The sequence below is a fragment of the Janthinobacterium aestuarii genome (assembly GCF_046113285.1).
GTDB lineage: Bacteria > Pseudomonadota > Gammaproteobacteria > Burkholderiales > Burkholderiaceae_D > Janthinobacterium.
Map to the genome: position 1 here is coordinate 1,659,535 of NZ_CP142524.1, position 57,671 is coordinate 1,717,205.

Annotated in this window: 50 protein-coding genes (1 of these 50 running past the window's edge); 35 read left to right on the forward strand and 15 right to left on the reverse strand. The window is 62.6% G+C overall.

The annotated features are described in order from the left end of the window. Positions 1-79: the 5' portion of a universal stress protein gene (locus OX462_RS07420; protein WP_409028106.1), read on the reverse strand. It extends 389 nt beyond the left edge of the window; 79 of the gene's 468 nt are visible here — the first part of the coding sequence; its start codon is at positions 77-79; the stop codon falls past the left edge of the window. A 466-nt stretch (positions 80-545) separates the two neighbouring features. Here OX462_RS07420 and OX462_RS07425 point away from each other — a divergent pair, with 466 nt between their 5' ends. Continuing rightward, positions 546-1,400: a protein phosphatase CheZ gene (locus OX462_RS07425; protein ID WP_083286940.1), complete on the forward strand. Its 855-nt coding sequence runs from the start codon at positions 546-548 to the stop codon at positions 1,398-1,400. After that, a complete protein-coding gene (locus OX462_RS07430; protein WP_070221116.1) occupies positions 1,400-3,295 on the forward strand; it encodes a chemotaxis protein CheA in 1,896 nt (631 codons plus the stop codon). Before OX462_RS07425 ends, OX462_RS07430 begins: the two co-directional genes overlap by 1 nt. 64 nt (positions 3,296-3,359) lie before the next feature. On the opposite strand, the gene OX462_RS07435 is transcribed toward OX462_RS07430, so the two are convergent. Then, entirely contained in the window at positions 3,360-4,496 is a 1,137-nt protein-coding gene (locus tag OX462_RS07435; protein ID WP_409028107.1) for a S41 family peptidase, read from the reverse strand. Positions 4,497-4,808: 312 nt separating this feature from the next. Between OX462_RS07435 and leuC the strand changes: the two genes are divergently transcribed. The 16 genes from leuC to OX462_RS07515 all read left to right on the forward strand — a co-directional run bounded on the left by leuC (position 4,809) and on the right by OX462_RS07515 (position 22,887). After that, positions 4,809-6,212, forward strand: a complete 1,404-nt coding sequence (gene leuC / locus OX462_RS07440) for a 3-isopropylmalate dehydratase large subunit (protein ID WP_070221120.1) — start codon at positions 4,809-4,811, stop codon at positions 6,210-6,212. Positions 6,213-6,306: 94 nt separating this feature from the next. Further along, positions 6,307-6,429 carry an entericidin A/B family lipoprotein gene (locus OX462_RS07445; RefSeq protein ID WP_010400408.1) on the forward strand — a complete coding sequence of 41 codons (123 nt, stop codon included), beginning with the start codon at positions 6,307-6,309 and terminating at the stop codon, positions 6,427-6,429. Positions 6,430-6,480: 51 nt separating this feature from the next. Continuing rightward, entirely contained in the window at positions 6,481-7,128 is a 648-nt protein-coding gene (gene leuD, locus OX462_RS07450; RefSeq protein WP_409028108.1) for a 3-isopropylmalate dehydratase small subunit, read from the forward strand. An 11-nt stretch (positions 7,129-7,139) separates the two neighbouring features. Further along, a complete protein-coding gene (gene leuB / locus OX462_RS07455; RefSeq protein ID WP_409028109.1) occupies positions 7,140-8,210 on the forward strand; it encodes a 3-isopropylmalate dehydrogenase in 1,071 nt (356 codons plus the stop codon). Between the two features lie 45 nt (positions 8,211-8,255). Further along, on the forward strand, positions 8,256-9,383 hold the full coding sequence (gene asd, locus OX462_RS07460; protein ID WP_071650193.1) for an aspartate-semialdehyde dehydrogenase: 1,128 nt from the start codon (positions 8,256-8,258) through the stop codon (positions 9,381-9,383). A gap of 255 nt (positions 9,384-9,638) precedes the next feature. Further along, on the forward strand, positions 9,639-12,116 hold the full coding sequence (locus OX462_RS07465; protein WP_409028110.1) for a motility hub landmark protein FimV: 2,478 nt from the start codon (positions 9,639-9,641) through the stop codon (positions 12,114-12,116). Between the two features lie 277 nt (positions 12,117-12,393). Beyond that, positions 12,394-13,197, forward strand: a complete 804-nt coding sequence (gene truA / locus OX462_RS07470; RefSeq protein ID WP_070311159.1) for a tRNA pseudouridine(38-40) synthase TruA — start codon at positions 12,394-12,396, stop codon at positions 13,195-13,197. 22 nt (positions 13,198-13,219) lie between these two features. After that, entirely contained in the window at positions 13,220-13,903 is a 684-nt protein-coding gene (locus tag OX462_RS07475; RefSeq protein WP_070311157.1) for a phosphoribosylanthranilate isomerase, read from the forward strand. Then, a complete protein-coding gene (gene trpB, locus OX462_RS07480) occupies positions 13,896-15,146 on the forward strand; it encodes a tryptophan synthase subunit beta (RefSeq protein ID WP_409028111.1) in 1,251 nt (416 codons plus the stop codon). Before OX462_RS07475 ends, trpB begins: the two co-directional genes overlap by 8 nt. A gap of 99 nt (positions 15,147-15,245) precedes the next feature. Next, complete coding sequence (trpA, locus tag OX462_RS07485; RefSeq protein WP_070311155.1) at positions 15,246-16,043, forward strand: tryptophan synthase subunit alpha; 798 nt, start codon at positions 15,246-15,248, stop codon at positions 16,041-16,043. Between the two features lie 197 nt (positions 16,044-16,240). Continuing rightward, positions 16,241-17,113, forward strand: a complete 873-nt coding sequence (accD, locus tag OX462_RS07490; RefSeq protein WP_010400390.1) for an acetyl-CoA carboxylase, carboxyltransferase subunit beta — start codon at positions 16,241-16,243, stop codon at positions 17,111-17,113. Positions 17,114-17,221: 108 nt separating this feature from the next. Continuing rightward, a complete protein-coding gene (folC, locus tag OX462_RS07495) occupies positions 17,222-18,520 on the forward strand; it encodes a bifunctional tetrahydrofolate synthase/dihydrofolate synthase (RefSeq protein ID WP_409028112.1) in 1,299 nt (432 codons plus the stop codon). A gap of 24 nt (positions 18,521-18,544) precedes the next feature. Further along, positions 18,545-19,531, forward strand: coding sequence for an SPOR domain-containing protein (locus tag OX462_RS07500; protein ID WP_070221138.1), 987 nt, complete (start codon positions 18,545-18,547; stop codon positions 19,529-19,531). A 20-nt stretch (positions 19,532-19,551) separates the two neighbouring features. Beyond that, a complete protein-coding gene (locus OX462_RS07505; RefSeq protein WP_070221159.1) occupies positions 19,552-20,040 on the forward strand; it encodes a CvpA family protein in 489 nt (162 codons plus the stop codon). A gap of 38 nt (positions 20,041-20,078) precedes the next feature. Next, complete coding sequence (gene purF, locus OX462_RS07510) at positions 20,079-21,602, forward strand: amidophosphoribosyltransferase (RefSeq protein WP_034750508.1); 1,524 nt, start codon at positions 20,079-20,081, stop codon at positions 21,600-21,602. Positions 21,603-21,645: 43 nt separating this feature from the next. Then, a complete protein-coding gene (locus OX462_RS07515) occupies positions 21,646-22,887 on the forward strand; it encodes a cystathionine gamma-synthase family protein (protein ID WP_409028113.1) in 1,242 nt (413 codons plus the stop codon). 236 nt (positions 22,888-23,123) lie between these two features. Here OX462_RS07515 and lexA read toward each other — a convergent pair whose 3' ends face one another. Beyond that, a complete protein-coding gene (gene lexA, locus OX462_RS07520; protein ID WP_034750502.1) occupies positions 23,124-23,759 on the reverse strand; it encodes a transcriptional repressor LexA in 636 nt (211 codons plus the stop codon). 32 nt (positions 23,760-23,791) lie between these two features. On the opposite strand from lexA, the gene OX462_RS07525 reads away from it, so the two are divergent. The 8 genes from OX462_RS07525 (at position 23,792) to OX462_RS07560 (ending at position 28,837) form a co-directional block, all read left to right on the forward strand. Then, entirely contained in the window at positions 23,792-23,992 is a 201-nt protein-coding gene (locus OX462_RS07525; RefSeq protein ID WP_409028114.1) for a hypothetical protein, read from the forward strand. A 42-nt stretch (positions 23,993-24,034) separates the two neighbouring features. Beyond that, positions 24,035-24,424: a 30S ribosomal protein S6 gene (gene rpsF / locus OX462_RS07530; RefSeq protein ID WP_034750499.1), complete on the forward strand. Its 390-nt coding sequence runs from the start codon at positions 24,035-24,037 to the stop codon at positions 24,422-24,424. A 20-nt stretch (positions 24,425-24,444) separates the two neighbouring features. Continuing rightward, positions 24,445-24,744, forward strand: coding sequence for a primosomal replication protein N (gene priB, locus OX462_RS07535; RefSeq protein ID WP_034783455.1), 300 nt, complete (start codon positions 24,445-24,447; stop codon positions 24,742-24,744). Between the two features lie 25 nt (positions 24,745-24,769). Next, positions 24,770-25,060, forward strand: coding sequence for a 30S ribosomal protein S18 (gene rpsR / locus OX462_RS07540; protein ID WP_010400024.1), 291 nt, complete (start codon positions 24,770-24,772; stop codon positions 25,058-25,060). 27 nt (positions 25,061-25,087) lie between these two features. Beyond that, positions 25,088-25,543, forward strand: a complete 456-nt coding sequence (gene rplI / locus OX462_RS07545) for a 50S ribosomal protein L9 (RefSeq protein ID WP_034783456.1) — start codon at positions 25,088-25,090, stop codon at positions 25,541-25,543. A 135-nt stretch (positions 25,544-25,678) separates the two neighbouring features. Then, positions 25,679-27,064 carry a replicative DNA helicase gene (locus OX462_RS07550; protein WP_034750488.1) on the forward strand — a complete coding sequence of 462 codons (1,386 nt, stop codon included), beginning with the start codon at positions 25,679-25,681 and terminating at the stop codon, positions 27,062-27,064. Positions 27,065-27,157: 93 nt separating this feature from the next. Then, a complete protein-coding gene (locus OX462_RS07555) occupies positions 27,158-27,784 on the forward strand; it encodes a DUF47 domain-containing protein (RefSeq protein WP_010400015.1) in 627 nt (208 codons plus the stop codon). A 39-nt stretch (positions 27,785-27,823) separates the two neighbouring features. After that, positions 27,824-28,837: an inorganic phosphate transporter gene (locus OX462_RS07560; RefSeq protein ID WP_070221141.1), complete on the forward strand. Its 1,014-nt coding sequence runs from the start codon at positions 27,824-27,826 to the stop codon at positions 28,835-28,837. A gap of 169 nt (positions 28,838-29,006) precedes the next feature. On the opposite strand, the gene OX462_RS07565 is transcribed toward OX462_RS07560, so the two are convergent. Next, on the reverse strand, positions 29,007-29,903 hold the full coding sequence (locus OX462_RS07565; RefSeq protein WP_070290539.1) for an MBL fold metallo-hydrolase: 897 nt from the start codon (positions 29,901-29,903) through the stop codon (positions 29,007-29,009). Between the two features lie 198 nt (positions 29,904-30,101). Here OX462_RS07565 and OX462_RS07570 point away from each other — a divergent pair, with 198 nt between their 5' ends. The 8 genes from OX462_RS07570 (at position 30,102) to OX462_RS07605 (ending at position 45,285) form a co-directional block, all read left to right on the forward strand. After that, a complete protein-coding gene (locus OX462_RS07570; RefSeq protein ID WP_070221163.1) occupies positions 30,102-31,724 on the forward strand; it encodes a GAF and HD-GYP domain-containing protein in 1,623 nt (540 codons plus the stop codon). Then, a complete protein-coding gene (locus OX462_RS07575) occupies positions 31,724-33,976 on the forward strand; it encodes a CHASE2 domain-containing protein (RefSeq protein ID WP_409028732.1) in 2,253 nt (750 codons plus the stop codon). Before OX462_RS07570 ends, OX462_RS07575 begins: the two co-directional genes overlap by 1 nt. Positions 33,977-34,185: 209 nt before the next feature. Further along, a complete protein-coding gene (locus OX462_RS07580; protein WP_409028115.1) occupies positions 34,186-35,796 on the forward strand; it encodes a ShlB/FhaC/HecB family hemolysin secretion/activation protein in 1,611 nt (536 codons plus the stop codon). Between the two features lie 16 nt (positions 35,797-35,812). Beyond that, on the forward strand, positions 35,813-40,903 hold the full coding sequence (locus OX462_RS07585; protein ID WP_409028116.1) for a beta strand repeat-containing protein: 5,091 nt from the start codon (positions 35,813-35,815) through the stop codon (positions 40,901-40,903). Between the two features lie 7 nt (positions 40,904-40,910). After that, positions 40,911-41,636, forward strand: coding sequence for a FecR family protein (locus tag OX462_RS07590; protein ID WP_409028117.1), 726 nt, complete (start codon positions 40,911-40,913; stop codon positions 41,634-41,636). Positions 41,637-41,708: 72 nt separating this feature from the next. After that, positions 41,709-44,114, forward strand: a complete 2,406-nt coding sequence (locus OX462_RS07595) for a heavy metal translocating P-type ATPase (RefSeq protein WP_409028118.1) — start codon at positions 41,709-41,711, stop codon at positions 44,112-44,114. 1 nt (position 44,115) lies between these two features. Then, positions 44,116-44,535, forward strand: coding sequence for a Cu(I)-responsive transcriptional regulator (cueR, locus tag OX462_RS07600; protein WP_070219126.1), 420 nt, complete (start codon positions 44,116-44,118; stop codon positions 44,533-44,535). Between the two features lie 21 nt (positions 44,536-44,556). Further along, on the forward strand, positions 44,557-45,285 hold the full coding sequence (locus OX462_RS07605; RefSeq protein WP_205602270.1) for a glutathione S-transferase: 729 nt from the start codon (positions 44,557-44,559) through the stop codon (positions 45,283-45,285). 47 nt (positions 45,286-45,332) lie between these two features. Here OX462_RS07605 and OX462_RS07610 read toward each other — a convergent pair whose 3' ends face one another. The 3 genes from OX462_RS07610 to yidD all read right to left on the reverse strand — a co-directional run bounded on the left by OX462_RS07610 (position 45,333) and on the right by yidD (position 47,493). Further along, the gene (locus tag OX462_RS07610; protein ID WP_070219128.1) at positions 45,333-45,533 is read right to left on the reverse strand and encodes a heavy-metal-associated domain-containing protein; all 201 of its coding nucleotides are present in this window, start codon (positions 45,531-45,533) and stop codon (positions 45,333-45,335) included. An 82-nt stretch (positions 45,534-45,615) separates the two neighbouring features. After that, positions 45,616-46,557 carry a bestrophin family protein gene (locus OX462_RS07615; protein ID WP_230505761.1) on the reverse strand — a complete coding sequence of 314 codons (942 nt, stop codon included), beginning with the start codon at positions 46,555-46,557 and terminating at the stop codon, positions 45,616-45,618. A 255-nt stretch (positions 46,558-46,812) separates the two neighbouring features. Then, positions 46,813-47,493, reverse strand: a complete 681-nt coding sequence (gene yidD / locus OX462_RS07620; protein ID WP_409028119.1) for a membrane protein insertion efficiency factor YidD — start codon at positions 47,491-47,493, stop codon at positions 46,813-46,815. Between the two features lie 51 nt (positions 47,494-47,544). On the opposite strand from yidD, the gene OX462_RS07625 reads away from it, so the two are divergent. Beyond that, positions 47,545-48,912: an NAD-dependent succinate-semialdehyde dehydrogenase gene (locus tag OX462_RS07625; protein ID WP_409028120.1), complete on the forward strand. Its 1,368-nt coding sequence runs from the start codon at positions 47,545-47,547 to the stop codon at positions 48,910-48,912. 24 nt (positions 48,913-48,936) lie between these two features. Here the strand turns inward: OX462_RS07625 and OX462_RS07630 are convergent, their stop codons facing one another. From OX462_RS07630 to OX462_RS07665, 8 genes are all read right to left on the reverse strand, one after another. After that, positions 48,937-49,695 carry a site-2 protease family protein gene (locus tag OX462_RS07630; RefSeq protein WP_409028121.1) on the reverse strand — a complete coding sequence of 253 codons (759 nt, stop codon included), beginning with the start codon at positions 49,693-49,695 and terminating at the stop codon, positions 48,937-48,939. A 52-nt stretch (positions 49,696-49,747) separates the two neighbouring features. Beyond that, positions 49,748-51,559, reverse strand: coding sequence for a PhoH family protein (locus OX462_RS07635; RefSeq protein ID WP_070219133.1), 1,812 nt, complete (start codon positions 51,557-51,559; stop codon positions 49,748-49,750). A gap of 289 nt (positions 51,560-51,848) precedes the next feature. Beyond that, the gene (locus tag OX462_RS07640) at positions 51,849-52,319 is read right to left on the reverse strand and encodes a peroxiredoxin (protein ID WP_034750445.1); all 471 of its coding nucleotides are present in this window, start codon (positions 52,317-52,319) and stop codon (positions 51,849-51,851) included. Between the two features lie 75 nt (positions 52,320-52,394). Next, entirely contained in the window at positions 52,395-53,354 is a 960-nt protein-coding gene (locus tag OX462_RS07645; protein WP_099410067.1) for a polysaccharide deacetylase family protein, read from the reverse strand. After that, entirely contained in the window at positions 53,354-54,406 is a 1,053-nt protein-coding gene (locus OX462_RS07650; RefSeq protein ID WP_070219136.1) for a bifunctional UDP-4-keto-pentose/UDP-xylose synthase, read from the reverse strand. The genes OX462_RS07645 and OX462_RS07650 overlap by 1 nt, the downstream gene beginning before the upstream one ends. 21 nt (positions 54,407-54,427) lie before the next feature. Next, entirely contained in the window at positions 54,428-55,345 is a 918-nt protein-coding gene (locus OX462_RS07655; protein ID WP_409028122.1) for a formyltransferase, read from the reverse strand. Then, on the reverse strand, positions 55,345-56,340 hold the full coding sequence (locus OX462_RS07660; protein WP_099410120.1) for a glycosyltransferase: 996 nt from the start codon (positions 56,338-56,340) through the stop codon (positions 55,345-55,347). The genes OX462_RS07655 and OX462_RS07660 overlap by 1 nt, the downstream gene beginning before the upstream one ends. Before the next feature lie 11 nt (positions 56,341-56,351). Beyond that, entirely contained in the window at positions 56,352-57,488 is a 1,137-nt protein-coding gene (locus OX462_RS07665) for a DegT/DnrJ/EryC1/StrS family aminotransferase (RefSeq protein ID WP_070219138.1), read from the reverse strand. Between the last annotated feature and the right edge of the window lie 183 nt (positions 57,489-57,671).

A 57,671-nucleotide genomic window follows, 5' to 3' on the forward strand; every position in this document is an offset into this window, starting at 1 on the left:
CGGCAAAAGCAACGCCGGCGCAGGCCGTCAGGTTGGAGACGGTGGAGCCATCGGTGGCGATCAGAATTTTCTTATACATGGCAGGTCCTTTGGCGGTGACTGAGCGCGCGCAACGCCTCTTATTGTAGACGCGGCGGCAGCATTGTATTCATGCAAAGACTTGATAATTATCAATACAACTGCACCTTCAGTATAGACAACATTGGCAGAAAGATCGTGTGTAGCTGCAACGATGTCCATGTGGCGCTGTTGCGCAGACGCCCGGAAGCAGGATTTCTTCTGCTGTGCGTGGTCTTGCACGCACGCCAATGGTAGTATTTCAAAATACAACAGATGGAACACATATTTCCTTGTGGAAAAGCTCTTGTAGGCCAGCTTTGCACCAGGAAGCGCGTTTTGAGATTTACCAACAGGGCGGCGCCCTGCTACACTCGCACCATCGCAGCGGTATTGCCTCAAATCATCTTAATCGAGAAATTGTGGGTATCAGTCTGTAAAACGCACAGTTCAGGCGGAATTTTGACAAATTATGGAGAAGCAGGGATATGACCAACGCCGCTGATGATTTCGACGCATTATTCGATGAAGTATCTGCGCAAAGTGCGGCCGCGGCTCAGCCCGCGTCTGCCGCCGCGCCCGCTCCCGCCGTGATTGCGGAGGACGATTTCGACGCGCTGTTCGACTCGGTGTCGGCCAACGCCGCCGTGCCGGCAGCCGCCGAGCCGGTGGCCGGCGAGGCGGAAGCGCTGCCTGTGGCCGGCGCCGAGGCGTCTGGCGACGCGGCCGATCCCGTCGACCAGTCCGACAAGCCGATGTTCGAGCGTCTGGGCGGCATCGTGCGCCTGCTGCACGATTCGCTGCGCGAACTGGGCTACGACAAGGCGCTGACGGAAGCGTCGTCGCAGATCGTCGACGCCCAGGACCGCCTGGAATACGTCGCCACCCTGACCGAACAGGCCGCCAACAAGGTCCTGAACACGCTCGACGAAGGCATGCCGGCGCAGGATGTACTGTCGAAGAAAGCCAAGGACATGGACGGCCGCTGGACGGCGCTGTTCGACGGCAAGCTGAGCCTGGAAGAATTCAAGGCCCTGGCCGGCGACTCGCGCCAGTTCGCGCAAGCCGTTGCCGAAGCGACGGAAGCGGAAAAAGCGCGCTTGCTGGAAATCATGATGGCGCAGGACTTCCAGGACATCACGGGCCAGCTGATCAAAAAAGTGGTCAACATCACCAAGACCGTGGAAAACGAACTGGCCCAGCTGTTGCGCGACAACGCGCCGGCCGAGGTGCGCGAGAAACTGGCGCAAAAGCCGGTGCCGCTGATGCAGGGCCCGTCCGTGCCGTCGGTGGCGCTGGACCAGGATAATGTAGACGACCTTCTTGCGGATTTGGGATTCTAATGGACGATATGCTCAAGGATTTCGTCGTTGAGGCGATGGATCTTGCGGTTAATGTTGAAGAGCACTTGTTGCGCCTCGAGCGCGATCCTGACAACAAGGAAACACTGAATGCGGTGTTTCGTTCCTTCCACACGATCAAGGGCGGTGCCGGCTTCATGGGCTTGCCCGCGCTGGTGGCGGCCTGCCACCTGACGGAAAACCTGTTCGACGCCTTGCGTACGGGCGCCGCGCCCGTCACCCCCATCGCCATCGAGGCGGCGCTGCAGGCGTCCGGTTTCGTCGCCGACCAGCTGACGGAACTGGCCAACGGCGCCGCGCCGGAAAGTTTGCCGGCCATGCCGGAAGAGCTGGAACACATCCTGACGAACGCCATCGAAGGCAAGGGCATGGACGCGCCTGCGCCTGCCGCCGCCGTGGTGGCGGAAGTGGCCGCGCCCGTTGCCGAGGTTGCGGAAGTGCCTGCCGCCACGCCTGCCGCCGCCGTCTCCACCGCCGGCGCCGATGGCCTGGACTGGGAAGGCATGTATAACGCCGTCGTGCCCGAGGGCAGCCGGGTCGCTGCCGCGCCGGTGTCCGCCGTCGCCGCTGCCCCTGCCGTCGTGGCCGCCGCTGCGCCCGCCGCTGCTGCCGCTGCCGCCAAGCCGGCCGCCAAGGCCTGGGATGGCGCCGAACGACGCGAAGAGCGTCCGGAAGTGCGCCATGCCGCGCCCGTCAAGGAAGACAGCATCCGCGTCGACGCCGTCAAGCTCGACGCGCTGCTGGAAGTGGCGGGCGAATCCGTGCAGGCCGCCAACCAGGCCGCCGTGCTGCTCGAACGCTTGCTGCAATTCAAATTCGAAGGCCAGGCCGCTACCCTGATGGCGACCCTGGCGGAAACCCTGGAGCGCGCCTCGCGTTACTCGACCGAACTGCAGCGGGCCACCCTGGCCACGCGCATGCAGCCTGTCGGCCGCCTGTTCCAGAAATTCCCGCGCCTGGTGCGCGAGCTGGCGAAAGACCTGGGCAAGGATGTCGAGCTGACCATCGAAGGCGCGGAAACGGAAGTCGACCGCGTCGTCGTGGACAGCCTGTACGATCCGCTCGTGCACATGCTGCGCAACTCGCTCGACCATGGCGTCGAATCGCCGGAAGCGCGCCTGGCCGCCGGCAAGCCCGCCAAGTCGTATATTTCGCTGAAAGCCTGGCAAGAGGCCAACAGCGTCATGATCGTGCTGCAGGATGACGGCAAGGGCATGGACCCAGTCTTCCTGCGCAGCAAGGCCCAGCAAAAGGGCTTGATCAGCGAAAACGCGCAATTGAGCAACGACGAATGCTTCCAGCTGGTGTTCCTGCCGGGCTTCTCGACCAAGGAAGTGGCGTCCAGCGTCTCCGGCCGCGGCGTGGGCATGGACGTGGTGAAAACGGCCGTGGAGAAAAACCGCGGCGCCATCCACATCGAGTCGACGCTGGGCAAGGGCACGAAGTTCGCCATCCGCCTGCCGATCGAACTGTCGATCGTGCCGACCATGCTCGTGTCGACCTCGGGCGCCGCGCTGGCGCTGCCGATGGCGGTGGTGCAGCGCGTCGTCGAATTGCCGGAAACCTTCATGGAAGTGGGCGGCGCGCCCGTGCTGAAAGACCAGGGCCGTCCATTGCCCGTACGGTCGCTGGCCGGTGCCCTGGGCTATGAATCGTGCAGCGAACGCGTCGGCATCGTCGTCGCCGCGCCACAGCCGTACATTCTCGCCGTGGAAGCCGTCGATGGCACGGCCGACCTGGTGATCAAGCCGATGACGGCCATCACCGTGGAAGGCATTACCGGTACGGCCCGCTCGGCCGAAGGCGAGCTGGTGCTGGTCGTGGGCCTGTCGTTCCTGATGGACGGCTGCCGGGGAAGCGTTCGTCTAGCTGCCTGAGTCTTGCTTCAATCGTTAGAAAGCCCGCTAGGCATAGCGGGCTTTTTTTATGGCGCCAGCGGTGTCAGATGTTGTTAGGGCGTAAGGTGCCGCCTTCCAGCCAGCGCTGCACGCGCACGATTTCCTGGGCGCGCTCCGCCTCGTCCTTCGGCGGCGGCAGATAGATGTCGGGCATGATGCCGTCGAGATCGACCTGCAGATATGGCAAGCGGGCCGAGCGCGAGGTGGCGTAGGCCAGCTGGCGCCGTCCCGAGGGCAGAGGGTGCATGCGCAGATTCGAATAATCGAGCGCGCCTCCGCTGTTGCGTCCGATCAGCTTGACGCGAAAGCTTTGCCGCGCTTCCAGCAGAAACTGTTCGCAGGAACTGCCGCAATCGCGGTCAACCAGCACCGCCACCCTGGACGGCTGTACTGCCTGGCCAGACACACTCGCATAGCTGACAGGCCCGTTGGTGCTTTGCGCCACGAACTGGCCGGGCTGCACGCTGCGCATGCGGGTGACGGCCAGTGCCATATATTTCGTGCAGGTGGCGTCGCCGGGAGCGTACAGCGCGCAGATGTTTTCCTGGCTGGCGATATTGGCCGGCGTGGACAGCCATTCACCACCGATATTGACGCTTTCGCCTGAAGCTAGCCATGGCAGCAAGGGCGCATATGTGCTGTCGCTGCCGCCGTTGTTGCGCCGCACATCGATAATCCAGTTTCGACGGCTGGCCAGTTCGTCGCGCTTGCTTTCCAGTAAATCATTGATGAGCCCGGCGTACCCGGGGAAAAAACTCGGTAAGGTCAGCAGCGCCGTGTGCGGCGACAGCAGCTGCAGTGATGGCGCCCTGTCATCGATGGTGGCCGTTGGCGCGGCGGTTGAGGATGGTGCTGCAGCTGGTGTCTCATGTTTCAGCGCACCGGTCGGCATGATCTGCAGGTGGCCTTTGCGCCACTGGCTCAGGTAACCGGACAGTACCGTATTGCAGGCAGCCTCACCGTTCACCCTGGCCGCCGCGGTGCTGGCGCTGGCCAATGCCTGATCGAAATACGCTTGACCTTTTTGTGCCAGATGCTGGCGCGCGCCAGTATCGTTTTCCAGCAAAAAGGCGGGAAGGACGCGCAAGTCCTGCAGGCAGGTCTCGCCCGGCGTGGCCGCTTGCGTATGGCTGACTGTCAAAGTAGTCAGGAGCGTGGCGGCAAAAGAACACAGTCTCATCAATGCAGTCTTTCCTGAAATTGTTGTCTAAATACAATACACGAAAGATTAAAGAAAAAGTATCGATTTCTGGCCGCGCCGTGGCTCGTTCGGCGGCCTGCCCGCAGATGGGGCCGTCATGTCGCCGATATGCCGATATCGGCAATTTCCAGCTCATATCCAACAATGTGGCCAAACTTTGTATCGCCAATCCCACGCTTTTGCCTGTTTCGGTTCTGTGCCGCCCAATATATGGCATAATCCTTGTGGATCACCGTATGACCTGGTATCACTTGATCACTTACTACAGGCTGTGGCAACGCTGCATAAATCATGATGAAGACGCTTTACGACAAACTCTGGGAATCCCACGTTGTTCGGGCCGAAGATGATGGCACGACAATTTTGTACATCGACCGGCACCTGCTGCACGAAGTCACCAGCCCGCAAGCCTTCGATGGCCTCAGCGTGGCGGGCCGCCAGCCGTGGCGCATTTCCGCCAACCTGGCCGTGGCCGACCATAACGTGCCCACCACCAGCCGGGTCGACGGCATTGCCGATCCCGTCTCGCGCCTGCAGGTGGAAACCTTGGACAAGAACGCCAAGCACTACGGCTTGACCTACTTCAACATGAACGACAAGCGCCAGGGTATCGTGCACGTGATCGGCCCCGAACAGGGCGCGACCCTGCCCGGCATGACGGTCGTCTGCGGCGATTCGCACACGTCCACGCACGGCGCGTTCGGCGCGCTGGCGCACGGCATCGGCACGTCGGAAGTGGAACACGTGCTGGCCACGCAAACCTTGCTGCAAAAGAAATCGAAATCCATGCTGGTGCAGGTCGACGGCGCCTTGCCGGCCGGCGTGACGGCAAAAGATATCGTGCTGGCCATCATCGGCAAGATCGGCACGGCCGGCGGCACCGGTTACTGTATCGAGTTCGGCGGCTCGGCCATCCGCGCCCTGTCGATGGAAGGCCGCATGACGGTGTGCAACATGGCCATCGAGGCGGGCGCGCGCGCCGGCATCATCGGCGTGGACGATACCACCATCAATTACGTCAAGGGCCGTCCGTTTTCGCCGGCCGGTCCGCACTGGGAACGCGCCGTGGCCTACTGGCGCACGCTGCATTCGGACCCGGGCGCCCGTTTCGACCTCGTCGTCACGCTCAACGCGCAAGAGATCGAACCGCAAGTGACGTGGGGCACCTCGCCCGAGATGGTGGTCGGCATCGATGGCCGCGTACCGGATCCGGACAATGAGAAAGACAGCGTCAAGCGCGACGCCATCGAAAAGGCGCTCGTCTACATGGCGCTGAAGCCGAACACGCCGATCTCGGACATCCGCATCGACAAGGTCTTCATCGGTTCCTGCACCAATTCGCGCATCGAAGATTTGCGCGCGGCGGCCGCCGTGGTACGCGGCAAGTACCGCGCCTCGAACGTCACCCTGGCGCTGGTCGTGCCCGGTTCCGGCCTGGTGAAAGACCAGGCCGAGCGCGAAGGACTCGACCGCATCTTCAAGGATGCCGGCTTCGAGTGGCGCGAGCCGGGCTGTTCCATGTGCCTGGCCATGAATGCGGACCGTCTGGAACCGGGCGAACGCTGCGCCTCGACCTCGAACCGCAACTTCGAAGGCCGGCAAGGGCAGGGCGGTCGTACCCACCTGGTGTCGCCCGCGATGGCGGCGGCGGCCGGTATCGCCGGCCACTTTGTCGACGTGCGGGGATTGCGATGAATTTGGGGTCAGACCCGTTGGGTCTGACCCCAGCATTTGCCGGTGGTTTACACTAACGGGATTTGCAACCATTAGCACATAGACTGAAATCATCATGAAAAAACTCTTCGCCCTCCTCATCGCCACCGTCATCTTGTCCGGCTGCAACACCGTCTCGGGCATCGGCCGCGATGTGCAGAAAGTCGGCCAGGTCGTCACTGGCGCCGGCGGAAAATAAACCGTGACGTGGCGGCGCCCCGCGCCGCGCGTCTTACCGAGTAGAAACAGCATGGATAAATTTACGATTTACGAAGGCCTGGTAGCCCCGCTGGACCGCGCCAACGTCGACACCGACGCGATTATTCCGAAGCAATTCCTGAAATCGATCCACCGCAGCGGCTTCGGCCCCAACCTGTTCGACGAATGGCGCTATCTCGACCATGGCGAACCGGGCCAGGACAACAGCCGCCGCCCGCTGAACCCCGAGTTCGTGCTCAACGAGCCGCGCTACCAGGGCGCCTCGATCTTACTCACGCGCAAGAACTTCGGCTGCGGCTCCTCGCGCGAACACGCGCCGTGGGCGCTCGATCAATATGGCTTCCGCGCCATCATCGCGCCCTCGTTTGCCGACATCTTCTTCAACAACTGCTACAAGAACGGCTTGCTGCCCATCGTGCTGTCGGAAAGCCAGGTCGAGCACCTGTTCAATGAAGTCAAGGCTTTCCCCGGCTTCAAGCTGGTGGTGGACCTGGAGCAGCAATGCGTGCGCACCAGCAACGATTCCGTCTCGTACCCGTTCGAGATCGATGCCTTCCGCAAATATTGCCTGATGAATGGGCTCGACGATATCGGCCTGACCCTGCGCCACGCCGACGACATCCGCGCCTTCGAAGAACGCCATCTTTCTGCTCAGCCCTGGCTGGCCAACGTCATTTAAACGATTAAAATATGAAAATTGCAATCTTACCCGGCGACGGCATCGGTCCTGAAATCGTCGCGCAAGCCGTCAAGGTCTTGAATGTGCTGGGCGAATCGTTTGAGCTGGAAACGGCGCCCGTGGGCGGCGCCGGCTACGCGGCCCATGGCCACCCTTTGCCGGAAGGCACGCTGGCCCTGGCGAAGGCGGCTGATGCCGTGCTGTTCGGCGCCGTGGGCGACTACCAATACGACAACCTCGAGCGCCAGTTCCGCCCGGAACAGGCGATTCTGGGCTTGCGCAAGAACTTGGGCCTGTTCGCCAACCTGCGTCCGGCCATTTTGTATCCGGAACTGGCGGGCGCCTCGACCCTGAAGCCGGAAGTGGTCTCGGGCTTGGATATCCTGATCATCCGCGAATTGACGGGCGATATTTATTTCGGCCAGCCCCGCGGCGTGCGCGAGTGCCCGGACGGTCCGTTCAAGGGCCAGCGCGAAGGCTTCGACACCATGCGCTATGCGGAAGGCGAAATCCGCCGCATCGCCCACGTGGCATTCCAGGCTGCGCAAAAGCGCGACAAGCGCCTCACCAGCGTGGACAAGGCGAACGTGCTGGAAACCTTCCAGTTCTGGAAAGATATCGTCATCGATGTGCACAAGGAATACCCGGACGTGGCGCTCGACCATATGTATGTCGATAACGCGGCCATGCAGCTGGTGCGGGCGCCGAAGAAATTCGATGTCATGGTGACCGGCAACATGTTCGGCGATATCTTGTCGGACGCGGCCGCCATGCTGACGGGCTCGATCGGCATGTTGCCGTCCGCCTCGCTGGACGCCAACAACAAGGGCTTGTACGAGCCGTCGCACGGTTCGGCGCCCGATATCGCGGGCAAGGGCATCGCCAATCCGCTGGCGACGATCCTGTCGGCCGCCATGATGCTGCGCTATTCGCTGAATCGCGAAGAGCAGGCAAACCGCATCGAAGGCGCCGTCAAGCAGGTGCTGGCGCAGGGGCTGCGCACGGCCGACATCCACGAAGCGGGCACGACTTTGGTCGGTACCGAGGCCATGGGTGATGCCGTAGTGCGTGCATTAGGATAAAATATTTCAATGATGGCAGTCGCCGTCTCATCTTGAGGAATGGTAATGAAATTAGTTGGCTTGGTAGGTTGGCGCGGTATGGTCGGTTCGGTCCTGATGCAGCGCATGCAGGAAGAGGGCGATTTCGCCCACATTGAACCGGTGTTTTTCACCACCTCGAACACGGGCGGCGCGGCGCCGGCCATGGCGAAGAATGAAACCATCCTCAAGGATGCCAACAACATCGCCGAACTGTCCAAGTGCGACATCATCATTTCCTGCCAGGGCGGCGACTACACGAGCGCCGTCTTCCCGCAGCTGCGCGCAGCCGGCTGGAACGGTTACTGGATCGATGCGGCCTCGACCTTGCGCATGGAAAAAGACGCCGTCATCGTGCTCGACCCCGTCAACCTGCACGTCATCAAGGATGCGCTGGGCAAGGGCGTCAAGAACTACATCGGCGGCAATTGCACCGTGTCGTGCATGATGATGGGCCTGGGCGGCCTGTTCCAGCACGACCTGATCGACTGGATGACGTCGATGACGTACCAGGCGGCCTCGGGCGGCGGCGCGCAGCACATGCGCGAACTGCTGACGCAATTTGGCACCATCAACAGCTCCGTCAAGGCGCTGCTGGAAAACCCGGCGTCCGCCATCCTGGAAATCGACCGCCAGGTGCTGGCCACCCAGCACGGCTATTCGCCGGATGAAATCAAGCAATTCGGCGCGCCGCTGGCCGGCAACCTGATCCCGTGGATCGACAAGGACCTGGGCAACGGCCAGTCGAAAGAAGAGTGGAAGGCGGGCGCGGAAACGAACAAGATCCTCGGCCGCGGCATCGATTTCGGCACCAAGGAAATTCCCGTCGACGGCCTGTGCGTGCGCATCGGCGCCATGCGCTGCCATTCGCAGGCGCTGACCATCAAGCTGAAGAAAGATGTGCCGCTCGATGAAATCAACGACATCATCGCCAGCAACAATCAATGGGTGAAATTCGTGCCGAACACGCGCGAAGCGTCCGTGCGCGACTTGTCGCCGGCAGCCGTTACGGGCAGCCTGACGATTCCCGTCGGCCGCGTGCGCAAGATGAGCATGGGCGGCGAATACCTGTCCGCGTTCACCGTGGGCGACCAGTTGCTGTGGGGCGCGGCCGAGCCGCTGCGCCGCATGCTGCGTATTTTGCTGGATGCGTAACAGCAATAAATCAGCAATTAATTGCTGATGCGGATCAAGCCGGGGCTGTTTTCCCGGCTTTTTTTTCGCCCTGAGCCCGTCAAGGCTCAACCATGCGGAGCTTGCATAGCTCTGGGCATGATGATATGTTGATACCTCTGGAAAAGTAACTGTTTTCCCATGTCAACTAAGATGCCGCCAACTATGCCTGTACACACTCGTCCCCGGGTCGCCTCCCTTGCCATTAAAACACTCAGCAGCGCTGTCGCCTGTGCGGTGTTATTGTCACCGGCGGCATCCGCAGCCGAGCTGGGCAAGATCACGGTGCTGTCCGCCGCCGGCCAGCCGCTGCGCGCCGAGGTCGAATTATCGGCCATCAAGCCAGGCGAGGCAGCCAGCCTGCTGGCCAAGCTGGCGCCGCCGGAGACCTATCGCCAGGCCAACGTGGAATTCAATCCCGCATTGAACGCCTTGACGTTTGCCGTGGAAAACCGCAATGGCAAGCCCTTCATCCGCATCAGCTCGGCTCAACCGGTGGCCGAGCCCATGGTGGATCTCTTGCTGGAATTGAGCGGCAAGAGCGGTCGCCAGGTGCGCGAATATGCGTTCGTGCTCGATACGCCGGAAGCGCGCCAGACGCGCGGCGCGCAAGTGACGGCGCCGGCCGAACCGGGCAAAGGCAAGGCGGCGGCCGATGCTGCGCCAGCTGCGGCGAAAAAGCAGGCCGGGGAATACAAGGTCAAGACGGGCGACACCCTGAGCCGCATCGCCAGCGAACTGAAGCCTTCGGGCGTGTCGCTCGACATGATGCTCGTCGCCCTGTACCGCGCCAATCCCGACGCCTTCAAGGGCGAGAACATGAACCGCATGCAGGCCGGGCGCATCCTGGCCGTGCCTGGCGCGGACGCCGTGCGCGCTACCGGTGCGGCTGAAGCGAAGGGCATCGTGACGGCGCACGCCATCGATTTCGAGGCCTACCGCAACAAGCTGGCAGGTCAGGTGTCGCAAAGCAAGCCGGCCAAGGCCGCGCAAGCGACGCAAAGCACGGCCGGCAAGATCGGTGCGACCAAGGTGCAGGAAAAGCCGACGGCCGTGAGCGAGTCGCAAGACAAGCTGAAACTGTCGAAGGCGGAGCCGGCGGCCAAGTCGGCCGGCAAGAGCGCCGTCGCCAGCGAGGAAGACAAGATCGCCAAGGCGAAACAGGTCGATGAAGCCGCTGCCCGCGTCAAGGAGCTGGAAAAGAACGTCAGCGACCTGGAAAAGTTGATGGCGGTCAAGAGCAAGGCCATGGCCGACAAGAGCGCCCCCGCACCCGCCAAACCGGCTGAGGCCGCTGCCAGCGCACCCGCCAGCGCGCCGGCCGAGGCGCAGCCGCCCGCACCTCAGCCTGCCGCACCGAAGGTCAAACCGGTGCCGCTGGTAAAAAAACCATCGCCGCTGGAGCCGACGATTACCGACAAGATCAATGACCACCTGGGCGCCATCGGCATCGGCATCGCCGCGCTGCTGGCGGCCGTGGCCGCACTGGTGGTCGCGCGGCGCCGCAAGGAGACGCCGCAGCCAGCCCAGGGCGATATCGCCCCCGTGGTCGAGCCGGAACCGGAAGCGCCCGTGACGCCGCCGTCCGGCCTGGCGCCGGAAGACCAGCAGTCCGAAGCGAGCAATCACCTGTTCGGTACGGGCGCGGCCGCTGCCGGCGTGGCCGCCGCGGCGGGCGCCAGCATGCTCGATGCGAATGAAACGGACCCCGTCGCCGAAGCGGACGTGTATATCGCTTACGGCCGCGATGGTCAGGCGGAAGACATCCTCAAGGAAGCCTTGCGCATCCACCCGGAACGCCATGCGGCCCGCCTGAAGCTGCTGGAAATCTATTCGGCCCGCAACGACGTGCGCGCGTTTGAAGACCAGGCCAGCGAGCTCTACAGTCTGACGCGTGGCCAGGGCGAGGAGTGGCCGCAGGCGGCCGCGCTGGGACTGGCGCTCGATCCCACCAATCCCCTGTATGGCGATACGGAAGACGACGCCGTGGTCAGCCTGAGCAAGGCAGCCGGCGACGACGTGCATGGCCAGAGCATGGACTTGCCCGACGAGCCGCCCGCGCCGCTGGCCGACCTGGCGCCGGCCGAGCCGGTCTCCTCCGTGACGGCCCGCGATGCGCGCGACCCCCTCGACTTTGACCTCGACAGCCTCGATTTCGAACCTGTTTCCACCAGCGAGCCGATCGTCATGCCTGGGCCGGACAGCAAGCCGGTCCCTGCCGCGCACGATGCGCAGTATGACGCCAGCATGGATTTCGGCCTGGACCTGGAGCCGCCTGCCGGCCCCGTCAATGGCGTGGGCGCCGGTTTGACGCCATTGCCTGATCCCTTGAAGGATGTCGACCTGGCCCACTTCGACCTCGACGAACCCGTGGCGCCGGCTGCCGCGCCCGTCGCGGCGGCCGAGCCTTCCCTCGACAGCCTGTTCGACGATGCGCAAGCGCCGGCGAGCTTGCCGGAAGCGATACCGCCCGCACAGGAATTCGACCTGTCCGGCATCGACCTGGATCTCAACGATGGCAAGACGGCCAGCGTGGGCGTGGACGACCCGTTGTCGGCTATCCACATGGAAATGGATACCAAGCTGGACCTGGCGATCGCATACCAGGAAATCGGCGACAAGGAAGGCGCGCGCGAGCTGATCGATGAGGTCATCAAGGGTGGCAGCGAAGAGCAGGTCGCCAAGGCGAATACCATGAGAGCTTTGCTGAGCTAAGCACCTGATACGACGTCCATGGCTGCGTTGCACGGTCTCGCCGTACTATTCGTACTGTCTTCGACCGCGCGCCTGGCCCTGAACGCCGTCTCGTTCGCTTTCCAGCACCTGATACGACGTCCATGGCTGCGTTGCACGGTCTCGCCGTACTATTCGTACTGTCTTCGACCATGCGCCTGGCCCTGAACGCCGTCTCAGGCGCTTGTGTGGCAGGAAGGCGGGGCCGCCTTTGCGCCGGTATAATGCTTCGATGCAAAATATTACGACAGCAACGCCATTGAAGCGTATCGTCCTCGGCCTGCAGTACGACGGCACGGCCTGGCATGGATACCAGAAACAGGAAGACGGGCAGACGGTGCAGGACCAGCTGGAAAACGCGCTGGAACAGTTTGCCCGCGTGCGCCTGGCCACCACCTGCGCCGGCCGCACGGATACGGGCGTGCATGCGCTTGAGCAAGTCGTGCATTTCGATACGGAACTGAATCGTGACGTGCACTCGTGGGTGCGCGGCGTCAACGCCTTCCTGCCCAAATCGATCGCCGTGCGCTGGGCCAAGGAACTCGACGGCGATCCGACGGTCAATGACTTTTTTCACGCCCGTTTCAGCGCCCGCGCGCGCACCTATCATTATGTGTTGTACAACAACGCTACCCGTTCGCCGCTGCTGGAGGGGCGCGCCGGTTTCTTTTTCCGCCCGCTGGACGTGGAACTGATGCGCCAGGCCGTGCAACCGCTGCTGGGCTGGCACGATTTCACGGCCTTCCGCGCCGCGCAATGCCAGGCCAAGTCGCCCGTCAAGCTGATGCACGACATCCGCATCGAGCGGCGCGGCGATTGCGTCATTTTTACGATTATGGCCAATGCCTTCCTGCACCACATGGTGCGCAACCTGGTCGGTTCGCTCGTCTACATCGGCACGGGGCGCGAAAAGCCGGAGTGGCTCGGGCATTTGCTGGAAAGCAAGGACCGCCACGCGGCGGCGCCCACCTTCATGCCGGACGGCCTGTACCTGGCACAGATCGATTACGATCCGAAATGGGCCTTGCCGCAAGACAGCAGCAGCGCCTTGCCCTGGTTTTGATCTGCATCAATAAAGGATAGCCATGCCACGCACACGCATCAAGATCTGCGGCCTGACCCGCGTCGAAGACATCCAGGCTGTCGTGGCGGCGGGCGCCGACGCCATCGGTTTCGTGTTTTATCCGAAAAGCCCCCGTTACGTGACGCCCGGGCAGGCAGCGGACCTGATCGCGGCCATGCCGCCCTACGTGACGACGGTGGGCCTGTTCGTCAATGCCACCGTGGAAGAAGTGCGGGCCACCAGGGCCGTGGCGCCTTTATCTCTGCTGCAATTTCATGGCGACGAGACGCCCGAACACAGCGCGGCGCTCGCCGGCGCCGTGAATACGCCGTTTACGCAAGTGTTCCGCGTCAAACCCGACACCAGCTTTGAAGATTTGCTAGAATACGAACAGCGCTATCGCGCCGCCAGCCCCTTGTTCTCGAGCCTCTTGCTCGATACCTATGTGGATGCCTACGGCGGTGCAGGAAAGGTATTCGATTGGTCCCTCATTCCAGAAGAACTCGCGCCTCGGGTCGTTTTAAGTGGTGGCTTGAGCGTACAAAACGCGACTGACGCAGTGGTGCGCGTGCGCCCTTACGCCGTCGACATCAGCAGTGGTGTCGAAGCGTCCAAGGGCATCAAGGACGCATCCCGAGTCCGCGCGTTCATCGCCGCGGTGGGGGATGCCGATGCCATCATTGCCAGAGGAAACCACCATGAATGACCACACCAACTCGTCCGGCGCAGCCGCCGCATTGTTCCACGCTACCGATTACCCGTTTCCCGACCTGCGCGGCCACTTCGGCCCGTACGGCGGCTCCTTCGTTGCCGAAACGCTCACGCATGCACTGGCCGAACTGAAAGACGCCTATGCGCGCTACAGCGCGGACCCGGAATTCCTCGAAGAATTCCGCTACGAGCTGAAACACTTCGTCGGCCGTCCCTCGCCCATCTACCACGCCAAGCGCTGGTCCGAGATGGCGGGCGGCGCGCAAATCTATTTCAAGCGCGAAGACTTGAACCACACGGGCGCGCACAAGATCAACAACGTGATCGGCCAGGCCCTGCTGGCAAAGCGCATGGGCAAGCCGCGCATCATCGCCGAGACGGGCGCCGGCCAGCATGGTGTGGCCACGGCCACCATCTGCGCCCGCTTCGGCCTCGAATGCGTGGTCTACATGGGCAGCGAAGACGTCAAGCGCCAGGCGCAGAACGTGTACCGCATGAAATTGCTGGGCGCGACCGTCGTGCCCGTCGAATCCGGTTCGAAGACCCTCAAGGATGCGCTGAACGAAGCCATGCGCGACTGGGTCACCAACATTGAAAACACCTTTTATATCATCGGTACCGTGGCCGGCCCCCATCCTTACCCGATGATGGTGCGCGACTTCCAGTCCGTGATCGGCGAGGAATGCCTGGTGCAGATGCCGGAAATGACGGGCCGCCAGCCCGACTACGTGCTGGCCTGCATCGGCGGCGGCTCGAATGCCATGGGCATCTTTTACCCGTACATCGACCAGAAGGATGTCAAACTGATCGGCGTGGAAGCGGCTGGTGAGGGATTGGACACAGGCAAGCATTCGGCTTCGCTGACGGCCGGCTTCCCGGGCGTGCTGCATGGCAACCGCACCTATCTGCTGCAGGATGACAACGGCCAGATCATCGAGACGCATTCCGTCTCGGCCGGCCTCGACTATCCGGGCGTGGGGCCGGAACACGCTTGGCTGAAAGATTCGGGCCGCGCGCAATACGTGTCGATCACCGATGACGAGGCGCTGCAGGCTTTCCACGACTGTTGCCATATCGAAGGCATCATCCCGGCCCTGGAGTCGTCGCACGCGCTGGCCTACGCGGCCAAGCTGGCGGCCACCTTGCCGAAAGACCAGATCGTGCTGGCCAACCTGTCGGGCCGTGGCGACAAGGACATGCATACCGTGGCGGAACGCATGGGACTCAATTTCTCCTGAGACCCCAATAACGGCTGGGGTCGGACCCTCAGGGTCCGACCCCGGTCTTTGCTCCTGGGTTGAAATTACTTCCTCTATCCATCACCACGAAAGCTCACCATGTCCCGTATCGCCACTACCTTCGCCCAATTAAAATCCAACAACAAGACCGCCCTGGTCACCTTCATCACCGCCGGCGACCCTGGCCCTGACGCCACCGTGCCGCTGATGCACGCGCTCGTCGAGGGCGGCGCCGACATCCTGGAGCTGGGCGTGCCGTTTTCCGACCCCATGGCCGAAGGCCCCGTCATCCAGCGCGCCTGCGAACGGGCCTTGAAATTCAATGTCGGCATCCACGACGTGTTCGGCTACGTGCGCCAGTTCCGTGAAACGAACCAGACGACGCCCGTGGTGCTGATGGGGTACGCCAATCCCATCGAGCGCATCGGCAGCGCCGCCTTCATTGCAGCAGCGCAAGCGGCCGGCGCCGATGGCGCCATCGTCGTCGACTATCCGCCGGAAGAGTGCGAGGAGTTCGGCGCCGCCATGCGCGCAGCGGGCCTCGACCTGATTTTCCTGCTGGCGCCCACTTCGACCGAAGAGCGCATCGCGCAAGTGGCCAAGGTTGGCGGCGGTTTCAGCTATTACGTGTCGCTCAAGGGCGTCACGGGCGCCGGCAACATTGATACGGAACAGGTGGCGGAGCGCCTCGCGGCCATCCGCCAGCATGTAAAATTACCCATCGGCGTGGGCTTCGGCATCCGCGATGGCGCCACGGCCAAGGCCGTCGCCAAGGTGGCCGATGCCGTCGTGATCGGCAGCCGCATCATCCAGGAAATTGAAAATGCCCCGGAAGGTGGCGCCGTCGACGCCGTGCGCAGCTTTACGGCAGGCATCCGCGCCGCACTGGACGCCTGAGCAAGCTTGCCGTTTACGCAAGATGCGTTGGCGGCAAAGTTCGACAGCCCGGCGATAAACGGCTACACTTCGGCCACTGATTTGCCTGTTATTGTGCAATAGATAAAATTTTTGGTGGCGCCCCGCGGGGCGTTGCCGTTGACCGTCTGCCGGGGGCGTCCACCGACGCTACCCCTACAAGGGCCCAAGGAGAAAATATGAGTTGGTTGGAAAAACTGCTGCCACCGCGCATCCAGCGTTCTGATGCGGCCGCGCGCAAGACCATGCCGGAAGGCCTGTGGGTCAAGTGCCCGTCGTGCGAAGCCGTGCTGTACCGTACGGACCTGGAATCGAATTTGCACGTGTGCCCGAAATGCGACCATCACATGCGCATCCGCGCGCGTGAACGCCTCGACAGCCTGCTCGACGCGGGCGGCCGCTATGAAATCGGCCAGGAAATCCTGCCCGTCGATACCCTGAAGTTCAAAGACAGCAAGAAATACCCGGATCGCCTGAAGTCCGCCATGGAAGCGACGGGCGAGACGGATGCGATGGTCGTCATGGGCGGCGCCATCATGAGCCTGCCAGTAGTCGTGGCGTGCTTCGAATTCGAATTCATGGGCGGCTCCATGGGCTCGGTCGTGGGCGAGCGCTTCGTGCGCGGCGCGCAGATCGCGCTGGAACAGAAAGTGCCGTTCATTTGCATCACCGCCACCGGTGGCGCGCGCATGCAGGAAGGCTTGCTGTCGCTGATGCAGATGGCGAAAACCACGGCCATGCTGACCAAGCTGTCGGAAAAGAAATTGCCATTCATCAGCGTGCTGACCGACCCGACCATGGGCGGCGTGTCCGCCTCGTTCGCCTTCATGGGCGACGTGGTCATTGCCGAACCGAAAGCGCTGATCGGCTTTGCCGGCCCGCGCGTGATTGAAAACACCGTGCGCGAAAAACTGCCGGAAGGCTTCCAGCGCGCCGAGTTCCTCGTCACCAAGGGCGCCGTCGACATGATCGTCGACCGCCGCAAGATGCGCGAAGAAATCGCCCGTTTGCTGGCCTTGTTGCAAAACCAGGCTGTGGAAGTGCTGGCTTAATTTACCGCTGGCGTCGGGTTACGGCCTTTGGCCTAACCCGACCTACATCGTCCTGCCTCGTTATATCTCTTCTGCGCCTTGCGCATCGCATCCTTCAAGAAGTCTCCCATGCAAAACCTCCCTACGTCATTGCCGGACTGGCTCGCCCTGCTGGAAGCCCGCCATTCGGAAACCCAGATCAACATGGGCCTGGACCGCGTGCAAGCCGTCAAGGCGCGCATGCAGCTCGCTTTTACTTGCCCCGTGATCATGGTGGCGGGCACGAATGGCAAGGGCTCCACCTGCGCCATGCTGGAATCCGTGTTGTTGCGTGCCGGCTACAAAGTGGGCTTGTACATCAAGCCGCATTTCCTCGATTTTAACGAGCGCGCGCGCGTGCTGGGCGAGATGGCCAGCGACGAGCAGCTCGTCGCCAGCTTCCAGGCCGTCGAAGCCGTGCGCGGCGATACGCCGCTCACCTATTTCGAGTTCACCACCTTGGCGATTTTGCATCTGCTGTCGCAAGCCAACCTGGACGTGGCCATCCTGGAAGTGGGCCTGGGCGGGCGCCTGGATGCCGTCAACGTGATCGACGCGGACGTGGCCATCGTCACCAGCGTCGATATCGACCACACGGATTACCTGGGCGACACGCGCGAAGCGATCGGCTTTGAAAAGGCGGGCATCTTCCGTCCGGGCAAGGCGGCCATCTGCAGCGACCCCGTGCCGCCGCAATCGTTGATCGACCATGCCGAGGCCATCGGCGCCGACCTGTGGCTGATGGGCCGCGATTTCAACTATTCGGGCGACAAGCAGCAGTGGAACTACGGCGGGCGCGAGCAGCGCCGCAATTCGCTGGCCTACCCGAGCTTGCGCGGCGCCAACCAGATCCTCAATGCGACGGCCGTGCTGGCCGCGCTGGAAGTGCTGAAGCTGAAACTGCCCGTGGGCGCGCAGGAAGTGCGCACGGGCCTCGTGACGGTGGAACTGCCGGGCCGCTTCCAGGTCTTGCCTGGCCGCCCCAGCGTGATCCTCGACGTGGCGCACAACCCCCACGCGGCGTCGGCGCTGAACCAGAACCTCGGTAATATGGGTTTCCACCCGTACACCTATGCCGTATTCGGTTCCATGCACGACAAGGATATCGATGGCGTGCTGGCCGCGATGAGTGAACACGTTGACCACTGGTGCCTGACGGGCCTGCCTTCGCCGCGCGCGGCCACGGCTTCCGAGCTGGCCGCCAAGGTGCAGATCATGCTCGAAGATAAGCCCGACAGCAGCGAACATACTGTGTCTATTTTCGATGATCCGGCACAAGCTTTTGCAAATGCAATGAGCCGGGCCGGTGAGAATGATAGAATTGTGGTCTTTGGTTCTTTCCTCACCGTTGCAGGCGTGATGAAGGCCCGAAAATCCTCACTTCACTGAAACGCACTCGACTGAAAATCACGCATGGGCTTGTTCTCGAAACTGTTTAAAAACAAGCAAGAATCCTCTGGCGAAGACAGCGGCTTTTATGTCCCTGGCGAAGCACAGTCGCCGACCCGCAAGCGCGCCGCCAACACCTCGGGTGGCGGCGGATCGCGCCGTGGCGGCAAGGAAGCACCGGATCCGGTCTTGCCTGAAAAAAAGCGCGCACGCCGCCGCCTGGTCGGGGCCGTCGCCCTGGCCCTGGGCGTCGCCGTCGGCTTGCCGATGCTGCTCGATTCGGAGCCGAAAGCACCGTTCAACGATATCGCCATCGACATTCCGTCGAAGGAAAAGGCGGCGCCTGCACCGGCGCCTGTGCCGGCCGTTCCGGTCCAGGCCGCATCGAATGGCCTGGACCAGTCCGAGGAAATCGTCGACGCGCCGCTGCCGCCTGCGGCCAAGCCGACGCCGGCCCCCGTGCTGGCCGCCGCCCAGCCTGTACCGGTCAAGCCGGCCTATGTGGAGCCGAAACCCGAACCCAAGCCCGAACCGAAGCCTGTCAAGGTGGAGCCGAAGCCGGAACCGAAGCCCGAGCCGAAGCATGAAGCCAAGCCGGAGCCGAAACACGAGCCCAAGCCTGAACCCAAGCATGAAGTAAAGCCCGAAGCCAAGCCTGAGGCCAAGCCTGCCAAGCCGGCGCAATCGGCCGACGATGCCGCGCGTGCGCTGGCGATCCTGGAAGGCAAGCCGCAAGACAAGCCGCAAGAAAAAGCGCAAGACAAGGCCCACGACGCCGGCAGCGGCAAGTTCGTGGTGCAGGTGGCGGCGCTGGCGACGCAGGACAAGGTCGATGAATTGCAGGACAAGCTGCGCGAAGCGGGCATCAAGTCGTACACGCAGAAAGTCTCCAGTCCGGCGGGCGAGCGCATCCGCGTGCGCGTGGGACCGTTCGGCAGCCGCGAAGACGCGGAAAAGACGCGCGCCAAGTTGCAAAAGCTGGGCCTGGGCGGCTCGCTGGTGCCGGCGTGATGTTGCAAGGCTGAATGCGCGTGACGATCTTCGATTACCTGGTGCTGTTCGTGCTGGTGACTTCCGTGCTGATCAGCATGATGCGCGGCCTGGTCAAGGAAATACTGTCCCTGGTCAGCTGGATCGTGGCGTTCGTCATTGCCAATGCCTATGGCGCCACCCTGGCGAAATTTCTGCCGGAAGCCGTGCCGGGCGAAGCGATCCGTTTATTGCTGGCTTTCGTGGTGCTGTTCATCGGCGTGCGCATTTTGATGGGATTGCTGTCCATGACGGTTGACGCGCTCGTCAAGGTGACAGGCCTGAGTCTGGCCGACCGCACCCTGGGCAGCCTGTTCGGCGTGGCGCGGGGGCTTGTGATCGTGCTGACCGCCGTCATCTTGTGTGGCATGACTTCCATACCGCAGCAGCCATTCTGGAAAAACGCGCTGCTCAGTCCGCTCGCGGAACAGGGCGCGCGCGCGATCAAGCCTTATCTGCCTGCCGCTTACGCGCAGCATGTGAAATTTTGAATTTTTTTAAAATCAGTAGCACAGTTTAGGAGCACACCATGTGTGGCATCGTCGGCGTCGTTTCCCATCAACCTGTCAATCAATTGCTCTATGATGCATTGTTGCTCCTGCAACATCGCGGTCAGGACGCGGCAGGGATTGCGACCAATCACAGCAGTATGTTTTCCATGCACAAGGCCAACGGCCTCGTGCGAGACGTCTTCCGCACGCGCAACATGCGTTCGCTGCAAGGCACGACGGGCATCGGCCATTGCCGCTACCCGACGGCCGGTTCGTCGAGCGAAGAGGAAGCACAGCCGTTCTATGTGAATGCGCCGTTCGGCATCACCCTGGCGCACAATGGCAACCTGACCAACTGGGAACAGTTGAAGCTGGAAATGTTCAAGAACGACCGCCGCCACATCAATACCGATTCCGATTCGGAAGTGCTGCTCAACGTGCTGGCGCATGAAATCCAGGAAGCGACGACGGGCCTGAACCTGGACCCGGAAGCCATCTTCAAGGCCGTGACCGTGCTGAACCGTCGCGTCAAGGGCGGCTATGCCGCCGTCGCGCAAATCGCCGGCGTGGGCTTGCTGGCCTTCCGCGACCCGCACGGCATCCGTCCGCTGTGCCTGGGCATCAATGAAACGGAGCAGGGTCCCGAATACCTGATCGCTTCCGAATCCGTGGCCCTGGAAGGCATGGGCTTCCGCTTCGTGCGCGACATCGGTCCCGGCGAAGCCGTCTTTATCGATGCCGACAAGAAATTGCACAGCGCCCAGTGCGCCGACAATGCCAGCCTGAACCCGTGCGTGTTCGAATTCGTCTACCTGGCCCGTCCCGACTCCGTCATCGACGGCGCCTCCGTGTACGCCACGCGCCTGAAAATGGGCGAATACCTGGCCGAGAAGATCCGCGCCGAATTGCCAGGCGTGCATATCGACGTGGTCATGCCGATTCCCGATTCCTCGCGTCCGGCCGCCATCCAGCTGGCCATGGCGCTGAACATCGAATACCGCGAAGGCTTCATCAAGAACCGCTACATCGGCCGTACTTTTATCATGCCGGGCCAGGCGGCGCGCAAGAAATCCGTGCGCCAGAAGCTCAACGCGATCCCGTCCGAATTCAAGGATAAAGTGGTCTTGCTGGTCGACGATTCCATCGTGCGCGGCACCACCAGCCGTGAAATCGTGCAGATGGCGCGTGAAGCGGGCGCGACGAAAGTCATTTTCGCCTCGGCCGCGCCGCCGGTCATCTATCCGAACGTGTACGGCATCGACATGCCGACGCGCGACGAGCTGATCGCCTACGGCCGCACGACGGAAGAAGTGTGCCGCGAAATCACGGCCGACTACCTAGTCTACCAGGATATCGGCGCGCTCAAGCAGGCGATCGCCGACGTCAACCCGGCCCTGACCAACTTCGAGGCCTCGTGCTTCGACGGCGTCTACGTGACGGGCGACGTGTCGCAGGAATACCTGGACCGCCTGGAATATGCGCGCCACCATCCGAAGGCGGCAGCGCCCGAAGATACGCCGCGTTCCCAGCTGAACCTGAACCTGGCAACGACAGAAGCGTAATTATCTTGCCCGGCTAGCGCCGGGCTTTTTTTGCTCCGCGATCATGAACGATAAAAAAAACTACGGCTTTACCACCACCATCCTGCATAACGACCGCCGCAAGGGCATCGAGCATGGTTCGCTGCACAAGCCCGTGCACACTTCCGTCGCGTTTGGTTATGCCGATGCGCGCCAGCTCGCTTCCGTATTCCAGGGCAAGGAACCCGGTTTCCGCTATGGCCGCCAGGGCAACCCCACCGTGTCCGCGCTGGAAGACAAGGTCAACAAGATGGAAGACGGCGTGGCGACCTTGTGCTTCGCCACCGGCATGGGCGCCATCGGCGCCGTGGTGCAGTCGCTGCTGCGCGCGGGCGACCATGTCGTCTCGTCGGCCTTTTTGTTCGGCAATACCAACAGCCTGTGGCAAACGGTGACGGGGCAGGGCATCGCCGTGTCCTTCGTCGACGCCACCGAGGTAGCCAACGTGGCGGCCGCCATCACGCCTGCCACGCGCATCGTGTTCGTGGAAACCATCGCCAATCCGCGCACGCAGATCGCCGACCTGAAAAAAATCGGTGACCTGTGCCGCGAAAAGGGCATCTTGTACATCGTCGACAACACGATGACGACGCCGTATTTGTTCCGCCCGAAAGCCGTGGGCGCGGGCCTCGTGGTCAACGCCTTGACGAAATCCATTGGCGGCCACGGCAATGCGCTGGGCGGCAGCTTGACGGACACGGGCGTGTTCGACTGGACGCAGTATCCGAATATTTTCGAGAACTACAAGAAGGCGGCGCCCGCGCAGTGGGGCATCGCGCAAATCCGCGCCAAGGCCTTGCGCGACTTCGGCGCGTCCCTGGGGCCGGAAGCGGCGCACCATATCGCCGTCGGCGCGGAAACCATGGCCTTGCGCATGGACCGCACCTGCTCGAACGCCCTGGCGCTGGCCACCATGTTGCAGGCCGACCCGAGAGTGGCGGCCGTGCATTACCCGGGCCTGGCGTCGCACCCGCAGCACGCGCTGGCGAGCGACCTGTTCCGCAGCTATGGTTCGCTGTTCAGCTTTGAATTGAAGGATGGCATCGATTGCTTCGATTTCCTCAATCGTTTGAATTTGGCCATTCCAGCGAGCAACCTCGGCGACACGCGCACCCTGGTCATTCCCGTCGCCCACACGATCTTCTATGAGATGGGCGCCGAGCGCCGCGCCAGCATGGGCATCGCCGAATCGCTGATCCGCGTCTCCGTCGGTATCGAGGATGAGGTGGATCTGCTTGAGGATTTCCGCCAAGCACTCGATGTATAAGTCGTCGGACAAATGAAAAGGGCCGCAACAGTCATGCTGTTGCGGCCCTTTGTTCGTGCAGTCGTTTAATGCCAGTTGCGCATCAGTCCCACAGCCAGGCCTTCCAGGGCGAATTCATCTTTCGGCAGCAGTTCGATGACGGAAACTTAGGTGTCAGAACTTAGGTGTCAGGCATGAGAAGGGGCCGCAACTAAAAACTGGGGTCAAACCCGGCGGGTCTGACCCCGGCAGGCAACTTAATGCCAGCTGCGCATGAGTCCGACGGCCAGGCCTTCCAGGGCAAATTCATCTTCCGGCGACACGGTAATGACCTTGAAGTCGGGGTTTTCCGGCAGCAGTTCGATGACGGAACCCGTCTTCTTGTAGCGCTTGACCGTGACTTCGTCGCCGATGCGGGCCACGACGATCTGGCCATTCTTGGCGCTGTCGACCTTTTTGACGGCCAGTAAATCGCCATCCATGATGCCGGCGTCGCGCATGGACCAGCCGCGCACCTTCAGCAGGAAGTCGGGCTTGGCCGAAAACAGGGCGGGGTCCACGTTGTAGCTCGCTTCCAGGTTTTCCTGGGCAAGGATGGGCGAACCGGCGGCCACCCTGCCGATCAGGGGCAGCGACATCAGCAGCGCCGCCGGCACTTTCGATGGCGGCGCTTCAGCTGCCGCGCCGATCAGGCGGATGCCGCGCGAGGTGCCGGGCGAAATCTCGATCGCGCCCTTGCGGGCCAGGGCCTGCAAATGCTCCTCGGCCGCATTGGCCGATTTGAAACCCAGTTCATTGGCAATTTCGGCACGGGTGGGAGGAAAGCCCGTGTTTTCAATCGCGTCCTTGATCAGGTTCAGGATTTGTTCTTGTCGTGCTGTCAGCTTGATCATGAGCGGTGGGTGCATACTAAAATGCTGTCTATATGAACAGTCTGTATTTTTGTACAGTATCGCTCACTATGCAAGGGGATTTCCGTGTTTTCGGCGAATTTCGCAAGAAATACTTGTTCCCGGTCGAAAAGCACGGTGGCGCGCGGGCTTTTCGGGCACTGGCGCAAGCAATGATTGAAACGTTTGCAAAAGGCGGTTATAATCTTCGGCTGACCTTCCCACACCCGTCTTGACGCCGGGGTGGGCGATTATCAATCCGACCTGAAGGAGTTTGCATGCGTCATTATGAAATAGTCTTTATCGTCCATCCGGACCAAAGCGAGCAAGTGCCCGCGATGATCGAACGCTACAAAGCCAGCGTAACCACCCGCGGCGGTTCGGTTCACCGCGTGGAAGATTGGGGCCGCCGTCAAATGGCTTACTCGATCCAAAAGCTGCCTAAAGCACACTACATCTGCCTGAACATCGAATGCGACAACGAGACCCTGGTCGAGTTGGAAACAGCATTCAAATTCAATGATGCCGTGTTGCGTCACCTGACCGTTAAAATGAAGAAAGCTGAAACAGCTCCTTCGCCGATGATGAAATCGGTACAACGCGAAGACGCGGCCAAAAGCCACCGCACCGAAGCACCAGCAGCCGCTCCAGCCGCAGCAGCAGCTTAATTCTTGACCAGGATCGTGCGCTGAACCAGCTACAAGTCACCGCCATCATTGCCGAGCGCGAAATATTGCGCTATACCCCGGCAGGGCTGCCGATTGTGAATGCAGTATTGCAACACAGTTCGCAGCAGATGGAAGCAGGGATTGCCCGTTTGACCGAGTTTGATGTTGCCGCGCTAGCCGCTGGCGAAATTTCAGGCCGGTTCAGTCAGGCAAGCTTGGGCGGGGTGTATCAGTTCACGGGTTTCCTGGCCAGGAAGAGCCGCAACAGCAAGAGTTTGGTGTTTCACATCATTGATTTTAGTGCAGTCAATTCTGACTAGCGCATTTTAGATACAGGAGCCTGACATGGCATTCGGTAAAAAGTTCGACAAAAATAAGCTCAAGCTTAAAGAAAAACGCAAACAGCAAAACCCTTTGTTCAAACGTAAGAAGTTCTGCCGCTTCACGGCAGCGCACGTTGAGCAAGTCGACTACAAAGACGTCGACACGCTGAAAGACTTCGTCCAGGAAAACGGCAAGATCATGCCAGCACGCCTGACCGGTACCAAAGCGCACTACCAGCGCCAAGTCGACACCGCAATCAAGCGCGCTCGCTTCCTCGCGCTGCTGCCATACACCGATCTGCACCACGCTTAATCGGTCAGATATTCCTGGAGAAGAACTATGCAAATCATTCTGTTAGAAAAAGTTGTAAACGTCGGTAACCTCGGCGAAGTCGTCAAAGTCAAAGACGGTTACGCACGTAACTTCCTGATCCCGCAACGCCTGGCACGTCGTGCTACGGCAACCGCTGTGGCTGAATTCGAAGTCAAGCGCGCCGAACTGGAAAAAGCTGCTGCCGCCAAATTGGCCGCATCGCAAGCCCAGGGCGAAAAACTGAGCGGCCTGACCGTTCAAGTTGCTCAAAAAGCTGGCGTCGATGGCCGCCTGTTCGGTTCCGTCACCAACTTCGACATCGCTGAAGCGCTGACCAAGCAAGGTTTTGCTGTTGAAAAAGCACAAATCCGCATGCCTACCGGCCCGCTGAAGATCGTTGGCGAGCACAACGTTTCGGTTGCTCTGCACACCGACGTGGTCGTGGAAGTTGTTATCGCTGTCGTTCCAGACGCGAACGCGTAATCGTCTGCGGGCCTGGCCCGCAAGCGCTGCCGCACTATGAAAAGCCGGGTTCGCCCGGCTTTTTTGTGGCCTTTTTTTCGCTCATTTTCAGCCCTTTATTTTTGCCGGCACGCCGAAGCGGGTATAATTCGCGCCATGAACGCCCCCTCTGATCCGCAACTGGATTCCCTCCGTATTCCGCCGCATTCGATCGAAGCAGAACAATCCGTTATCGGTGGTCTGCTGCGCGACAATGCCGCCTATGACCGCATCGCCGACTTCATGCATGCGGAGGATTTCTATCGCTATGACCATCGCATCATCTTCGAGCAAATCGTCAAGATGGTTAACGCTTCCAAGCCAGCCGATGTCATTACTGTTTTTGAAACCCTGACCCAGCTCGGCAAGGCCGATGACGTGGGCGGACTCGCTTACCTGAACGCCATGGCGCAAAACACGCCATCGGCCGCGAACATCCGGCGCTATGCCGAGATCGTGCGCGACCGCGGCGTGCTGCGCAAGCTCATTACCGTCGCCGACGATATCTCCGGCACGGCCTTCAGCCCGCAAGGCAAGGAAGTCAAGCAGATGCTTGACGAGGCCGAGTCGAAGATTTTCGCCATCGCCGAAGAAGGCGCGCGCGGCGCCCAGGGCTGGACCGCCATCCAGCCCCTGCTGACGCAAGTGGTCGAGCGCATCGACGAACTGTACAGCCGCGACAACCAGAGTGAAATCACGGGCGTGCCCACCGGTTTCATCGACCTCGACCGCATGACCTCGGGTCTGCAGCCGGGCGACCTGGTGATCGTGGCGGGCCGTCCGTCGATGGGCAAGACGGCGTTTTCCGTCAACATCGGCGAAAACGTGGCCATCGACAGCGGCTTGCCCGTGGCCGTGTTCTCGATGGAGATGGGCGGCGCCCAGCTGGCCATGCGTATGCTCGGCTCCGTCGGACAGCTGGACCAGCACCGCCTGCGCACGGGCCGCCTGAACGACGAAGACTGGCCGCGCCTGACGAATGCAATCCAGAAGATGAACGACGCGCAGTTGTACATCGATGAAACGCCGGCGCTCAATTCCATCGAATTGCGCGCCCGTTCGCGCCGTTTGTCGCGCCAGTGCGGCAAGCTGGGCCTGATCATCGTCGATTACTTGCAGCTGATGTCGGCCAATACGCCGGGCGACAACCGCGCCACGGAGATTTCCGAGATTTCGCGTGGCTTGAAAGGCCTGGCGAAAGAACTCGGTTGCCCCGTGATCGCGCTGTCACAGTTGAACCGCTCGCTGGAACAACGCCCGAACAAGCGTCCCGTGATGTCCGACTTGCGCGAATCGGGCGCTATTGAGCAGGATGCCGACGTGATCCTGTTCATTTACCGCGACGAGGTGTATAACCCCGACTCGCCGGACAAGGGGACGGCCGAAATCATCATCGGCAAACAACGTAACGGTCCAATCGGCAGCATCCGCCTCACCTTCATGGGGCAGTACACCAAATTTGGCAATTACAGTGGTGGCCTGGCGCTTTACCAAGGCGACTAAGACTCAGCAGCACTGATATTCCATTGGCCGCCCCCTCATACGGGGCGGCTTTCTGTAGTAAATAACACGACTCAATGCTTAACGGAGAATGACATGTTTGGACGCTTGATGCCCACTGAGGGCAAGTTTTTTGAATTGTTTAACCAGCACGCGGAATTGTGCGTCAAGGGCGCGAAAGAGATGCTCGGCCTGATGACCAATTTCGACGACCTGGAAAACCGCGTGCATGCGATCGAAAGCATCGAGAAACAGGCGGACAAAGTCACCTACGCCACCGTGGAAATGCTGCACAAGACCTTCATCACGCCGATCGACCGCGACGACATCCATCAACTGATCACGCGCCAGGACGATATCCTCGACCTGCTGGAAGATGCGGCGCAGACCGTCTCGCTGTACGACCTGAAAGCCGTCACGCCGGAAGCCAAGCGCCTGGCCGAACTGGTGCTGGCCTGTACCGAGAAAGTACGCGACGCCGTCGCCATGCTGCACAACATGGACAACTCGCGCAAGATCGTCGCCATCTGCGAAGAGATCGACCGCCTGGAATCGGACGCCGACCACGTGATGCGCGCCGCCATGTCCAAGCTGTTCCGCGACGAACCGGACGTGCGCAACCTGATCAAGCTGAAAGCGATCTACGAAATTCTGGAAACCGTGACCGACCGTTGCGAAGATGTGTCCAATATTATCGAAGGCATCATCGTCGAAAACGCGTAAGCGTTGGGCCTGTCCTGAACCAGAATCAGAAAAGAAACTATAATGACCATACAAATCAGCATCTACGTGCTAGGCCTGTTGATCGTCCTCGCGCTGCTGTTTGACTTCATGAACGGCTTCCACGATGCCGCCAACGCGATTGCCACGGTGGTCTCGACGGGCGTATTGAAACCGCAGACCGCGGTTGCCATGGCCGCCACGTTCAACTTCGTCGCCATCTTCGTGTTCCACCAGCTGACCGTGGCCGCCACAGTGGGCAAGGGCACCATCGACCCGGCCGTGATCGACCAGTACGTGATCTTCGGCGCGCTGATGGGCGCCATCTTCTGGAATTTGTTTACCTGGTACTACGGCATTCCCTCGTCGTCCTCGCACGCCCTGATCGGCGGCCTGGTGGGCGCCGCTGTCGCCAAGTCCGGCACGGGCGCGCTGGTCGCGGCCGGCCTGTGGAAAACCGTGGCCTTTATCGTCATCGCCCCCGTGCTGGGCTTCGTGTTCGGCTCCATCATGATGCTGATCGTGTCGTGGATTTTTGTCCGTTCGACGCCGCGCAAGGTCGACAAGTGGTTCCGCCGTTTGCAACTGGCATCGGCAGCCGCCTACAGCCTGGGCCACGGCGGCAACGATGCGCAAAAAACCATCGGCATCATCTGGATGCTGCTGATCGCGGCCGGCTACTCGAACGTGAACGACCAGATGCCGCCGATGTGGGTCATCATCTCGTGCTACACGGCCATCAGCTTCGGCACCCTGTTCGGCGGCTGGCGCATCGTCAAGACCATGGGCCAGAAGATCACCAAGTTGAAACCCGTCGGCGGCTTCTGCGCCGAAACGGGCGGCGCCATCACCCTGTTCGTCTCGACGGCGCTGGGCATTCCCGTGTCGACCACGCACACGATCACGGGCGCCATCGTCGGCGTCGGCTCGGCGCAAAAAATGTCGGCCGTGCGCTGGGGTGTTGCCGGCAATATCGTCTGGGCCTGGATCTTCACGATTCCCGCTTCCGCGTTCGTGGCGGCAGTGGCCTGGTGGATTGGCCACCACATCATGTAAGGCACCTCTGCAAACCTACTGCGCAGCCCACTATCGAATCTCCGTTGCTCACTGTACTAAAGTACAGCTCCGCTACTCAATCCGATATCGGGCTTGCTCGCTACGGTTTTCAGAGGGCCTTGGGCCAACTGGGCGCATGTATAAAAAAGGAACCGTAAGGTTCCTTTTTTTATGCGCCGGCCAGTTCCACCGTCAGCCCCTCGCTGGCGAGGAACACCTGCAGGCCGGCCAGGCGGCTCGCATAGCGGCCCATCACGTCGGCAAACACGGCCTCGAGCTGCTCGTCGCTGCGGGTCGGTTCGTGGTGGGTGCAGTACAGGTGCCGCGCGCCGCAGCGCAGGGCCAGGTCGAAGGCGGCGTCGAAGGTGCCGTGGCCCCAGCCCTGCTTGCCCGGGTATTCCTCGCGCGTGTACGAGCAATCCATGATCAGCGCATCGACGCCGGCGACCAGCGCATCGATGCCGGCCTGGCGCTGCGCATTGCGCGCCGCGCAGGCCGCATGCTCGGCGTGGCCGGGCGGATGCAGGTTGTAGAACGGTTCATGGTCGCCGCTGAAAAACAGCGAGGCGCCGCCGCAGTCGATGCGGTAGCCGAGGTTGACCACCGGATGGTTCATTTCCGCGCCGCGCACGCGCGCGCCGCCCACTTCGACGGCTTCGCCGGGCGCCAGGGTGCGGTACTCGATGCAGGCCGCCATGGCCGCTTCGCTGACGGGAAAATAACTGCCCTGCAGCTGCACCGCCATCACGTGCTCGATGCCGCGCCCGCTGTTGCCGTCCAGGGCGCCATGCAGGCGCATGCGGTTGCCGGCCACGAACAGGGGCGAGAACATGGGCAGGCCGTGGATGTGGTCCCAGTGGCTGTGCGTGATGAAGACGTGCGCGTCGACGGGCTGGCCCGGCGGCAGCTGCTGCGCCAGCGCGAAGATGCCGCTGCCGGCATCGAGAATGATCAGGCTGTCGTTGTCCGTGCGCACCTCGATGCACGTGGTGTTGCCGCCATAGCGCGCCGTGCGCGGGCCGGGGGAGGGGATGGAGCCGCGCACGCCCCTGAACGTGAATTTCATTCAGTACCTTGTTACAGTGTAATTATTGTTGATTCTATTCTAATTAATGAGATTGGCGGCAACATTTATGCGTGTTGCGTTACGGAAAGTAATTTCATTTTGTTGTGACTAAGTAATGTACAGTGCGCAGGGTCGCCGTTACACTGGCGCTTGCCGACTTCCCCTTTTTTGCTTGCCCATTACCTGATTGCCACCAATATGCCTCAGCTGCACCCTGAGAAAATCGCCCACAGACTGGAGCAATTGACCGAACTCAGCGTCGCGCTCGGCCACGGCCTGGGCGGTGAGGGGCGCGACATTGGCGCGCTGCTGCAGCGCATCGTGCTGCTGGCGAAAAGCATGAGCGGCGCCGACGGCGCCACCCTGTACCGGCCCGCGCTTGACGGGCGCCAGCTGGCGTTCGACATCAGCGTCAACGACAGCCTGGGCATCGCGCAGGGGGCGGACATGGGTTTGCCGGGCGTACCCCTGTTCGATGGCGCCGGCCAGCCCAACCTGGCGTCGGTGGCCGCGTATGCGGCGAACATGCGCCGCAGCGTGAATATCGCCGACGTCTACCGCGACGAGGTCTTCAATTTTTCCGGCATGCGCGAGTTTGACCGCCACCATGGCTACCACACGCAATCGATCCTGACGGTACCCATGAGCGATCACGAGGGCGACTTGATCGGCGTGCTGCAGCTGGTCAATGCCAAGGATGGCGAGACGGGCCAGGTGCGCGCCTTTTCCTCCACCGACCAGCGCTTCATCGAGGCGCTGGCCGCGCAGGCGGGCGTGGCGCTGACGAATCAGCTGCTCATCTCTCAGCTGGAAGAGCTGCTCGAGTCGCTCGTTACCCTGATCAATATCGGCATCGATGAAAAGTCGCCGTACACGGGAAGGCACTGCCAGTTCGTGCCCGAGCTGACGATGTTGCTGGCCGACGCCGCGCATGCGACGCAAACGGGGCCGCTGGCCGATTTCCGGCTCAGCGACAACGAGCGCAAGCAGCTGTGGCTGGCAGGCCTGCTGCACGATTGCGGCAAGATCACCACGCCCGTGCACGTGGTCGACAAGGCCACCAAGCTGGAAACCATTTTCGACCGCATCGCCCTGATCGACACGCGCTACGAAGTGCTGCTGCGCGACGCCGAGATCGAGGCCCTGCGCCTGCAGGCCGCGCAGCCGCAACAGAAGGACGCCATTGCCCGCGCGCTGGAGCAGGAGCAGGCGGCGCTGCGCGAAGAGCGCGATTTCATCCGCACGGTCAACATCGGCGGCGAGAGCATGGCGCAGGCCGACCAGGAAAGGGTGCGGCAGATCGCCCGGCGCCGCTGGCGCGCGGCCGACGGCGAACTGCGCGATTTTCTCGATGCCGACGAGACGGAAAACCTGACCATCCGCGCCGGCACCCTGACGGCGGCCGAGCGGGCCATCGTCAACAACCATATCAGCGTGTCGATCCGCATGCTCGAAGCGCTGCCGTGGCCCAAGCACCTGCAAAAGGTGCCCGAATATGCGGGCGGCCACCATGAGCGCATGGATGGCAAGGGCTATCCGCGCGGGCTGACGAAAGAGCAGATGTCGGTGCCGGCGCGGCTGATGGCGATTGCCGACATTTTCGAGGCGCTGACGGCGCGCGACCGGCCCTACAAAAAGGGCAAGTCGCTGTCCGAATCGCTGCGCATCCTCGGTAACTTCAGCCTGAACGGCCATATCGACCCGGAGCTGTTCGACGTTTTCATCCGCAGCAAGGTCTATCTGACCTTCGCTGAAAAGCACATGCATCCGAGCCAGATCGATGCCGTCGACGAGGCGGCCATTCCGGGCTATACCCCGTGATGCTGCCGCTGGCCTGGCGCAAGCATGGCGCGCGTTTCGCGCTGGGCGTGCTCCTCAGCGTGGCGGCCGCCGTGCTGTGCCTGGCCGGCAACGACACGATCGCGCGGCTTGACGCCATGCTGGGCGACTGGCGCATGCGCTTTGATGCGCCGCAGCTCGACCGCCGCATCGTCATCGTCGACATCGACGAGCAAAGCCTGGCCCGCGTGGGCCGTTTTCCCTGGAGCCGCGACGTGCAGGCGCGCCTGGTGCGCCAGCTCACCGGCCATTACGGCGTGGCCGCGCTGGGCTTCGATATTGCGTTTCCCGAAGCGGACACCAGTTCCGGTTACGCCGTGCTGCAAGGGCTGGCGCGCGGCGAACTGGCCGGCGTGGCCGGCTTGCCGGCGCAGCTGGAAAAGCTGCGCCCAGCCATGGACTACGACGGCCTGTTTGCCGAGGCCATGCGCGGCCAGCCCGTGGTGCTCGGCTACAGCGTCTCGGAGCAGCAAAGGAAGGGCGTGCTGCCCAGGCCCGCCTTTACCGTCGCCGATTTGAACGGGCGCACGGTCACGGCCTACGTGGCGCGCGGCTACGAAGCCAATATCGCACCCCTGCAGGCGGCCGCGCAGGGCGCCGGCATCTTCACGGCGCTGACCGATGCCGACGGCGTCGTACGTTCCTCGACCCTGTTGCAGCGCATCGGCGACGGCTATTATCCTTCGCTGTCGCTGGCCACCGTCGCCGTCTACCTGCAGGCGCGCGCCATCGCCCCCCGTTTCACGGGCACGGCCGATACCTTGTCGGCGCGCGAACTGGCCAATGGCGGCCTCGAACACATCATGCTGTTCACGCCGCGCGGCGCGATGGCGATTCCTGTCGGCGAAGCCTTGACGACCACGGTGCAGTACCGCGGCGCGGGCGGCCCCGATGGCGGCGCCTTCCGCTACGTGTCGGCCGCCGATGTGCTGGCCGGCACGGTGCCGGCCGCGCTGCTCAAGGGCACCATCGTGCTGGTGGGCACCACGGCGCCCGGTTTGAACGATATCCGCGCCACGCCCGTGAATGCCGAATATCCGGGGGTGGAGGTGCACGCCAACCTGATCAAGTCCATGCTCGACGGGCGTTTCAAGGCGCGGCCCGACTACGCGCTGGCGTTGGAACTGGTGCAGATCGTGCTGTTTGGCCTGCTGCTGGCGGGCGCCCTGGCCGTGCTGCCGCCGGCCGGCGTGATGCTGGCCACCGTGGCCGCGCTGGCCGCCGCCATCGGCATCAACCTGTACCTGTACGCCGTGCACGATCTGGTGCTGGGCGGTGCCGTGCTGTTGCTGCTGATCCTTGCGCTATTCATCGCCAACCTGGCGTGGGGTTACTTTTTCGAGGTGCGCAAGGGACGCGCGCTGGTGGCCCGTTTCGGCGAGTACGTGGCGCCCGAGCTGGTGGCCGAGATGGCCGACGATCCGCGCCGCTACACGATGGAGGGCGAGAACCGCGAACTGACGGTGCTGTTTGCCGACGTGCGCGGTTTCACGGCCATTTCCGAGCAGCTGGCGCCGGCCGCGCTGCGCGAATACATCAACGCATACCTGACGGCCATGTCGGAAGATATTCGCGACAGCCATGGCGGCACCCTGGACAAATACATCGGCGACGCCGTGATGGCGTTCTGGGGCGCGCCCGTCGCCTTTGGCGATCACGCCAGCCGGGCCGTGGCCAGCGCCCTGCTGATGCAGGCCAGCGCGGCGCGGCTGAACCAGCAATTTTGCGCGCGCGGCTGGCCGGCGCTGCGCATCGGCATCGGCATCAATACGGGGCCCATGCATGTGGGCGACATGGGCTCGCGCATCCGCCGCGCCTATACCGTGATGGGCGACAGCGTCAACCTGGCCGCGCGCCTGGAAGGCGCCAGCAAGCTGTATGGCGTGGGCATCGTGGTGGGCGAGGCCACGCGCGCGGCCGCCCCGGATTTCCTGTACCGCGAGCTCGACCGGATCAGGGTGCTGGGCAAGCAGGAAGCGGTGGCCATCTTCGAGCCGCGCTGCCTGCTGGCCGGCGCCGCAGCGGCCGAACTGGCGCAGCTCGAGCGCTGGCACGCGGTGCTGGCCCGGCTGCGCGCGCGCGACTGGGCGCAGGCAGGTGCGCAGCTGGCCCATTTGCAGGCGGACTTTCCCGGCGATGGCCTGTACCGGCTGTACGCGGCGCGCCTGGAGCAGTACCGCAACGCGCCACCGCCATTGGACTGGGATGGCGTGACAGCATTGCACAGCAAATAGCCCGCCATTCGCCGGAAAAGGCAAGCGATTGCGGCATTTTTCACCATTGCGTGCGCATTGTTTGTTGCATTGCGATAAAAAACACGGGGAAATGTTAGAAATTTCTGACTGGAAACTAAAAGCCGTCTAAAATTTGTCTTCAATCCATTGCCGGACATGCTGGCGCCTGCGGGCCGCGCGCTTGTCCGGTTACACAAGAAATCCTTCACATGACATATCGTTTGGTGCACCTGCTTGCGGGTTCCGCGCTGCTGTTCGCCGTCGGCGCCGCCGGCGCCGCTGTTTCCATGGATGACGCCGCGCCTGCCACGCAGGGCGACGGCGTGCCGCGCTTCGAGATCCGCCGCTTCGACGTCCAGGGCAATACCCTGCTCACGCCCGCGCAAGTGCAGGCCCTGCTGGCGCCTTACACGGGAGCGCAGCGCGATTTTTCCGACATCGCGCGCGCCGTCGAGGCGCTGGAGGGGGCTTACCGCGAGCGCGGTTACAGCGCCGTGCAGGTGCAATTGCCCGAGCAGGAACTGGAGCGCGGCGTGGTGCGCCTGAGCGTGCTGCAAACGCCGCTGGGCAAGCTTGCCATCGGCGGCAATACGCATGTGGACGAGGCCAACGTGCGGCGCGCCTTGCCGTCTCTTCGCGAAGGCGAGACGCCGAACTTGCCGGCGCTGTCGCAAAGCCTGAGGCTGGCCAATGAAAACCCGGCGCGCAAGATCGAAGTGCGCCTGCAAGCCGATGAACCGGCGGGCGCCATCGACGCCATCGTCACGGTGGCCGATGAAAAGCCCTGGAAAGCCATGCTCAACGTGGACAATACGGGCAATGCGCAAACGGGCAAGACGCACGTGGGCGTGGTGCTGCAGCATGCGAATCTGTTCGGCCTCGATCATGTCGCCAGCCTGCAATACACGAGCAGCCTGGAAAAGCCGGACAAGGTGGGCGTGTATGGCGCCGGCTACCACTTGCCGCTGTATGCGCTGGGCGACTCGATGGATTTTTTTGCCAGCTATTCGAACGTCGATTCGGGCAGCGTCTCGGCCGGTATTTTCGACCTGGCCGTCAGCGGCCAGGGCAGCATGGCCGGCATCCGCTACAACCAGAACTTTGCCCGCAGCGGCGATTTCGAACCCAAGCTCGTGTACGGCATCGACTACAAGGCTTACCGCAACAGCGTGCAGCTGTTCGGCATGGAACTGGGCGCCGACGTCACCGTGCATCCGCTCAGCGTCAGCTATATCGGCAACTGGACCTTGCCCACGGGCGAGACCAGCGTGGCGGTCACCTTCGCGCACAATATCCCTGGCGGCAAGCACGGCGCGCAAGCCGATTTCGACCGCGTGCGCGCGCACGCCAAGGCGGCCTACAACACGGTGCGCCTGAGCGCCAGTGCGGGACGCGTGCTGGCCGGCGACTGGCAATGGCGCGCGCTCGCCAACGCGCAGATCACGCCCGATGCGCTGGTGCCGGGCGAGCAGTTCGGCGCCGGCGGCGCCGCGTCCGTGCGCGGCTTTGCCGAGCGCGAGGTATCGAACGATTCGGGCGTCAACCTGAACCTGGAGCTGTACACGCCGAACTGGTGCGGCCAGGCGCTCGCTTACCAGTGCCGCGCGCTGGCGTTTTATGACACGGCCTGGCTGCGCCGCAACCATGCACTGCCCGGCGAAAGCGCGTCGCAAGGCATCAGCAGCGGCGGCCTCGGCCTGCGTTTGCTGCTGAGCCGCTACGCCAATCTGCAACTCGATTACGCCCATGTCGTCAATGGCGGCGACACGGGACAGCGGGGCGCCAACCGCCTGCATTTCCGCCTCGCCTTGGCCTACTAGCATCAGGATGAACACCATGCACAACCACGTCCAGCACGCCTCCGCTTTCATCCTGACGCCCGCCTTTTCATTACCGCTTGCGCCGCCCTTGCGCCGCACGGCGCTGGCACTGCTGCTGGCCGGCTGTTTCGGCACCGCGCAGGCCAACCCCGCCTTGCCGCAGGTGGTCAACGGACAGGCCACGTTCAGCCAGCAGGGCAACATCTTTTCGATCACGAACACGCCCAACACCATCATCAACTGGCAGAGTTTTTCCATCCATGCGGGCGAAATCACGCGCTTCATCCAGCAAAGCGGCAATAGCGCCGTACTGAACCGCATTACGGGACAAGACCCCAGCAAGATCCTGGGCGCGCTCGAATCGAACGGCAAGGTCTTCCTGATCAACCCGAACGGCATCGTTTTCGGCCAGGGGGCGAAAGTGGACGTGAACGGGTTGGTCGCCTCCAGCCTGGGCATGACGAATGAGGATTTCCTGGCCGGCAAGCGCCAGTTCACGGCCGGCGGCGTGGCCGGCGGCGTCAGCAATGCGGGCATGATTAACGCGGGCAAGGGCGGGCAAGTGCTGCTGATCGCGCCGAACGTGGAAAACACGGGCATCATCACGGCGCCCAATGGCGAAGTGATCCTGGCGGCCGGGCGCAGCGTGCAGCTGGCCGACCCCGGCAATCCGCAATTGCGCGTACTGGTCTCTGCGCCGGCCGACCAGGCGCTGAACCTGGGCCAGATCATCGCCCAGGGCGGCAGCATCGGCATGGCCGGCGCGCTGGTCAGCCAGCGCGGCGTGCTCAACGCCAACAGCGCCGTCGTCGGCGAGAACGGCAGGATCGTGCTCAAGGCCAGCGGCAAGGCGCTGCTCGAAGCGGGCAGCGTCACCAGCGCCGCGGGGTCGGCCGGCACGGGCGGCCAGATTCAAGTGCTGGGCGAGCAAGTGGGTTTGCTGGGCAATGCAAAGGTCGACGCCAGCGGCGCGACGGGCGGCGGCACGGTCTTGCTGGGCGGTGATTACCAGGGCAAGAACGCGGCCGTGCACAATGCGCGGCAAGTACTCGTCGGCAAGGATGCCAGCGTCAATGCCGATGCGATTGTCAGCGGCAACGGCGGCAAGGTCATCGCCTGGGGCAATGAATCGGCCCAGGTGCACGGCAGCATTTCCGCGCGCGGCGGCGCGCAAGGCGGCGACGGCGGCTTCGTGGAAACGTCCGGCCATTACCTGGCCGTCGACGGCATCCGCGTCAATACCAGCGCGGCGCGCGGCAAGCGCGGCAACTGGCTGCTCGATCCGTATGATATCGACGTGGTGCAGGGACCGGGCGGCAACCTTGCCAATGTCGATCAGTTCAGCGACATGCCGTCGACCGGCAGCACCAGCATCGGCGCCGATACGATCTCCGGCGCCACCAGCGACGTCACCTTGCAAGCCCTGCATCGCATCAATTTCAGCAGTTCGGTGAACATGCTCAATTCCGGCGTCAGCCTGACCGCGCAGGCGGGCGAAACCATCAATGTCTACGCCGCCATCACCACCAACGGCGGCAATGTGACCCTGTCGGCGAATGACCCTGCTAGCACCAGCGGCAACTATGGCCCGGGATCGAACGTCAATCTGAACGCGGCCATTACCAGCAACGGCGGCAACATTTCGCTATCGGGCGCCAGCATCGAGGGCGCCGCCACGGTCCATGTCGGCAACGGCAATCTGAGCTTGCGCGCGAATGACGCGCTGGGCGGCATCAATCTGTCGGGCGGCGCCGGCCAGCTTGCTGGCAACGGCATCGCCGGCCAGACGGTGACCCTGCAGGCCGACAATATCACCGTTGCCGGCGGCATCGACGTCGGCGGCACGGCGGGCGGCGCAAATGTCATCATCAAACCCCTGAGCAGTGCGCGCAGCATCGACCTGGGCACCAAATCGGGTACGGCCCTCAGTTTGAACGCGGTTGAGCTGGCCGGCATCTCGGCCGCGTCGCTGACCATCGGCGACGGCACGAACACGGGCGGCTTGCGGATATCGGATGCGCTTGCCAGGACCGGCGATCTGCACCTCAATTCCGGTTCCGCCATCACGGCCACGGGCGCCGTGACGGTGAGCGGCAGCTTTGTGCTCGACGGCGGCGCCTGGGTGCAAAACGCGGCGGCCCTGCCAGGATTTAGCGCCAGAAACTTCACCATCGGCAGCGGCGCCAGTTTCCTGCGCGTGGCCGGCGGCGACGGTGCCGCCACACCTTATCTGCTCGCCGATATCTATGGCTTGCAAGGCATCGCCAGCCTCGGTCTGGGCAACAGCTATCGCCTGGCCGGCAATATCGACGCCAGCGGCACGGCGAACTGGAACGATGGCCAGGGCTTTGTGCCGATCGCCGGCAGCGGCAGCGGTTTTTCCGGCGTGTTCGATGGCGGCGGATTTACGCTCAGCAATTTGAAAATCGACCGCAGCCTGGTGCCTGGTCAGGCGGCAGGCCTGTTTGGCACCGTGCAGGGCGGCACCTTGCGCAACCTGACCCTGAGCGGCGGCAGCGTCACCGGCAGGGCGAACGTGGGCGCGCTGGCGGGCGAGGTCGTCAGCGGCACCATATCCGGCGTGAACAGCAGCGTCGCCGTCAGCGGCCAGCGTAATGTTGGCGGCCTGGTGGGCAGCAACGGCGGCGCCATCACGCTGTCGGCCAGCAGCGGCGCCGTCACCGGCGTCAATGCCGACAACGGCGGCGCCATCGGCGGCCTGGCGGGATCGAATGCGTCCGGCGCCAGCATCGCGACTTCGTACGCCACCGGCGTGGTGACGGGCGCGCGCGAAATGATCGGCGGCCTGGTCGGCAACAACCAGGGCGCGCTGAGCCAGTCTTATGCCACCGGCAATGTCAGCGGCGCGCGCAGCATCGGCGGCCTGGTGGGCTTGAACGGCGGCAGCATCGACGATGCATATGCCAGCGGCGCCGTGGGCCGGGCCGTTACCGCCGATCCCATCCTGTCCATGGAAAACATGGGCGGGCTGGTCGGTGAAAGCACGGGCAGCGTCAGCCATGTCTTCAGCAGCGGCGCCGTGAGCGGCGACGGCTACGCGTCCGTGGGCGCGGTGGCCGGCCGCGTGTCCGCCGGTTCCCCGTTCAGCTATGGTTTTTTCAATTATGAAACATCGCTGGTGCAGACCGGTGGCGGCGGCTCCAGCGGCCGCAGCACGGCGCAGATGCGGCAGCAGGGCAGCTTCAGCGACTACAATTTCAGCAGCGTGTGGCGCATTTACGAAGGCTACACGACGCCGATGCTGAAGGCTTTCCTCAAGCCGCTGCAAGTGAACCTCTCGGGCAATGCCACGGGCAAGGTCTACGATGGCCAGCTTGCCGCCTTCCTCGGTTCGATCGCCTATGTGGGATTGATCGACGGCGACACGGGCGTGAATGGCAGCCTCGGCTACGGCAGCAACGCGCGCAACGTGGGCAGCTATGCAGCGACGGGCCTGTGGTCGACCAAGTACGACATCACCATGGGCGGCACGACGACTTTCGCCATCACGCCGCGCACCCTCAACGTGCAATTTAACGGCGTCAACAAGGTCTATGACGGCACGACGGGCGCCGCGCTGGGTTTTGGCGATGACCGGGTTGCCGGTGACCGCCTGGACCTGTCGGCCCTGGCCAGCTTCAGCGACAAGAATGCGGGCGCGGGCAAGACGGTATTCGTGACGAACCTGAGCCTGGGCGGCGCCGATGCGGGTAATTACCTGCTGACCTCGACGGGCGGCACGACGCAGGCGACGATTGCGCAAAAACAATTGTCGACCTGGGTAGGCAGCGGCAGCGGCTTGTGGAGCGATGCGGCCAACTGGGACGGCGGCGTGGTGCCGGAAGGCGCGAACGTACTGGCTGTCGACTTTAGCAACAGCAAGGGCATCGTGACCTACAGCGCGGCGGCCGGCAACACCATCCTGAAAAACCTGACGGCGTCCGCGGGCTTATTGCTGACGGGCGGCAGCCTGACCCTCGGTGACAAGGCGCCGGATAGTTCCCTGCTGGCCAGCCTGGAAGTCAACGGCGGCAGCCTGTTGCTGAACGGCAGCCTGTCGGCGGATCGTTACGTGCAAGGCGGCGGCGTGTTGAGCGGCAATGGCAACTTGCTCGTCGCCAACAGCTTTAATCAGACTGCCGGTGCCATCCGGCTGGCAGGCCAGCTGGCCATCACGCAAGCGGCTGGCGACTTGCGCTTCGCCAGCCTGGCGGCCAACGATGTGCAGCTGAGCGCCTTGAACGGCGCCATCGGCCAGGACGGTGCGGTGCTCGCCAGCAGCCTGACCGCGCAGGCGCGCGACGGCATCGTGCTGAGTAATGCGGGCAATCAGGTAAGCAGTTTTAGCGCCAGCAATCGTGCCGGGGGCGGCATTGCGCTGAACAATACCTCGGCGCCAGGCACCCTGGCGCTAGGAACGCTGACCACTGGCGCGGGCAATATCGCCATCGACAACACGGGCGGCGTCAATGCTGGCAATATCGATGCGCATGGCGGCAACGTCAGCGTGACGGCGCACAGCCCCGTTACCGTCAACGGCAGGATCGCGGGCAATGACATCGCGCTCAATGCCAGCACGGACGTACTGCTGGGCGATGGCGCGCAGCTGGTAGCGGCGCGCGACATCAGCCTGGCGGCGGGACGCGACATCAGTATCAAGGGCAACTCCCGCGTAGCCAGCGGCGGCAATTTTACCGCCAGCGCAGAAGGCAATGTGCTGTTTGCGGACACGGCAAGTTTCACTTCGCCGGCCGCTGCCAGCATGAGCGTGCTGGCGAAAACGGGCAGCATCACGGGCACGCAGGGCGTGCGCATCAATCGCCAGCGCACCAGCGTCGGCTTGCAGGCGCCGAATGGCACGGTCAGCATGGCGGACGCCATTTTCCTGCCCGTCACGACCGTCGAACAGCCCGTGATCATCAACGTCATCATCAATAACACATTGAACGTCATCAAGCAGGCCGACTATGCCAACGTCCCGCTCGTTTCCAAACTGCCGGCCAAGCCTGCTGACAAGGTACCGGACGACAAGGATGTTACCGCCTCCGCAGGTGACTCAACAGGACCTACAAAAAATGAATCTGTTAAAAAAATGTACTGCAATTAAGGCTTTCTTGTGGCTGGCCTTGATGTGCGTGGGCGCGCATGCCTGGGCCGGCCAGGTGGCCGGTACCGTCATGCAATTGAGTGGTCCGCTGATGGCGAAGAAGGCCGATGGCAAGGTGAAGATCCTGGCCATCAAGTCGGAAGTCGAGCAGGGCGACACCTTGCTGACGGAAAAGGAGACCTATGCCTTGATCAAGCTGATCGACAATAGCGAAATCACCTTGAAACCGAATACCAGTTTTGTGATCGAGCAATTCAGCTATACGGCCGAGCAGCCCGATGGCGACCACGCCATCTTCAGCCTGCTCAAGGGGGGCTTGCGTTCCGTCACGGGGCTGCTGGGCAAGCGCAACAAGGAGCGCTTCGAGATGAAGACGCCGGCCGCCACCATCGGCATTCGCGGCACGACATTTATTGCCGAGTATATTGGCCCGTCGACGCCTGCACTGTCGACGCCTGCACTGTCGGCGCCTGCATCGTCGATGCCTCGGGCTCCCGGCCTGTATGTGCAAGTGCTCGATGGCCTGATCAATTTGACCAATCCTGCCGACACACTCAATTTCAGCGCCGGCCAGTTCGGCTATACGCCGAATTTCCGGCAGCCGCCGGTGGTGCTGCCGGCCAATCCGGGCATAAAGTTTGCGCCGCCGCCCGTGTTCAATTCCAGCATGCCCCCGACCGCCAGCAGTACCACGCCCGGCAAGTCGAACAACGTCGACTGCGAAGTACGCTAAGTTTCGCTTGACCTTCCCATCATGGTAGGGACGATCCTGTAGACATCACCTCTTATCTACAGGATCAGCGCCATGCAGCCAGCTTCCCCTTATTTGCAATCGTTCACGGTCGAAGGCATGACCTGCGCCTCGTGCGTGGCCCGCGTTGAAAAGGCGCTGGCGGCCGTGCCGGGCGTGACCAGCGCCAGCATCAACCTGGCCACCGATACGGCCAGGGTGGCGTCCAGCCAGAACGTTCCGCTGGCCACCTTGCAGGCGGCCGTGGACAAGGCCGGCTATGCGGTGGCGCAGCGCGAGATCGACCTGAGCATCGCCGGCATGACGTGCGCCTCGTGCGTGGGCCGGGTGGAAAAAGCCCTGCTGAAAGTGCCCGGCGTGCTGGCCGCCAGCGTCAACCTGGCCACGGAAAGCGCGCGCGTCAAGGTGACGGGCGACGCCGATGCGGGCGTCCTGATCGCCGCCATCGACCAGGCCGGCTATGCCGCCACGGTGCCCGCCGCCAGCCACGCCAGCGCGCCCGCGGCGGCGCCCAACCGCGACGGCATGAAAGTGGCGTTCGCGGCCGTTCTGGCCTTGCCATTGATGCTGCCCATGCTGTTCGAGTGGGCCGGCATCCATTTGATGCTGCCCGGCTGGCTGCAATTCGCGCTGGCCACGCCCGTGCAGTTTTACTTTGGTGCGCGTTTCTACAAGGCGGGCTGGAAGGCGGCGCGCGCCGGCAGCGGCAATATGGATTTGCTGGTGGCGCTGGGCACGAGCGCCGCGTATGGCTTGTCCGTCTATCAATGGCTGACGGCGGGCGAGATGCTGCCGCACCTGTACTTTGAAGCGTCGGCCGTCGTCATCACGCTGGTGTTGCTGGGCAAATGGCTGGAAAGCCGCGCCAAGCGCCAGACGGCTTCGGCCATCCGCGCGCTGCAAGTCTTGCGCCCGGAGGCGGCCCGCGTGCGCCGCGACGGCGTCGAGCTCGATTTGCCCGTGGAACAGGTGAAAGTGGGCGACCTGGTGGTCATCCGCCCCGGTGAACGGGTGGCCGTCGATGGCGTGGTGGTGGAAGGCGCCAGCCAGGTCAACGAGTCGCTGATCACGGGCGAAAGCTTGCCGGTCGATAAGCATCCGGGCGACAAGGTGACGGGCGGCGCCATCAATGCCGATGGTTTGTTGCTGGTACGTACCCAGGCCGTGGGCGGCGAGACGACCTTGTCGCGCATCATCCGCCTGGTGGAAGACGCGCAGGCCGCCAAGGCGCCCATCCAGCATCTGGTCGACAAGGTCAGCGCGATTTTTGTTCCCGTGGTGCTGGTGCTGGCGCTGCTGACCATGCTGGGCTGGTGGTTCGCCACCGGCGAGCTGGAGAACGCCATCATCAATGCAGTGGCCGTGCTGGTCATCGCCTGCCCGTGCGCGCTGGGCCTGGCCACGCCGACGGCCATCATGGCCGGCACGGGCGTGGCCGCCCGCTACGGCATCCTGATCAAGGATGCGGAAGCGCTGGAAGTGGCGCACGCCGTCAATACCGTCGTATTCGACAAGACGGGCACCCTGACCATCGGTAAACCAGCGCTGGCGGCCCTGCATGCGCACGGCATCGACGATGCCCGGCTGTTGCAGCTGGCGGCCAGCATCCAGCGCGGCAGCGAACACAGCCTGGCTACTGCCGTGCTGGATGCGGCCAGCGCGCGCCACGTCGAGCCCTTGCCGGCCACGGCCCTGGCGGCCTTGCCGGGCCGTGGCCTGGCGGCGCATGTCGACGGCCTGGACCTGAAACTGGGCAGCACGCGCCTGATGCAGGAGTTAAACGTGGACATGGCACCGCTGGCGGCACAAGCCTTGTCGCTGGAAAACACGGGCAATACGATCTCGTGGCTGGCTTCGGGATCGGAACTGCTGGGCCTGTTCGCCTTCAGCGACCAGGTCAAGCCGAATGCGCAGGCGGCTATTGCCCATTTGCACAGCCTGGGCATCCGCACGGTGATGTTGACCGGGGATAACCAAGGCAGCGCCGACGCCGTCGGCAAGCTGCTGGGCATCGACACGGTGGCGGCGAAAATGCTGCCGGCCGATAAAACCGCTAAAATTGTTGCGCTGAAAGGCGAGGGCGCGAAGGTGGCCATGGTGGGCGACGGCATCAACGATGCGCCCGCGCTGGCCGCTGCCGACGTGGGCATCGCCATGTCGACGGGCACGGACGTGGCCATGCATGCGGCCGGCATCACGCTGATGCGCGGCGATCCGGCCCTGGTGGCGGACGCCATCGATATCTCGCGCCGCACCTACAGCAAGATACGGCAGAATCTGTTCTGGGCCTTCATTTACAACCTGATCGGCATTCCGCTGGCCGCCTTCGGCTTGCTCAACCCCATGGTGGCGGGCGCGGCGATGGCCTTCAGTTCCGTCAGCGTGATCAGCAATGCCCTGTTGCTGCGCCGCTGGAAAGCCCGCAGTCATTCAGGTCGCGCGCATACCAAGGAGTCATAGGATGAATATCGGCCAGGCAGCCAGTGAAACGGGCGTATCGGCAAAAATGATACGCTACTACGAGAGTATTTCATTGTTAAAACCCAGCGCGCGCAGCGACGCCGGTTACCGCATCTACACGCCGAACGACTTGCACGCCTTGCGCTTCATCAAGCGCGGGCGGGGGCTGGGTTTTTCGCTGGAGCAGATCCGCGAGCTGCTGTCGCTGTGGCAAAACGACCAGCGCGCCAGCGCTGACGTGAAAGGCATCGCCCTGGCCCACGTCGCCGAGCTCGACAAGCGCATCGCCGAACTGACGGAAATGCGCGACACGCTGGCCCACCTGGCGCAGTCGTGCCATGGCGATGACAAGCCCGATTGCCCCATCCTGCAAAGCCTGGGGCTGGCCAGCGACACGGAAGCGAAGGCTTGCTGCCATTGAGTTAAATCAACGGAGGTGCGTATGGCGTATGAACTGTATTACTGGCCCACGATACAGGGACGCGGCGAATTCATCCGCCTGGCCCTGGAAGAGGCGGGTGCCGACTACCGCGATATCGCCCGTTTGCCTGAACGCAAGGGGCAAGGCGTTCCCGCCATGCTGGCCTGCCTCGATGGCGGTGCTACGCCACAGGCCGCCTACGCACCGCCCGTGCTGCGCGACGGCGACATGCTGATCGGCCAGACGACGAATATCCTCTTGTATCTGGGCCGCCGCCTGGGCCTGGCACCGCGCGCGGAAAGCGGCCGTTTATGGCTGAACCAGCTGCAACTGACCATGGCCGACTGGCTGACGGAAGTGCACGACACGCACCATCCGCTGTCGATGAATCAATATTATGAGGAACAGAAACAGGCGGCCATGCTGCGCAGCGCGGATTTCCGCGAAACACGGCTGCCGAAATTCCTCGATTATTTCACCCAGGTCCTGCTGAATAATCGCAGCCGAGGCCAGTATCTGGTGGGCGCAAAGCTCACGTATGGCGACCTGTCGCTGTTCCAGATGCTGGCCGGCTTGCGTTATGCGTTTCCGCAAGCCATGGCGCGCCTGGCACCCGAATATCCGTTCCTGTCCGAGCTGCACGATATGGTGGCGGCGCGGCCGAACATCGCCCGCTACCTGCAGTCGAAGCGCAGAATTGCGTTCAATGAAGAAGGCATCTTCCGCCACTACCCCGAGCTGGACGGATAAAAAAACAGCCGGCGCAAAGGCCGGCTGTCGTAATGCTGCTGTGGCTGTTACTGCGCGCTGGTAACGGGGTAGCCCGCCTCCACGATGGCGGCGCTGATGGCGCCCAGTTCGGCGGGTGATTCCACCGTGACGCGCTTGCTGGCCAGGTCGATCTGCACCTGGGCTTGCGGATCGATGGCCTGCACCGCTTTCGTGACCGAGCCGACGCAATGGCCGCAGCTCATGTTTTCAACTTGTAACTGATACATGGCAAGCACTCCTTGAATGATTAGGTACGTCTACTGTAAGCCTTGCCCCGGTGGGAAGGTCAAGGGGAAGCTGGCGTGCGCATCAATTCAGCAGGAAATCGTCCGCTTGCATGGGCGGCGGCACGTTCTCGTCCTGCACGGATTCGCGCAAGCTGATTTCGATGGCGCGGCACATGGCCGACAGCGGCAGGTCGTTGGCGTCTTCGCCGAACGGCTCCTCGATCTCGTCGCCCAAGGCATCGAGGCCAAAGAAAGTGTAGGCAACGATGGCGACGACGAACGGCGTCATGAAACCGAGCGAGTCAACGAGGCCGAACGGCAGCAGGAAGCAGTACAGATAGGCTGTGCGGTGCAACAGCAGCGAATACGAAAACGGAATCGGCGTGCTGCGGATGCGTTCGCACGACGCGCCTGCCGCTACCATGGCCGAGACCGTGTTATCGATCTGTGCGGTGAGGATGCTGTCGATGCGGCCTTGCCGGACGCAGTCGGCCAGGTCGTGGCCCATCTGCAGCATCAGATAGTCCGATGGATTCGATGCCTGGCAAGCCGCTTCCCATTCGGCCGGGCGCAGCAGCGGCTGCAAGTCGGCCGGTCCGCGCGTGTCGCGCAGCTGGTGGCGCAGGGCGTGGCAAAAGGCGATGGTGCGGTAAATCATGCGCACGCGCACGTCATCGAGGCCCAGCCTCGCGTGGGCGGGCGTGTTGCCGCGTATCATGGTCTGGCACTGGCGCGAGAAATTACGGCTGCGCAAGACCAGTTCGCCCCACAGCTTGCGCGCTTCCCAGTAGCGGTCATAGGCGGCCGTGTTGCGAAAGCCCAGGAAGATGGCCAGCGGCAAGCCGATCAGCGTAAACGGGATGGTGGTCAAGATCACCTTGTGGTCGAACAAGGTGCCGTGGCACCAGGTGACGAGGGTGGCGATCAGGGTATTGACGATGAGCGTGGTGCGGATGCGCGGCAGGACGGAGCCGCGCACCACGAGGAACAGCCTTAGGGCCGAAGGACGCTCGCGCACGATCATGCTGCGCTCCTTGCTGGAGGCTGGGCTGGCGGGGAACGGCGGGCCCGGTGATCGGTAAAAGAGGAAAGATGCAGTGGCAATGGCCGGGAACAAAAAGCCCGCGATGTATGCGGGCTGAGCAGGGTGTGCATGGGAAGCAGTGTAGGGGAGACGGTTTAAGTATAGGCCGCCGATCCGTTTCCAGCCAATTCACAGTGATAATGGGTATTATTCATTTCATGAATGAATATTTCATTTGTAGGTTGTTGTGTGAATTTAGCTATCCGATTCCTGTCGCTGCCTGATCTTCTTGCGGTGTTCTTCCTGCTGCCGTTTCAGTGCGGCACTGGCTGTATAGTCGTTGCGGAACCATGTCGTGTTCTTGCCGCGGCCCGGCCGGGAGCAATCAGCCAGGCTGGCCACGTCGGCGCAGTCGCAAGCGCAGTCCAGCAGAGGTACGTCGCAGTCGCAAAATCCCGCCTGCGCCTGGCGGCGCGCACTGCGCCGCGTCTGCGGATGCAGCGCCAGGTATCGGCGATGGCGTTCGCCGCAGGCGCGCAGACGCCGTTGCAGCAGCGCCAATCCCGGGCGCAAGCCGTGACGCGCGATGACCTTGTAGCCATAGGCGGAGCAGCTGTCGCGCCCCGTCAGCACGCGGTAGGCGCAGCGAAATCCTTTCCAGGGAGATAGATGGCGCTGGTAGACGCGGATCGCCCACAGGGCCAGGTGCTTGCCGCAGGTGTCGAAGGTGAAAATATTGCTTCCTTTGCCGTTTGCCTTGCGGCACTGACTCGAGCATACGACAGGTCTGCAAAAAATAATAGCGGCAAGCCCGCATGCATGGCGGCACGTGACAGAGAGGGAGATCGGCTGGTGCGTACCGTGGCCGCCATGACGCCTGCGGCCATAGTCCACTATGTTCGCGTGCGTACTGTCGCGCGGCGCGTCCGCCAGCATACTGCCCAGCTACCCCACGCAGTCCCGGGGTGCCAAGACCAAGGAAACCAGATGAGCTATCAGACCACGAATCCCTACAGCGAACAGATCGAGCAGACCTTCACACCGCATAACGATGCGCAAATGGACAATATACTGGCCCAGGCAGCCACTGCTTTCGAGAGCGACTGGCGCCAGCGCAGCTTTGCCGAGCGCAAGGCAGTCGTCAAGAAAGCGGCCATGCTGCTGAAGGAACAAGGCGATGCCTTCGCCAAGCTGATCACCGTGGAAATGGGCAAGCTGTTCAAGGAAGCGCAGCAGGAAGTGTCGCTGTGCGTGAAAATCCTCGACTACTACGCGGATAATGCTGAGCAATTTCTCGCTCCCAAACAACTTGACGTCAAGCGCGGCGAGGCCAGCGTGGAAATCGCGCCGCTGGGCGTGATCTTCTGCGTCGAGCCGTGGAATTTCCCGTATTACCAGCTGGCCAGGGTTGCGGGTCCGAATTTGATGGCGGGCAATACCCTGGTAGTGAAGCACGCGTCCAACGTGCCCCAGTGCGCACTGGCCTTTGAAAAACTGTTCCTTGACGCGGGCGCGCCGGCAGGCGCCTACAGCAACGCATTCTTGTCCAGCGAGCAAGTGGCCACCGCCATTGCCGACCCGCGCGTGCAGGGCGTGGCGCTGACGGGCAGCGAGCGTGCCGGCGCCTCCGTGGCGGCCACGGCCGGCAAGGCCCTGAAGAAAACCACGATGGAACTGGGCGGCAGCGACGCCTTCATCGTGCTGGACGACGCCGACATGGACCTGGCCGTCAAGCTGGCCGTCATCGGCCGCATCCAGAATGCGGGCCAGGTGTGCGACGGCTCGAAACGCTTTATCTTGCTCGACAGCATTGCCGATACCTTTGTCGAGCGCTTCCAGGCCGAACTGGCCAAGCTGCAGCCAGGCGACCCGATGGATGCCGCCACGACCCTGGCGCCGCTGTCGAGCAAATCGGCGCTGGAGCTGGCCGTCAAGCAAGTCGGCCAGGCCGTGGAAGGCGGCGCGAAAGTGCTGCTGGGCGGCAAGCGCATCGAGCGCGCCGGCTACTTCATGGCGCCGACCATTCTCACCGAAGTCACGCCTGGCAATCCCGTCTACTACCAGGAATTCTTTGCCCCCGTCGCCATGATTTTCCGCGTCAAGGATGACGACGCGGCGATCGCCCTGGCCAACGATTCTCCCTTCGGCCTCGGTGGCACCATCATCACGGCAGACGTCGCGCGCGGCAAACGCATGGCCAGCCGCATCGACACGGGCATGGTATTCATCAACTCGCCCGCCGTCACGGCGCCTGAACTGCCATTTGGCGGCGTGAAACATTCGGGTTACGGCCGCGAATTGTCCGACCTGGGCATCATGGAATTCGTCAACCGCAAGCTGGTGCTGGTCGGCTGACCGGGCGACCTTGGGGGCGTTTCCTTACGCCCCCAGCGCCTGCCAGCCATACCAGCCGAACGCCGCCACCCACGCCAGCAAGATCGCCAGCCCCGGCAGCAACAGCCATTTTGCTGCCGTCTCTTCCCACGCCACATACGGCTTGCCGCCGCGCGCGATGGCCAGCAGCGCCTGGCCCCCATTCAGACCGGCAAACGGCAGCAGATTAAAGGCGCACAGTTTCAGCGAGAACAGGGCGAACACCGGCGCAAAGCCATGCGTACGGGCAAATAGCTCCCCTGCACCCAGCAATTCCTGCGCCCCCGACAACGGCGCCAGCGCGCCAGCGACGATGTGCCCGAAGGCGGCGATAAAGCGCTCCCAGCCCGAGGCTCCCATGATGCCCAGTGACAAGGCCAGCAGCACGGCCACGCCGCTCAATGGCAGCAGCACCTGCTTCCACAGCGGCTGGAAGTTGTAGGCGTCAAGGCAGGGATCGTCGTCATACAGCGTTTCCTCACGCGTATCTTTCAGCACCAGATTGCCGGCCAGGGGCAGCAGCTTGACGCGCACTTTGCCCCAGGTCAGCAGGGTGGGACCGACGCCATAGCTGATGCTGCGCACCGTGATGCCGAACAGCCTGGCGCAGGCCGCCATGACGGAAATGTGGAGGAGCATGAAAACGATGAAGCAGAGCAGCAACTGCAGGGCGGGAGGCATCGGCAAGGTGTTCAGAAAGAAAGGAGCGGTATTAGAACATGCCGCAGGAAAAAGTCGCGCACGTGAAAAAAGCCCCGCCTGCATCGCTGCAGCCGGGGCTTCGAATGAATGGGCAGCTTGCGCCGCCCGCTATAATTTACAGCACTTCGCTGGCGTGGTCGGCCAGACGCGAACGCTCGCCGCGTGCCAGGGTGACGTGGCCGCTGTGCGTCCAGCCCTTGAAGCGGTCGACCACGTAGGTCAGGCCGCTCGAGCCTTCCGTCAGGTACGGCGTGTCGATCTGGGCGATGTTGCCCAGGCACAGGATCTTCGTGCCGGGGCCGGCGCGCGTGACCAGGGTCTTGACCTGTTTTGGCGTCAAGTTTTGCGCTTCATCGATGATGAGGAACTTGTTCACAAACGTGCGGCCGCGCATGAAGTTGAGCGACTTGATCTTGATGCGCGAACGGATCAGGTCTTGCGTTGCCGCGCGGCCCCATTCGCCGCCATCCGAGTCGGACTTGTTCAGCACTTCCAGGTTGTCGTCGAAGGCGCCCATCCATGGCGACATCTTTTCTTCTTCCGTGCCTGGCAGGAAACCGATGTCTTCGCCCACGGGCACCGTCACGCGGGTGACGATGATTTCATTGTAGAGCTTGGTTTCCAGCACTTGCGCCAGGCCGGCGGCCAGGGCCAGCAGGGTCTTGCCGGTACCGGCCTGACCCAGCAGGGTGACGAAATCGCATTCCGGATTCATCAGCAGGTTCAGCGCGAAGTTCTGCTCGCGGTTGCGCGCCGTCACGCCCCACACATTGTTCTTCGTGTGGCTGAAGTCGCGCAGGGTTTGCAGCACGGCCGTCTTGCCGTTGATCTGCTTCACCTGGCCGTAGAACGGCGTTTCGCCGTTTTTCGGTTCCAGGTAGATGAACTGGTTGACCAGCAGCGATGGAATGAACGGGCCCGTCACGCGGTAGAAGGTGGAGCTGTAGCCGTTCTTGCTTTCCTGCCACGACTCCATGTCCTTGCCGTGCTTGTTCCAGAAGTCGTCCGGCAATTGCACGATGCCCGAGTACAGCAAGTCCGTGTCTTCCAGCACATGGTCGTTGAAGTAATCTTCGGCCGGCAAGCCCAGGGCGCGCGCCTTGATGCGCATGTTGATGTCTTTCGACACCAGCACGACGGGGCGGCCTTCCTGTTCCGACTCGAGCGAACGCACGACGGCCAGGATCTGGTTGTCGGCCTTGCCCACTGGCAAGCCTGCCGGCAGGTCGGCGCTTTGCAAACGTGTCTGGAAGAACAGACGGCCCTTGGCGTCCTTGTTGCCCAGCTTGGACAGCAGGATGCCGTGTTCGATGGCGTCGTCATCCGTGTTGCTGATCAGGGCATCGAGCGTGCGCGACACCTGGCGCGCATTGCGGGCCACTTCCGTCATGCCCTTTTTGTGGTTGTCCAGCTCTTCCAGGGTCATCATCGGCAGGTACACATCGTGTTCCTCGAAGCGGAACAGCGACGATGGATCGTGCATCAGCACGTTCGTGTCGAGCACGAACAGCTTGCTGATGCCGCGCTGATCGGCGGCGCGGCTGGCGGACGACTTGAGCTGCACTTCCACAGGCTTGTGCTTGGCCGGATGCGGCTGCTCTGCCTGCTTGACGGGCTTGATCGGCGTGACCTTGCCTTTTGCCGCCGGCTTGGCTTTCGCTGCAGGCGCGGCAACGGCGGCAGGCGCGGCCGCAACCGGCGCCGGGGCTGGCACTGGCTTGGCGACCATCAGGGCCGCCACTTGCTTGATCTTCGTGGCCGCATTGCGGACCGGCTTGGCAACTTCGGCGATCGCCGCTTCAATGATCGGTGCAGCCACTTTCTTGGCTGCCGGGGTTTTGGTGGCCGGGCGCGCTGCGCCTGCGGTTGGGTAATCTTGGGTGGCCAGGATGGTGGCTGGCTTGCTCGGTAATTTTGGCAGTGGCATCAGGATCTCAATCAAAAAATTTCTGGAATGAATCGCCCATGGGCAGCCAGCTTCTGGCGGCACTTCTCATGGGGTGGATGCGGGGGAACAACAATGCTACAGGACGAATAACTGCCGGGAGGCCGGCAGCATGGCCGGTCATGGACGCCATCGGCGGGCTGCAGGCCCGTCTGGCGGAGTGGATGGAGGCGCTTCGTTGACTCAAAATGGCGATAGGTACCGTGAACTGAACTGCGGTTGAACCAGGCTTGCTGGAAGCCGACAACGCGCATTGGATCAAAATGAACGATCAATTCAGATGCGCTACGAATTCCAGCACTTCTTCCACGTGAGTTGCGACCTTCACGCCTCTCCATTCTTTCACCAATCGGCCCTGGGCGTCAATCACAAACGTACTGCGCTCGACGCCGCGTACGGTCTTGCCGTACATCTGTTTCATCTTCATGACGTTAAACAGCAGGCAAACGGCTTCGTCCGGGTCGGAAATGAGCTCGAACGGCAGTTCCAGCTTCGCTTTGAAGCTTTCGTGCGAGCGCAGGGAATCGCGGCTGATGCCGTAGATTTCCACGCCGGCGGCGACAAATTGCGGATACGCGTCACGGAAGGCGATGTTTTCAGTGGTGCAGCCAGGGGTGTTGTCCTTCGGATAGAAAAACAGTACCGTGGCCTTGGCCGGGCGGCCCAGCAACTGAAAGGTCTTGCCGCTGGTCATGGCGGCACTAAAGTCGGGTATGCTAACGAGGGATTGGCTATCAGCCACAGGTTCTCTCCTGAACGGTGATCATCAGCGCTGTTTTTTAATCTGGCAACGCATCCAGGTGCAACAATACAGCATTCAGGCCGCTTTGCCCTGCACAATCAGGCGTCCCGAACGCCCGGGCAACTCATCCCAGGTGATGGGGCAAATTGGCAAGTCCGCATCTTTTATCTTTTCATAATAATCGCCCATCGCCGCAAACTGGTAGCCCTGGGCTTTCCAGCCAGTCAGCAATTGTTCGAAAATGGGGGCGAGTTTCTGTCCTTCAAGTTCCGCATGCAAGGTATACACGTGATCGCGCGGGTTGTCCGCCGTCAGTGACAGGATATGCGCGGCAACATTGCCTGTGGTGATCAGCTTGCCGTCGATTTCGCAGCCCAGCAATTCGTCCAGGGTGGGCAGGGTGGTGGGCAATTGCACGCAGCGCAGGATGGTGTTGCCATTGCGCACGCGGTGCGGGCCATTGCCCGGATGCACCATGGCGCCGCGCGCGTCGAGCATGGCGCGGCCATCGGAGGCAAAGCGGTAGCCGGCCGTGTCGTGCTCGACAAAGGCGCTGACATTCATTTGCCAGCCGGCCGCGCCGTGCGTGTGCGGCTTGCTGCCGAACACCTGTTCGTAGCGGTTGGCGGCCTTGCGCATCATGTTAATGGTCCAGGCGGCGTTGCGCTTGGCCACATTGTCTTGCCACAGGGTGTGATCCCAGGTGTGGATGCCGCACTCGAAACCGGCATCGCGCACGGCGCGCAATTGCGCCGCGCACTGCTTGCCGATATCGGGTCCCGGCAGCAAGGTGCCGTACATCAATGTTTTCAAGCCGTAGTGCTCGACCACCGACGTGCGCGAGACCTTGCTGAAAAAGCCGGGCCGCAAGGCGCGCCGCAGGGCCCAGCCCGTGTGGTCGGGGCCCAGCGAGAACAGAAAGGTGGCCTTGGCCTGGTGCGCGGCCAGCATGCGCACCAGATTGCCCATGCCTTCACGGGTGCCGCGATAGGTATCGACGTCGATTTTGAGGGTCAGGAACGGCTTGCTCAACATTAATCCATCAGGGCTTTGGCTTGGGCTACCTGGCTGCGGTAGGCGTCAAAAATATTGCGCAGGGAATCGGCCATGGTGGTGGTCGGCGCCCAGCCCAGCTCTTCGCAGGTATTCGTGATTTTCGGCACGCGGTTCTGCACGTCCTGGTAGCCGGCGCCGTAGTAGGCGCCCGAGGTCGTTTCCACGATGTTCACGTGTTTCGCGCCTTCGGCGTATTCCGGGTATTCGGCGGCCAGGGTCAGCATCATGCCGGCCAGGTCGCGGATCGAATAGTTATTGGTCGGATTGCCAATGTTGTAGATCTTGCCGCTGGCGATGCCGTTCTTGTTGGCGATGATGCGGATCAGCGCATCGATGCCGTCGTCGATATAGGTGAACGCGCGTTTCTGCGCGCCGCCGTCGACCAGCGAGATGTTTTCGCCGCGCACGATGTGGCCGAAGAATTGCGTCACCACGCGCGAGGAACCTTCTTTCGGCGTGTGGATCGAGTCCAGGCCCGCGCCGATCCAGTTGAATGGACGGAACAGGGTGAAGTTCAAGCCTTCCATGCCGTAGCCCCAGATCACGCGGTCCATCAGCTGCTTGGCGTTCGAATAGATCCAGCGCGGCTTGTTGATCGGGCCGCAGATCAGTTCCGAGTTTTCCGGATCGAATTCCTCGTCATGGCACATGCCATACACTTCCGAGGTCGACGGGAAGACCAGGTGCTTGCCGTACTTGGCGGCCGAGCGCACGATAGGCAGGTTGGCTTCGAAGTCCAGTTCGAAGACGCGCAGCGGCTGCTTGACGTAGGTCGATGGCGTGGCGATGGCCACCAGCGGCAGGATCACGTCGCATTTCTTGACGTGGTACTCGACCCATTCCTTGTTGATCGTGATGTCGCCTTCGAAGAAGTGCATGCGCGACTTGTAGTTGTCATCTTCCAGCAATTCCGTGATGCGGTCCGTGTTCATGTCCATGCCGTAGACATGCCAGTCGGTGGTTTCCAGGATGCGCTTGGACAGGTGGTGGCCGATGAAACCGTTGACGCCTAAGATGAGGACTTTTTTCATATGAGATTCTCTTGAGTGATATCAGTGTGTGCTGACGCGGGCGGTCAGACTTGCTTGCAATTGCTGAGCCGAAATCGGCTCCCCGGCAGCCCTCAGCGCGGAAATGGCCAGCATGCGGCCGTCTCCGCAGACGCCAAAGATGCAATTATCCACTACCGCCAAGCCTGGTGGCAAACTTCCTGCTGAATGCTTGCTTAAACGGGCTTTTTCGATGGTGTAAATAACATTGTTGACTTCGGTGAACGCGCCGGGATAGGGGGGCGCGACGGCCCGGTGCAGGTTGTACACCTGCTGCGCGGGTAACTTCCAGTCGATGCGGCCGTCTTCCGGCGTGCGGCCGCCAAAGTAGCCGCCCTGGCGTAAATCGTTGAGCTGGCGCGGCGCCGTGCCGTCCAGCAAGGCTGGCAGCACGTTCCACAAGGTTTGCTCCGCCGCCACCGTGACCTTGCCGAAGACTTCGAACGCCGTGTCGTCGGGCAGGATGGGCACGGCCGTTTGCGCGACGATGGCGCCGGCATCGGGCTTGACCGTCATTTCATGCAGGGTGGCGCCCGTTTGCGGGGCGCCATGCAGCACGGCCCAGTTGACGGGCGCGCGGCCGCGGAACTGCGGCAGCAGCGAGCCGTGCATATTGTAGGCGGGCGCGACTTCCAGGAGGCTGGCCGGCAGCATGTGGCGGTAGTAAAAGCTGAACAGCATGTCCGGCCTGGCCGCCTGCACCTGCGCCAGCAGCTCGGGCGCGCGCGCGTCCGGAGGCGTGATGTACGGGATGCCTTCGGCCTGGCACAGGCTGGCGACGGATTCGAACCACAGGTTTTCCGTGGGGCTGTCTTCGTGCGTGACGACGAGGGCGATATCGACGCCGCCGGCCATCAGCACCTTGATGCAGCGCACGCCCACATTGTGGTAGCCGAAGACGACGGCGCGCGGGGCGCCCATCAGCGGCTCACCTGGCGCTTTTCCAGGCGCACGTACGATGGCGCCTCGGCTTCCGCCTGGACCATGCCATCCTGCAGGATGGTTTGCACCACATAGCGGGGACGGGCGCGCACTTGCTGGAAGATGCGTCCCACGTATTCGCCCACCAGGCCGATGCCAAACAGGATCACGCCCATGAAGAAGAAGGCGATGGCGAACAGGGTGAACACGCCTTCGGCCTCCGCGCCCAGCAGGAAGCGGCGTACCAGCAGGAAGATCACCAGCAGCGCCGAGCCCAGCGACATCGCCATGCCCAGCATGGAAAAGATTTGCAGGGGAATCAGCGAAAAGCCCGTGACGAGGTCGAAATTGAGGCGGATCAGGCTGTACAGCGAATATTTCGACTCGCCGGCGGCCCGTTCCTCGTGCTCGACGGTGATTTCCGTGGGCTTGCGGGCAAACGTGTAGGCGAGGGCGGGCACGAAGGTGTTCACTTCGGCGCACTGGTTGACCAGGTCGATCACATTGCGGCCATACGCCCGCAGCATGTTGCCCTGGTCCGTGATCTTGATGTTGGTGATGCGTTCGCGCAGGCGGTTCATCATCTTCGAGGCCAGGGTGCGCCAGGCGGAATCTTGCCGCTTGCGCCGGATCGAGCCCACGTAATCGTAACCTTCGCGCATCTTCGCCACCAGGTTGCCGATTTCTTCGGGCGGGTTCTGCAGGTCGGCGTCGAGCGTGACCATGATCTGCCCGCGCGAGGCTTCAAAACCGGCCAGGATGGCCATGTGCTGGCCATAATTGCCGTTGAATAAGATCACGCGCGTGACGTCGGGGCGCTGGCGGAACTGTTCCGCCAGGATCGCCACCGAGTTGTCGCGGCTGCCATCGTTGATGAAGATGATCTCGTAGCTCGTCTGCAAGGCATCGAGGGCCGGATACAGGCGGGCGAACAGGCTGGCCAGGCCATCCTGCTCGTTGTAGATCGGAATGATTACGGACAGTTCAGGTTTCATCGGCGCGCTGCTCATTTGATGAGAATGGATTTGACGGTGGCGACGGCGCGTTCCACGTCCTGTGTCGTCATGGCGTAGAACATCGGCAAGGTCACGGTCAGGCGGCCGATCTGTTCCGAGACGGGGAACATGCCCTCGGTAAAGCCGCGTTCGCGGTACATGGTAAACAGGTGGATCGGTGCGTAATGATAGCCCGTTCCCACGTTTTGCTGCGCCATGGCTTGCATGAACGCGGCGCGCGTGCCGGGGCCGTTGTCGGGCAGGATGATCTGGAACAGATGCCAGTTGCTGTTTTCAAAGTCCTGCACGGGCAGCCGGGCGCCGCTCTGTGCTTCGAAGTCGCTGCCGAACTGCGCGAAATAGTGGCGTGCCAGCGCGCGGCGGTGGGCCGTGATGGCGTCGATATTGGCGAACTGGCCCAGGCCGATGGCGGCCATGATGTCGCTCATGTTGTATTTGCCGCCCAGCACGTCGACGTCGATGCCGTCCACGCCGCTGCGGGTGACACCCTGCAGCCGGTATTTCTCGGCCAGCTTCGCTTCTTCCAGGTTGTTCAGGACGAGGCAGCCGCCTTCGCCCGTGGTGATGTTCTTGTTGGCCTGGAAGCTGAACGAGACGAAGTCGCCAAACGCGCCGATGCGCTTGCCTTTCCAGGTGGAGCCGAACGCCTGCGCCGCGTCTTCCACGACCCTTAAATTGTACTTTTCAGCAATCGCGTACAGGCGGTCCATGTCGACGGGCAGGCCGGACAGGTAAACGGGGATGATGGCTTTCGTACGCGGGGTGATGGCCGCTTCCAGCTTGTCGAGGTCGATATTCCGGGTGACGGGATCGATGTCGGCGAACACGGGCGTGGCGCCCACTTCGATGATGACGTTGGCCGTCGCGACCCACGACACGGGCGTGGTGATGACTTCGTCGCCGGGGCCAATGCCGGCGATGCGCAGCGCGATTTCCATGGTGCACGTGCCCGAATTGAAGGTGCGCACGGGACGCCCGCCGAAATACTCGGACAGCTGGGCTTCGAATGCCTGCACTTTCGGGCCGCTGGTGATCCAGCCCGAGCGCAGCACCTCGCCGACGGCGGCGATGGTCGCCTCATCGATGGTGGGTTTGGAAAAAGGCAAAAAGGGCAGGGTAGAGGTCATGGGGCGCGGTTCTTGAGTCGGTATGGTGTCAGGGTATCTGTGTTGCCGAGGCTGCCGTACGGTGAAACGCGGCCGGCAGGCATGGCTATTTTATATCGTCAGTATGGCGGCGCAGCCGGTTCAGCGGTGAAAAAATCATGCCGATGCGGGGGCGGGGCAAGCTGGCCGGGGGCGCGATCCATG

Coding starts and splice junctions, on each gene's coding strand:
- OX462_RS07625 (WP_409028120.1), top strand. CDS start 47,545: ATGAGCTATCAGACCACGAATCCCTACAGCGAACAGATCGAGCAGACC.
- OX462_RS07475 (WP_070311157.1), top strand. CDS start 13,220: ATGCCACGCACACGCATCAAGATCTGCGGCCTGACCCGCGTCGAAGAC.
- OX462_RS07500 (WP_070221138.1), top strand. CDS start 18,545: ATGGGCTTGTTCTCGAAACTGTTTAAAAACAAGCAAGAATCCTCTGGC.
- OX462_RS07635 (WP_070219133.1), bottom strand. CDS start 51,559: ATGCCACTGCCAAAATTACCGAGCAAGCCAGCCACCATCCTGGCCACC.
- OX462_RS07430 (WP_070221116.1), top strand. CDS start 1,400: ATGGACGATATGCTCAAGGATTTCGTCGTTGAGGCGATGGATCTTGCG.
- rpsF (WP_034750499.1), top strand. CDS start 24,035: ATGCGTCATTATGAAATAGTCTTTATCGTCCATCCGGACCAAAGCGAG.
- OX462_RS07615 (WP_230505761.1), bottom strand. CDS start 46,557: ATGATCGTGCGCGAGCGTCCTTCGGCCCTAAGGCTGTTCCTCGTGGTG.
- OX462_RS07630 (WP_409028121.1), bottom strand. CDS start 49,695: ATGCAGGCGGGGCTTTTTTCACGTGCGCGACTTTTTCCTGCGGCATGT.
- OX462_RS07580 (WP_409028115.1), top strand. CDS start 34,186: ATGACATATCGTTTGGTGCACCTGCTTGCGGGTTCCGCGCTGCTGTTC.
- trpA (WP_070311155.1), top strand. CDS start 15,246: ATGTCCCGTATCGCCACTACCTTCGCCCAATTAAAATCCAACAACAAG.
- purF (WP_034750508.1), top strand. CDS start 20,079: ATGTGTGGCATCGTCGGCGTCGTTTCCCATCAACCTGTCAATCAATTG.
- OX462_RS07645 (WP_099410067.1), bottom strand. CDS start 53,354: ATGTTGAGCAAGCCGTTCCTGACCCTCAAAATCGACGTCGATACCTAT.
- OX462_RS07660 (WP_099410120.1), bottom strand. CDS start 56,340: ATGAAACCTGAACTGTCCGTAATCATTCCGATCTACAACGAGCAGGAT.
- OX462_RS07575 (WP_409028732.1), top strand. CDS start 31,724: ATGCTGCCGCTGGCCTGGCGCAAGCATGGCGCGCGTTTCGCGCTGGGC.
- OX462_RS07555 (WP_010400015.1), top strand. CDS start 27,158: ATGTTTGGACGCTTGATGCCCACTGAGGGCAAGTTTTTTGAATTGTTT.
- OX462_RS07655 (WP_409028122.1), bottom strand. CDS start 55,345: ATGGGCGCCCCGCGCGCCGTCGTCTTCGGCTACCACAATGTGGGCGTG.
- yidD (WP_409028119.1), bottom strand. CDS start 47,493: ATGCTGGCGGACGCGCCGCGCGACAGTACGCACGCGAACATAGTGGAC.
- OX462_RS07425 (WP_083286940.1), top strand. CDS start 546: ATGACCAACGCCGCTGATGATTTCGACGCATTATTCGATGAAGTATCT.
- leuB (WP_409028109.1), top strand. CDS start 7,140: ATGAAAATTGCAATCTTACCCGGCGACGGCATCGGTCCTGAAATCGTC.
- OX462_RS07570 (WP_070221163.1), top strand. CDS start 30,102: ATGCCTCAGCTGCACCCTGAGAAAATCGCCCACAGACTGGAGCAATTG.
- OX462_RS07435 (WP_409028107.1), bottom strand. CDS start 4,496: ATGAGACTGTGTTCTTTTGCCGCCACGCTCCTGACTACTTTGACAGTC.
- OX462_RS07605 (WP_205602270.1), top strand. CDS start 44,557: ATGGCGTATGAACTGTATTACTGGCCCACGATACAGGGACGCGGCGAA.
- cueR (WP_070219126.1), top strand. CDS start 44,116: ATGAATATCGGCCAGGCAGCCAGTGAAACGGGCGTATCGGCAAAAATG.
- accD (WP_010400390.1), top strand. CDS start 16,241: ATGAGTTGGTTGGAAAAACTGCTGCCACCGCGCATCCAGCGTTCTGAT.
- OX462_RS07525 (WP_409028114.1), top strand. CDS start 23,792: ATGAACAGTCTGTATTTTTGTACAGTATCGCTCACTATGCAAGGGGAT.
- OX462_RS07665 (WP_070219138.1), bottom strand. CDS start 57,488: ATGACCTCTACCCTGCCCTTTTTGCCTTTTTCCAAACCCACCATCGAT.
- OX462_RS07610 (WP_070219128.1), bottom strand. CDS start 45,533: ATGTATCAGTTACAAGTTGAAAACATGAGCTGCGGCCATTGCGTCGGC.
- lexA (WP_034750502.1), bottom strand. CDS start 23,759: ATGATCAAGCTGACAGCACGACAAGAACAAATCCTGAACCTGATCAAG.
- asd (WP_071650193.1), top strand. CDS start 8,256: ATGAAATTAGTTGGCTTGGTAGGTTGGCGCGGTATGGTCGGTTCGGTC.
- leuD (WP_409028108.1), top strand. CDS start 6,481: ATGGATAAATTTACGATTTACGAAGGCCTGGTAGCCCCGCTGGACCGC.
- OX462_RS07565 (WP_070290539.1), bottom strand. CDS start 29,903: ATGAAATTCACGTTCAGGGGCGTGCGCGGCTCCATCCCCTCCCCCGGC.
- rpsR (WP_010400024.1), top strand. CDS start 24,770: ATGGCATTCGGTAAAAAGTTCGACAAAAATAAGCTCAAGCTTAAAGAA.
- OX462_RS07595 (WP_409028118.1), top strand. CDS start 41,709: ATGCAGCCAGCTTCCCCTTATTTGCAATCGTTCACGGTCGAAGGCATG.
- folC (WP_409028112.1), top strand. CDS start 17,222: ATGCAAAACCTCCCTACGTCATTGCCGGACTGGCTCGCCCTGCTGGAA.
- trpB (WP_409028111.1), top strand. CDS start 13,896: ATGAATGACCACACCAACTCGTCCGGCGCAGCCGCCGCATTGTTCCAC.
- OX462_RS07650 (WP_070219136.1), bottom strand. CDS start 54,406: ATGAAAAAAGTCCTCATCTTAGGCGTCAACGGTTTCATCGGCCACCAC.
- OX462_RS07550 (WP_034750488.1), top strand. CDS start 25,679: ATGAACGCCCCCTCTGATCCGCAACTGGATTCCCTCCGTATTCCGCCG.
- OX462_RS07585 (WP_409028116.1), top strand. CDS start 35,813: ATGCACAACCACGTCCAGCACGCCTCCGCTTTCATCCTGACGCCCGCC.
- rplI (WP_034783456.1), top strand. CDS start 25,088: ATGCAAATCATTCTGTTAGAAAAAGTTGTAAACGTCGGTAACCTCGGC.
- OX462_RS07445 (WP_010400408.1), top strand. CDS start 6,307: ATGAAAAAACTCTTCGCCCTCCTCATCGCCACCGTCATCTTGTCCGGC.
- OX462_RS07515 (WP_409028113.1), top strand. CDS start 21,646: ATGAACGATAAAAAAAACTACGGCTTTACCACCACCATCCTGCATAAC.
- leuC (WP_070221120.1), top strand. CDS start 4,809: ATGATGAAGACGCTTTACGACAAACTCTGGGAATCCCACGTTGTTCGG.